The following is a 57,671-nucleotide window of genomic DNA, read 5'->3' as shown; positions in this document are numbered from 1 at the left end:
ATTGGAGATTATTTTAAACAAGAAGCAATTGAATTCGCTTGGGAATTCTTAACTAGTGAGAAATGGATGGGTATGGAACCAGAAAAATTATATGTAACAATTCATCCAGAAGATACGGGTGCTTATAAAATTTGGAATGAAGATATTGGTTTAGATGAAACTCGTATTATTCGAATCGAAGGTAACTTCTGGGATATTGGCGAAGGGCCATCGGGACCTAATACAGAAATTTTCTATGATCGTGGTGACGAATATGGTCAGAATGATCCTGCTGAAGAAATGTATCCTGGCGGAGAAAATGAAAGATATTTAGAAGTATGGAATTTAGTATTTAGTGAATTTAATCATAATAAAGACAATACGTATACACCACTTCCTAATAAAAATATTGATACTGGCATGGGATTAGAGCGTATGGCTTCAATCTCGCAAAATGTCAGAACAAATTATGAAACAGATTTATTTATGCCTATTATAAATGAAGTTGAAAATGTTTCAGGAAAGAAATATTTAGAAGTTGAAGAGCAAGACGTAGCATTTAAAGTTATTGCAGATCATATTAGAACCATTGCGTTTGCTATTGCTGATGGTGCATTACCTGCAAATGAAGGACGTGGATATGTCCTACGTCGTTTATTACGTCGTGCAGTTAGATTTAGTCAATCACTAGGTATTAATGAACCATTTATGTTTAAACTTGTGGATATTGTTGCTGAAATTATGGAACCATATTATCCAAATGTTAAAGAAAAAGCCGATTTTATTAAACGAGTGATTAAGTCAGAAGAAGAACGATTCCATGAGACACTCGAGGAAGGCTTATCAATTCTAAATCAGTTAATTGAAAAAGCTAAAAAAGACAATCATGAAATTAAAGGGGAAGATGCATTTAAACTGTATGATACTTATGGTTTCCCTGTAGAATTAACCGAAGAATTAGCAACTCAAGAAGGTTTATCAGTTGATATGACTACTTTTGAAAATGAAATGCAACAGCAAAGAGACCGTGCTAGACAAGCACGTCAAAGCTCTCAATCTATGCAAATACAAAGTGAAGTGCTAAAAAATATTACTGATGATAGTACATTTGTTGGATATGAAACAACTGATTACCAATCTATAATCACGCATTTAATATACAATGGTGAAGAAGTCGAGTCAGTGGAAGCTGGAGAGACTGTTTATTTCACACTAAAAGCTACGCCATTTTATGCTGTCAGTGGTGGCCAAGTAGCAGACGAAGGTACAATTGGAAATGATAAATTTGAAATTGCAGTATCTGAAGTGACGAAAGCACCAAATGGTCAGAATCTACACAAAGGTATTGTGCAATATGGACAAGCTACAGTTGGAGCAGAAGTGGATGCTAGTGTTAATAAAGAAGACCGTCGTGCAATTCAAAAGAATCATAGTGCTACGCATTTATTACATGCTGCTTTAAAAGAAGTATTAGGTGATCACGTAAACCAAGCAGGTTCATTAGTAGAAGCAGATCGATTACGTTTTGACTTCTCGCACTTCGGCCCAATGACGCAAGAAGAATTAGATCAAGTTGAACGAAGAGTGAATGAAGAAATATGGAGAGGCATTGATGTTCGTATTCAAGAAATGGGTATAGATGAAGCCAAATCTATGGGGGCAATGGCTCTCTTCGGTGAAAAATATGGTGATATTGTTCGAGTAGTAAATATGGCTCCATTTTCTATCGAATTATGTGGTGGTATTCATGTAAGTAATACTGCAGAAATTGGTTTATTTAAAATTGTAAGTGAATCTGGTACTGGTGCAGGAGTTAGACGTATCGAAGCGTTAACAGGAAAATCTGCTTTCCTTTATCTCGAAGATATTCAGTCTAAATTTAATACCATTAAAAATCATGTTAAAGTCAAATCAGATGAACAAGTAGTTGGTAAAGTAACTCAGTTACAAGAAGAAGAAAAATCATTACTTAAACAATTAGAACAACGTAACAAAGAAATCACCTCTCTTAAAATGGGAAATGTTGAAGACCAAGTTGAAGTTATCAATGACTTGAAAGTATTAGCAACTGAAGTTGAAGTTCCAAACGCTAAAGCGATACGCTCAACGATGGATGATTTTAAATCTAAGTTACAAGACACGATTATTGTGTTAGCAAGTAATGTTGATGGTAAAGTTTCCATAATAGCTACTGTTCCTAAATCACTTACAGATCAAGTTAAAGCAGGAGACATTATAAAAAACATGGCACCTATCGTAGGTGGTAAAGGCGGTGGTCGTCCGGATATGGCTCAAGGTGGCGGCACACAACCTGAAAACATAACAGAAGCATTACACTTCATTAAAGATTACATTAAAAATCTATAACTTAATTTCATAATATTGTAGAATTAACTTGAATAATAATATGCATTAAAAGGAGTGTCACATATGGAAAACTTTGATAAAACGATGAAATTTGACTATGAAGAGATTCCAAAAGAAGATGTCAAATCAGTACTTAACAATGTGCACCGTACATTAGAAGAAAGAGGGTATAACGCAGTAAATCAAATTGTAGGTTATTTACTCTCTGGTGATCCTGCCTATATTCCTCGCCAAAATGAAGCGAGAAATCAAATTCGTCATATTGATAGAGATGTGATTATGGAAGAACTTGTTTCTTATTATTTAAAAGAGTCTGACCATTAAAATGTTACAACATAAAATTATAGGTTTAGACGTAGGAAGCAAAACTGTTGGCATTGCTATAAGTGACCTAATGGGATGGACTGCCCAAGGTTTAGACACACTCCGTATCAACGAAGAACAAAACGAATTAGGCATAGAAGAATTAGTCGATATTATTAAAAAAAATCAAGTCGGTACTGTAGTTATAGGATTACCTAAAAATATGAACAATTCTATTGGATTTCGAGGAGAGGCTTCGTTACAATACAAAGAGAAACTTCAAGAAGCCTTGCCTTCCATAGAAATTATAATGTGGGATGAACGATTAAGTACGATGGCTGCTGAACGTTCATTACTAGAAGCAGATGTTTCTAGGCAAAAGAGAAAGAAAGTTATAGATAAAATGGCAGCTGTGTTTATATTACAAGGCTATTTAGACTCTATCCAATAAAGGAGATATAAAAATGACAGAACATAACCACGAACAAAATCATGAATCAGATTTAAGCATTAATAACGAAGAAGAATTATTAACTTTATTCGATGAAGACGGCAATGAAGTTTTATATCGTAAAATGTTAGAATTTTACCATCCTGAATTCAAAAAGGAATATGTTGTATTAGCCGAAGAAGGTGCTCAATCTGATGAAGATGATATGATTGAACTCGTACCTATGATTAATGAACCTGATGAATCTGGAGATGGTGGTAAATTAGTACCTATCGAAACAGATGAAGAATGGGATATGATTGAAGAGGTTGTAAATACTGAGATTAATGAATAGTATCTCATTATTAATATGTAAGCTTTAATTGTTTAAAACTCATAGCTCTAAGATGTAAGTTTTTAGTATACATCTTAGAGCTTTTTTGATTAAAAATGAGTTAATTTATTGTTATTTAATTGAGTTAGTAATATCGAACTTAAAAACGCAAACTATAATTACTTTAATAACATACTAAAATAAATTGAATCACATATTTCGCACTTATATTTATTAATAATTTATGGTAAAATATGTAAAGTTAATTTCTATGAAACGATCATTCACTTCTAATATGAAAGAAATAGAAGCACCATTATAGAAATCAGTCATTTATATTGATTAAAATGATAATCAATTTTGGACTGATTTATTTTATGTCTACAAATCTTTTTAGTTTTTATAATAAAGGAAGTTATTTCAAAATGGATTTGAACCAAAACTATTTAACTCAATTGCATCAAAAGTTAGATACAAACATAGAGAATTTAAGACCTTATGCAGAAGACAATCAAGTTCCTATTGTAGATAAATTAACTTTAGATATGATTAAACAATTAATAAGAATGAATCATACCAAAAACATTCTAGAAATTGGTACTGCTATTGGCTATAGTTCAATGCAATTTTCTTCAGTAGCAAATGATATACATGTAACTACCATTGAACGTAACGAAGATATGATTGCTTTGGCGCGAAATTATTTTCATCAATATGGTTACAATGAACAAATAAGATTGATTGAAGGTAATGCGCTAGAAACATACCAACAAGTCAATGATAGAGAATATGATATGATATTTATCGATGCAGCCAAAGCTCAATCCAAAAAGTTCTTTGAGTTATATACGCCTCTTTTAAGAAAAGGTGGGATTGTAGTAACTGACAATGTCTTATACCACGGTTTTGTATCGAATATAGACATTGTGAGATCTAGAAATGTTCGTCAAATGGTTAAAAAGGTACAACAATATAACCAGTGGTTAATGGAGCAATCAGGGTATACAACTAACTTTTTAAATATAGATGATGGTTTAGCAATATCAATTAAAGGAGAATGACTATGGTTGAATTATTAGTTACTCCTAAGTCAATAACTCATATGGAAACACTAATAGAAAAAGGTGCAGATGCATTTGTTATTGGTGAACAAAAATTTGGTTTAAGACTTCCAGGAGAATTTAATCGTGAAATGATGAAAGAAGCTGTTGAAATAGCACATAGAAACAATAAAAAAGTTTATGCTGCGGTCAATGGTTTGTTTCATAATTATCATTTAGATGCTTTAGAAGATTACATACATTTTTTACATCAAATTCAAGTGGATCGAATTATTTTCGGTGATCCAGCAGTAATAATGTTTGTTAAAAAACAATCAAATCCTATCCCTTTACATTGGGATGCTGGAGCATTAGTAACAAATTATTTCCAATGTAATTATTGGGGGAAAAAGGGTGCATCAAGAGCTGTTTTAGCTAAAGAGCTTAGCTTAGAAGAGATGATTAATATTAAAAAGAATGCTAATGTTGAAATCGAAGTCCAAGTACATGGAATGACATGCATGTTTCAATCGAAACGAATGTTGTTAGGTAATTACTATACATTCCAAGACAGACAAATGAAGATTGAGCGCAATAATGCACAACAAGATTTACTTTTATATGATGAAGAACGCGATAACAAATATCCAGTTTTTGAAGATTATAATGGAACGCATATTATGTCTCCGAATGATATTTGTTTAATCGAGGAATTAGAACCATTTTTTGAAGCGGGAATTGACGCATTCAAAATCGATGGCGTTCTACAATCAGAAGACTATATCAATGTAGTAACAGAGCAATATAGAGAAGCAATTGACTTATATAATGAAGACCCTGAAGCATATGATGATGAAAAATTCATGTTAATCGATCCTATAGAGGAAATTCAACCTGAACATCGTCCATTCGATGAAGGTTTCTTATATAAACAAACGGTTTACTAAGGGAGGCTTATCATTAATAATGAAAACTCTAGAAGAAGTTCACTCAAGTTCGAAACCAAAAATGAAAAAGCCAGAATTACTTGCTCCAGCAGGAAATTTAGAGAAACTTAAAATAGCTGTACATTATGGTGCTGATGCAGTATTTTTAGGTGGTCAAGAGTATGGTTTACGTTCAAATGCAGATAATTTTACTATGGATGAAATTGCTGAAGGCGTAGAATTTGCAAATCGTTATGGTGCTAAAATCTACGTTACAACAAATATTATTGCACATGATGAAAATATGGATGGATTAGAGGAATATCTACGTCAGTTAGATAAAACAGGCGCAACTGGAATTATTGTAGCTGATCCATTAATCATAGAAACATGCAAAGAGGTCGCACCAAGACTTGAAATTCATTTATCTACTCAGCAATCTCTTTCAAATTATAAAGCTGTTGAATTTTGGAAAGAAGAAGGTTTAGACCGTGTTGTGTTAGCACGTGAGACAGGCGCTATGGAAATGAAAGAAATGAAGGAAAAAGTTGATATTGAAATTGAAGCTTTTATTCATGGTGCAATGTGTATAGCATATTCAGGACGTTGTACATTAAGTAATCATATGACAGCTCGTGATTCAAACCGTGGAGGCTGTTGTCAAAGTTGCCGTTGGGACTATGATTTACTTCAAGTAGATAATGATGGAGAACTTGATTTATTTTATGAAGATGGAGATGTTACACCGTTTGCAATGAGTCCAAAAGATTTAAAATTAATTGAATCTATACCACAAATGATGGAATTAGGAATCGACTCTTTAAAAATTGAGGGTAGGATGAAATCTATTCATTATATTGCAACTGTCGTATCAGTTTATCGAAAAGTCATAGACGCTTATGCTATGGATCCTGAGAATTTTAAGATTAAACCTGAATGGCTCAAAGAACTGGATAAATGCGCAAATCGTGATACAGCGCCAGCTTTCTTCCAAGGGACACCTGGATATGAAGAGCAAATGTTTGGAGAAGAACAATCTAAGAAATCAGCTTACGATTTTTGCGGACTAGTACTCGACTATGATGAACAAACGCAACTTGCTACCATACAACAGCGTAACCATTTCAAACCAGGACAAGAAATTGAATTCTTTGGTCCTGAAATTGATAGTTTCAGGCAAATTGTTGATGCTATTTATGATGAGGAAGGTAATAGTTTAGATGCCGCACGTCATCCACTGCAAATTGTTCAAATTAAAGTCGACAAACCTATTTATGCTAATAACATGATGAGAAAGGAAATCGGCTAATGAATCAAACGACAATTATTGGTATTGCTGGTGGCTCTGGTTCAGGTAAAACCACTGTTACTAATGAAATTATGAAGAATCTTGAAGGCCACAGTGTTGCACTTTTAGCTCAAGATTACTATTATAAAGACCAGTCTCATTTAACTTTTGAAGAAAGACTTGAGACAAATTATGATCATCCATTCGCATTCGATAATGATTTACTTATACAAAATCTTAAAGATTTAAGAAATGGTGTGGCCATCGAAGTTCCTACTTATGATTATTCGAAACATACTCGTAGTGATGAAACGATTGCATTTGAACCAAAAGATGTTATTATCGTAGAAGGTATCTTTGCTTTAGAAAATAAAACTTTACGAGATATGATGAATGTAAAAATTTATGTTGATACAGATGCAGATTTAAGAATTTTACGTAGACTTACACGTGATACTCAAGAACGTGGACGTTCTATGGAGTCTGTAATTAATCAATATTTAAATGTAGTCAGACCAATGCATGAACAATTTATTGAACCAACAAAAAAACATGCAGATATTATCATACCTGAAGGTGGCAGTAATAAGGTCGCAATTGATATTATGACTACGAAGATTCAATCACTCGTTAGCAAAAAATAGTAACTTATAGTAAAGGAAGATGACATTATGGAAAACCAAAAACAATACCCAATGACTCAAGAAGGTTATGAACAACTTGAGCAAGAATTAGAAGAATTAAAAACGGTTAAAAGACCAGAAGTTGTTGAAAAAATTAAAGTAGCTCGTTCTTTTGGTGACTTATCAGAGAACTCTGAGTACGATGCAGCAAAAGATGAACAAGGATTCATCGAACAAGATATTCAACGTATTGAACATATGATTAGAAATGCGCTTATCATTGAAGATAATGGTGATAATAACGTTGTTCAAATTGGTAAAACAGTCACTTTTGTTGAATTACCAGGTGATGAAGAAGAAAGTTATCAAATAGTAGGTTCTGCTGAAGCTGACGCGTTCAAAGGAAAAATTTCAAATGAATCTCCTATGGCAAATGCTTTAATAGGTAAAGGATTAAATGACGAAGTTCGTGTTCCTCTTCCTAACGGCGGAGAAATGAACGTTAAAATCGTTGATATCAAATAATTAAATATTTTATTTTAAAATTGCTACCACTATTGAATTCTAGTATTAAGTCCGAGTCATATTTTATGACTTGGGCTTTTTTATATTATTATTATAGAAATTTTAGCTTTAAAGAAACATTACACCATTAAATGTAGTTCTTAATAGATGAGTAGGATAAAATCCTTTTGTTATTCATCATTTTTATCATGACAAAAAATAATATGTATGATTAAATAAATATTAGCGATTTTTTGAAATAGAAATGCTATATTTTTTGAAAGACCTTAATTTCTTAATATCAAATTATTAGTAATTATCACTAACAATTTGAATTAATTATTAAACAAACATTTTATTGCAATGATACAATTAAATAGTTACAGCAAATAAATCCTTAAAAATTTAAAGGGGAGGGATTTTAAAGTTGGAAACTCAAATTATAAATGAACAAACTGTGATGATTTATTTTGATAATGAAATTAGTGAAAGCACTTACCAACTCGTTCAATCAACAGTACAATACATAAAGAAACAGAATCATTCAGAGATAACAGAAATCATTCCATCTTATAGAGCAATTCTAATATACTTCGATAATAAGAGGATAGAAGGAAATGAATTGTTAGAAAATTTAGAACTTAACCGCTTACAAAACGAGTCAGATGCTAGAACTCGAAATAAGCGTATTATTCAAATTCCTGTTTTATATGGTGAGGAATATGGACCTGACTTGGCTGAAGTTGCAGAACATAATCATTTAACTAAAGAAGAAGTCAAACAGATTCACACTCGTCAGCCATACCTTATTTATATGTTAGGCTTTATGCCAGGATTTCCTTATTTAGGGGGGCTTGACGAACGTTTACATACACCAAGACGTTCTGAGCCAAGACTTAAGATTGAGGCTGGTTCTGTTGGAATAGCCAATAATCAAACGGGATTATATCCAATGGACTCTCCAGGAGGGTGGCAAATTATTGGTCGTACACCTCTTAAGGTTTTTGATCTCAATCGAACTCCGATGACAATGTATGAAGCTGGAGATTATATTCAGTTTTATGAGATTGATCAACATGAATATAACAATATATCTGAGGAAATTGAAAATGGAAAATTTGATATAGATAAGTGGGTGACAAATAAAGATGAGTATTAAAATTTTACAACCTGGCTTATTTTCAACAATCCAAGACGAAGGACGTATAGGTTATCAAGATTTAGGATTTTCCGGAGCTGGTGCTTTAGACTTTTATAGTTTTAAAATGGCTCAAAAATTAATTGGTAATGATGGACCTGCGATTGAATACACTGTTATTGGCCCTAAAGTACAGTTTCTTAAAGAAAATACTTTTGCATTTATTGGTGGAACATCCAATGCAAAATTAAACGGTAATTCCATTGATTCACAAGTAGTATATAAAGTACAGACTAACGATGTATTAGAAATCGGTCAGGTTACTGAAGGTGCGAGAGGATATCTTGTGTTTGGTCATCCGTTAAAAATAGAAAGGATTGCAGAGAGTTATTCTACTCATACTAGAAGTGGACTTGGTGGTTTTGAAGGACGAGCGCTTAAAAAGCATGACATTATACCTACTCAAAGTAATGCATCTTATAATGAGAATTTAGGTAAAGCAACCGACTATAAACCATTAGTAGAGGATAATACTATTCATGTTATTAAAGGTCCTCAATTTAGTTCATTTTCAGAGGAAGCAGTAGATACATTTATCAATTCTGAATTTAAGGTTTCAGATCAGTCAGATCGTATGGGTTACAGATTAGTTGGTCCATCCGTTTCACCTTTGAAAACGGCTGACATTATTTCTGAACCTGTAGCTTTAGGAAGCATCCAAGTTCCTAATGACGGAAACCCAATTATTCTATTAAATGATAAACAAACTGTAGGTGGTTATACTAAAATTGCTACAGTTACTCAATTAGATTTAAAAAAATTAGCGCAACTTAAACCAGGAGAAACTATTCGATTTGAATGGATATCTACAGAAGAAGCGTTTAAACAATTAATAGAATTTGAAAATGATTTTGATCAAAAACTAAAAAACGTGTCAGAACAACCATTATTTAATTTAAGTAATGTAAGAAACACTTCTAAGAAATTAGCATCACTAATTAAGGAGGACAAATAATAATGAATCTTGAAAGAATAGAAGAAATTATAAATTTAGTAAAATCAAATGATGTAAAAAAGTTTAAATATAAAGACTTTGAGAATGAAATTGAACTTGATTTCACAGAGGGTAATTCATCACAAGGTTTATCTCAAACTGCAAATGTACAATCAAATGAAATGACACAAACTAATAATGAAACTCAAGATACTAACAACCAAACGCAAGATTCTAGTGATGACAAAGAAATTAAATCTTCTATGGTTGGTACGTTTTTCTTACAAGATAGTAAAGAATTAACGGATCCCCAAATTAAAGTTGGTGATCAAGTTAAAGAAGGAGATATCATTGGTTACATAGAAGCAATGAAGGTAATGAACGAGATCACTAGTGACGTAAGTGGTGAGGTTACTGAAATTGTTGTAGAACATGGTACTAATGTTGAATATGATCAAGTATTAGTCAAAGTGAAGTAAGGGGGAATAGACTTATGTATCGTTGTTTGATTGCAAACAGAGGGGAAATAGCAGTAAGGATTATTCGTGCATGTAGAGAGATGAAAATCGAAACAGTAGCCATCTATGCCAAAGGCGACGAAGATAGTCTGCATGTAAGTTTAGCTGATCAAGCGATTTGTATTGGAGAAGCTAATCCTTTAGATAGCTATTTAAATATAGAACGTATTATCTCAGCAGCAGAAATTACCGGAGCAAATGCGATACACCCTGGTTACGGTTTCTTATCTGAATCAACTACTTTTGCTGAAGCTGTTGAAGAAAATGATATCCACTTCATTGGCCCTAATAAAAAGACAATGGAAATGATGGGGGATAAAATTACAGCTCGTCAGACCGTTCATGCTGCAAATGTTCCAGTAATCCCTGGATCTGACGGCGAGGTTGAATCTGTTGATGAAATTAAAAAACTCGCGGAAGAAATAGGATACCCCCTTGTTCTTAAAGCTGCAAGTGGCGGTGGAGGTAAGGGTATCCGTATCGTTAAAGAACCTGAACAATTAGAAAAATCATTAAAAGAAGCTAAAAGTGAAGGTCAAAAATATTTTAATGATGATCGTGTATACGTTGAAGCTTTTATTCCCGTTGCAAAGCATGTAGAGGTTCAAGTCATCGGTGATGGTAAAAATAACTATGTTCATTTAGGTGAACGTGATTGTTCAGTGCAACGAAAAAATCAAAAACTTATTGAAGAATCACCTTGTGCTGCATTAACAGATGAAAGACGAGAACGGATTTGTAATGATGCTGTTAAAGTAGCAAAGGCATCTAATTATAGAAGTGCTGGTACAATTGAATTTTTAGTAACAGAGGATGCTCACTACTTTATTGAGATGAATGCACGTATCCAAGTCGAACATACAGTTACTGAAATGCGAGCAGATAGAGATCTTTTACAAGCACAATTATATTTATTACAATATGGTGAATTACCGTTCCAACAAGAAGATATAGTATTTAACGGACATGTAATTGAAGCACGTATTAATGCTGAAAATCCAGAAAAGAAATTCCAGCCCACTCCTGGTAAAGTGAAGAAATTACATTTACCACAAGGATTTAATATTCGAGTAGATTCTTTATTATATTCCGGTTATCAAGTATCACCATATTATGACTCACTTGTAGCAAAAGTGATTGTAAAAGACTCAAATAGACAAACAGCTATCAATAAATTGAAAGTAGCATTAGATGAAATGGTTATTGAAGGTTTCACTACAACAGCAGATTTCTTATACGCAGTATTAAGTTATCCGTTATATGCAGATGGTGATGCAAGCGAAGTTGATATTAAATTCTTAGAGAAGCATCAAATCATTAAAGGGGTGGATTTATAATGCAAATCGATTTGAATTGTGATTTAGGTGAAGCATTTGGAAATTATTCATTTGGTGGCGACAAAGATATTATTCCATTAATTACTTCGGCAAACATTGCTTGTGGTTTTCACGCCGGTGATGAAAATGTAATGAATGAGACAATACAACTTGCTAAAGAAAATAATGTAGGCATAGGAGCACATCCAGGTTTACCTGATTTACAAGGTTTCGGCAGACGCAAAATGGATATTAAACCTAAAGAAATCTACAATTTAGTTGTCTACCAATTAGGTGCTTTGAATGGTTTTTGTAAAATTCATGGAGCTCGTATAAATCATGTTAAACCTCATGGTGCTTTATATAACATGGGCGCTAAAAATAAAGAAATTGCTCAAGCTATTGCACAAGCGGTTTATGATTTCGATAAATCCGTAGTGCTAGTTGGACTATCTAATACATTGTTAATTTCAGAAGCTGAAGCGCTTGGTTTACGTACTGCTTCAGAAGTTTTTGCAGATCGTCGTTATGAAGATGATGGTCAGCTTGTAAGTCGTCAAGAATCAGATGCGACAATTACAAATACGGATGAAGCATTACAACAAGTGTTAAAAATGGTTACTGAGAATAAAGTTGTTAGTAAAAATGGTAAAGAAATTGATTTACAAGCCGATACAATATGTGTCCATGGTGATGGTGCTCATGCACTTGATTTTGTAACTCAAATTAGAAAAAAATTAACGAAAGAAGGCATTGATATTCAATCCTTATAGGGGGTACCAGAGATGGGAGAAAATTTTAAACAAAGCAACAATCAAGAAACAAAACAAAGTGGGAAAGACTTTAAATTTACAAAAGGTCATAGACGTTTATTATATGGTTCAGTATTTTTGATGGCTACTTCTGCCATTGGTCCGGCATTTCTAACTCAAACGGCTGTTTTTACAGCACAATTTTATGCTAGTTTTGCATTCGCTATTTTAATATCAATATTAATTGATATTGGTGCTCAAATTAATATTTGGCGTGTTTTAGTAGTTACTGGATTGCGTGGTCAAGAAGTTTCAAATAAAGTTGTACCTGGATTAGGCACAGTGATATCAATATTAATAGCATTTGGGGGACTTGCATTTAATATAGGTAATATTGCAGGTGCAGGTCTTGGACTCAATGCAATGTTTGGTTTAGATGTTAAATGGGGTGCAGCTATAACTGCAATATTCTCTATCTTAATCTTTGTAAGTAAAAGTGGCCAAAAAATAATGGATGTAGTATCTATGATTCTAGGGGTAGTAATGATTTTGGTCGTTGCATATGTGATGGTAGTTTCTAATCCTCCATACGGTGATGCATTAGTACACATGGTTGCACCTGAACATCCAATCAAACTTATTTTACCTATAATTACTTTAGTCGGAGGCACTGTAGGTGGTTATATAACTTTTGCAGGAGCACACCGATTATTAGACTCTGGCATGAAAGGTAAAGAGTTTTTACCTTTCGTTAACAGATCTGCGATTGCAGGTATTTTAACAACAGGAGTTATGAGAACTTTACTTTTCTTAGCAGTTTTAGGTGTGGTTGTTACTGGAGTTACGTTAAGTGCAGAAAATCCACCTGCTTCAGTGTTTGAACACGCTATTGGTCCAATAGGAAAAAATATATTTGGTGTAGTTATTTTTGCAGCAGCGATGTCATCTGTTATCGGTTCAGCATATACAAGTGCAACCTTCTTGAAGACATTACATAAGTCTTTATTTAATAAAAATAATTTAATAGTCATTATGTTTATAGTTATCTCAACATTAATTTTCTTATTCATTGGTAAACCTGTAAGTTTACTTATAATTGCGGGAGCAATCAATGGTTGGATTTTACCAATTACACTAGGGGCTATCTTAATAGCTAGTCGTAAAAAATCTATTGTTGGAGATTATAAACATCCTACTTGGATGCTTGTTTTCGGAATCATAGCAGTTATAGTTACGATTATCACTGGTATTTTCTCTCTACAAGATTTAGCAAGCTTATGGAAAGGTTAATTATTTTTTATTACTTCACGTCGTTAAGATGTGAAGTATTTTTTTATTAAAAAGTCTTAAAAATTTAATTATTTAACTCTCTTTTGATAATTAACTTATCCTATCGTGATGAATTTTAAAATGTGATAAAATACGTAGTGCTAGGACTTTTTAAAAGAGGTGTAAATAGAAATGATAGGCATAATTGGAGCTATGGAAGAAGAAGTAGGTATACTCAAAGATAAAATTGTCGACTTAAGTGAAATTAGTGTGGCACACGTAAAATTCTATACTGGTACACTTAATAATAAAGACATTGTTTTAACTCAAAGTGGAATAGGTAAAGTGAATGCTACTATATCAACGACTTTATTAATTGAAAAATTCAATCCAGATATAGTAATTAATACAGGTTCTGCTGGCGCTCTTGATGAGAGTTTAAAAGTGGGTGACGTATTAGTTAGTAATGAAGTCATTTATCATGATGCAGATGCAACAGCATTTGGTTATGCTTATGGTCAAATCCCACAAATGCCAGAGCGTTATGAGTCTAGTGAAAAATTATTAGAAAAAACAATTGATATATTAAAACAGCAACAGCTAAATGGTAAAGTTGGCATGATTACTAGTGGCGATAGTTTTATTGGTAGTGCTCAACAACGAAATAAAATTAAATCACAATTTCCAGATGCAATGGCAGTAGAAATGGAAGCGACAGCTATTGCACAAACATGTTTCCAATTTAACGTTCCATTTATTGTGACGAGAGCAGTTTCAGATTTAGCTAATGGAGAAGCAGATATTTCATTTGAAGAATTTTTAGGTCAAGCTGCGATTTCTTCGAGTGAGACAGTTGAATTGTTAGTTAAATCATTATAAAAGTAAAGGTGAATTTATAAAATGGGTATTATTAAAAATTTATTTATGCCAAATGCATACGTACAATCTGTATTCGATATAGATATAGAAAAATTAGCGAGTATGGGAGTTAAAGGAATCATTACAGACCTAGATAACACCCTTGTTGGTTGGGACGTTAAAGAGCCTACCGAGAGAATTAAAGAGTGGTTCTCTAAAGCGCGTGAGCTTGGTATTACAATTACAATTGTGTCGAACAATAATGAAGAACGTGTATCTAGTTTTTCTAAAGATTTAGAAGTAGATTTTATATTCAAAGCACGTAAACCAATGGGTAAAGCTTTTAAAAAAGCTATTAAACAAATGAATATACAAGCTAAAGAAACTGTTGTTATTGGAGATCAAATGCTTACAGATGTTTTCGGTGGTAATCGCAATGGACTATATACTATTATGGTCGTTCCAGTTAAAAGAACTGATGGCTTTGTGACTAAATTTAATCGTCTAATTGAAAGACGCTTATTAAATCATTTTAGAAAAAAAGGTTATATCAAATGGGAGGAATAGTGTTTGAGTGAATTACTAAAATGTATTGGTTGTGGCGCTCCACTACAATCAGAAGATAAAAATGCTCCAGGCTATGTACCTGAACATAATATGTTCCGTGAAGATGTTATATGTCAAAGATGTTTTAGATTAAAAAATTATAATGAAGTTCAAGATGTTGGGATGGACAGTGAGGATTTCTTAAATTTATTAACTGGTCTTTCTAATAAATCTGGTATTGTAGTTAATGTTGTGGATGTTTTTGACTTTGAGGGTTCATTTATTAATGCAATTAAGCGTATTGTAGGTAATAAAAAAATCATTTTAGCTGCAAACAAACTTGATCTACTACCTAAACAAATCAATCAGCGTCGTGTAAAAGAGTGGTTAAAGAAAACTGCTAGAAAATACGGCTTAGAAGCCGATGATGTTGTACTTATTTCAGCTGATAAAGGTTGGGGCATTGAAGAGTTGATGCAGTCAATTAATCAAGTGAGAAATAATGAGGACGTTTATGTCGTAGGTACGACTAATGTAGGGAAATCTACTTTAATTAATAAATTAATTGAAATTAGTGTTGGTGAAAAAGATGTAGTAACTACTTCAAGATTTCCAGGTACTACTTTGGACATGATTGATATTCCGCTTGATGAAACTACGTTTATGTATGATACACCTGGTATTATACAAGAGCATCAAATGACAAACTATGTCTCTGATAAAGAATTAAAAACCATTATGCCTAAAAAGGAAATAAAACAACGCGTATATCAACTAAATGAAGAACAGACATTATTTTTTGGTGGTTTAGCTAGAATTGATTATGTATCTGGAGGTAAAAGATCATTAGTATGTTTCTTCTCCAATGATTTAAATATCCATAGAACAAAAACTGAAAAAGCTAATGAATTATGGAAAAATCAATTGGGTTCACTTTTAACACCACCACATGACGCAAGTCAATTTGATTTAAATGACGTAAAAGCTGTTAGATTAGAAACTGGTAAAGCTAAACGTGATGTTATGATATCAGGCTTAGGATTTATCACAATTGACGAAGGTGCAAAAGTGATCGTGCGTGTACCCAAAAATGTAGACGTCATTTTAAGAAATTCTATTTTATAAAAGGGAGTGGTTGAGAATGAAATTTGCAGTAATTGGCCACCCGATTTCTCATTCTTTATCACCTATAATGCATAGTGCTAACTTTTCAAATTTAAGTTTAAATTACACCTATGAACCACTAGACATTCCTAATGACGAATTCCACTTACTTAGAGACATCATTACTGAAAAGAAACTTAGTGGATTTAACGTCACTATCCCTCATAAAGAGCGGATAATACCTTATCTAGACGAGGTAGATGAGCAATCTAAAACAGTAGGTGCGGTAAATACTGTTTTAATTAGAGATGGTAAGTGGATAGGCTATAATACAGATGGTATAGGTTATGTAACTGGCTTAAAACAAATTTATGATGATTTAAAGAATGCTTATATACTCATTTTAGGTGCTGGTGGTGCAAGTAAAGGGATTGCTAACGAATTAACTAAATTTGTTGAACCCAAATTAACAATTGCTAATCGTACAATGTCAAGATTTGAAGATTGGAATTTAGATATTAATGCTATTTCTCTAAATGACGCTGAGAAGTATTTGGATGAATTTGATATCGTTATTAATACAACACCTGCTGGAATGGATAAAAATAATGATAGTGTGATAAATCTAAGAAATTTATCTCCTCATACGTTAGTAAGTGATATAGTGTACATTCCTTATAAGACTCCAATCTTATTAGAAGCTGAAAGTAAAGGTAACCCCATTTATAATGGTTTAGATATGTTTGTGTATCAAGGTGCTGAAAGCTTTAAAATTTGGACAGGAGAACAACCTAATATTCAAATCATGAAAAATACTGTATTAGATAAATTAAAAGGAGATTTATAATGTTAACTGGAAAACAAAAGAGATACTTACGTAGTTTAGCTCATAATACTGATCCAACTTTCCGAATAGGTAAAGGTGGAATTAACGAAAATATGATTTCTCAAATTGATGAAACGTTAGAGAAAAGAGAACTCATTAAAATACATGTATTACAAAATAATTTTGATGATAAAAATGAATTAGCTAATGAACTTAGTCAAGCAGCTAAAAGTGAATTAGTACAAGTAATCGGGTCAATGATTGTACTTTATAAAGAATCTCAAGAAAATAAAGACATCGTTTTACCCTAATGTCTAAAAAGATTGTATTATACGGCGGTCAATTTAACCCGATTCATACCGCTCATATGGTGGTAGCTAGCGAGGTGTTCCATGAATTACAACCTGATGAATTTTATTTCTTACCTAGTTACATGGCTCCGTTGAAAGAACATCAAGATTTCCTAGATGCTTCTTATCGTATGAAGATGATTGAATTTGTCATAGAGGAATTAGGTTTTGGAAAAATTTGTACTAGTGAATTAGATAGAAAAGGACAAAGCTATACTTATGACACGTTGTCTGAAATAAAGCGTAACAATCCTAAAGATGAATTTTATTTTGTAATAGGAACTGATCAATATGAGCAACTTGATAAGTGGTTTAAAATTGACGAATTAAAAAAGTTGATCACCTTCGTTATAGTTAATCGTGAGTCAGATTATCAAAGTGTCGAAACTGGTATGATATCGGTTAAAATACCTCGTATTGATATTAGTTCAACAATGATTCGAGACCGTGTTAAAAATCATAAATCTATACAAGCACTCGTCCCTAATAAAGTGGAGGACTATATTGAGGAGGAAGGACTTTATGGAAATTAGTGAAGCTAAAAAGCTAGTGAAAGAAAAATTGCCCGAGAAACGTTATAATCACTCGCTTAGAGTTGCTGAGACAGCTGTAAAATTAGCAGAAATATATGATGGAGATAAAGATAAAGCAGAATTAGCTGGTGTTTTACATGACTATTGTAAGTATGATGATTTAAGTTCAATGTACCAAATTGTTAGACAATGTGAATTAGAGAGTGACTTACTTAGTTATGGAAGTGAAATCTTACATGGACCTGTTTGCGCTGCAATCATGGAACATGATTATCACATTGAAGATGAAGAGGTTTTACTAGCTATAAAATATCATACAACTGGGCGTCAGCAAATGACTAAAACAGAAAAGCTTATTTTTATTGCTGATTATATTGAACCTGGTAGAAAAACCCCAGGAGTTGAAGAAATTAGAGATATGGCATACAATCAAGGTAGCTTAGATAAAACAATTTATGAAATTTCTAAGCGAACAGTTTTATTTTTAATCGGTAAAGACATTACGGTATATGGCGCTACGATTGCATGCTTGAATTATTATAATTATAGTGACGAAAGAATAAAGGATGATTAAATGAGTTCAGAAGAATTATTAAATATTGCTGTCGAAGCGACAGAAAACAAAAAAGCAGAAGATGTAATTTCTCTTAATATGCAAGGTATCAGCGATATGACTGATTACTTTGTTGTGTGTCATGGTAACAATGAGCGACAAGTACAATCCATTGCAAGAGCTGTTAAAGAAGCTGTTCATGAGCAAGGTATTGATGTTAAACGTATGGAAGGTTATAACGACGCAAGATGGGTATTAATTGATTTAGCTAATGTTGTGGTTCATATTTTCCATAAGGATGAGCGAAATTATTATAATATCGAGAAATTATATCAAGATGCTCCATATGAGTCATATGGTCAGGTTGCTTATTAAAATATGAGTCAATACGAAGATTTGAGTTTGGTCTATGACCAGCTTACTCAAGATCAACCATATGATGCTTGGTTCAATATAGTTCAAACCTTTTCAAAGAGAGAATCTAATGACATTCTAGATTTAGGTTGCGGTACAGGAAATTTAACACATATGTTGGTTCCATTAGGCAATGTTATCGGAATGGATTTAAGTGTTGATATGTTAACTATCGCTAATCAAAAATCTAATGAAGTTAGATGGTTAGAAGGAGATATGACAAGTTTTAAGTTGAACCAAAAATTCAATATCATTACAATATTTTGTGATTCACTGAATTATTTATCTTCAAGTAAAGAAGTTAAAGAAACCTTTAATAAAGTTTACCAGCATTTAACCGATGATGGAGTATTTCTATTTGATGTGCATACTGTACATAAGATGAATACTTTATTTAATAATCAAAGTTATATTGATGAAACAGAAAATGTCTTCTTAGGTTGGGAAGCAATTCAAGGAAATGAACCATTAAGTGTTTATCATGAAATGACTTTTTTCATTCATAATAATAATGGAAGTTATCGACGCTTTGATGAATCCCATTATCAACGCACATATGAAGAAGATGTTTATAAAAGGTTACTCAATGAGGCTGGTTTTAAAGAAATTAAAACTTTCACCGATTTTGATTTTAATCAAAAAGAAGAAGATGCTGATCGATTATTTTTCGTTGTAAAAAAATAGATTATGAAATAAATAGAAGTAAAATCACTCGTTCATACGTTATTAAGTGTGAAGGGGTGATTTTTTTGTTTAACAAAGGTAATAAGTATATTGAATTTATTATTAAATGGAAAATTTATTTAATTATAGGTCTAGTAGTTTTAGCAATGATAGTTTTAAGTCTATTTAATCATTATGAAGACAATAGCAAAGAGGACGAATTTAACAAAGAGATTAATAGCAAGCAGGTTAATTCTAAGAGATATAGTTCAACTAACAAAGATAATAATGAAAAAGAAAGACAATCTCAAAGAGGAAACAACAATGAAAAAATTTTTATAGATATTAAAGGTGCAGTAGAACATCCAAATGTTTATCAGATGACAAACACTGAAAGAGTCATAGATGCAATTAATAAAGCTAAACCTTATAAGGATGCAGACTTATCACAAGTAAACTTATCTGAAAGGTTAATAGATCAAAAGCTAATTTATGTTCCTAAAAAGGGAGAACACAGTCAATATAATACGGTGAATAATATTTCAAATAATAATATCAATCAAAATGAGGGAAATAAACAAATTAATTTGAATAATGCCACTGAAACGGATTTAAAAAGCATTCCAGGCGTTGGGCCTTCTAAAGCAAGAGAAATAATTAATTATAGAGAGCAAAATGGAGGGTTCAAGAATATAGAAGATTTGAAAAAAATTAAAGGATTTGGCGAAAAAACATTTGAGAAACTTAAAGAACATCTTGTTGTTTAACTGGTCAATGATTGCATTTATAATTGTAAATGATTAAGCTATAAATGTTGATTGTTATTCAAGATAAGGAGGCACCTTTACATGGAACGAATTAAATGGGAAGAATATTTTATGGCTCAAAGTCATTTACTTGCTTTGAGATCAACATGTCAGAGACTATCTGTAGGAGCAACTATTGTTAAAGATAATCGAATTATAGCAGGAGGCTACAATGGTTCAGTTGCCGGTGAAGTTCACTGCATAGATGAAGGTTGCCTAATAGAAGATGGACATTGTATCAGAACAATTCATGCAGAAATGAATGCATTACTTCAGTGTGCTAAACAAGGCGTTTCAACAGAGGGAGCGACAATATATGTTACACATTTCCCTTGTTTAAATTGTACTAAATCTATTATTCAAGCAGGGATTAAAACAATTTATTATGCTGAAGATTACCACAATCATAATTATGCGATTAAGTTACTAAATCAATCTGGTATTGAATATAAAAAAATTCCATTTACACCGGAATATGTAGCTCAATATTTAACACAGGGGTAATCAATGATATACATAGCACTATCATTTTTAGTAGGGATACTTTGGATGAATTTCAAAGTTATCTCTATCTCTTTATTTTTCCTTTTAATCTTATTAATCTTCATCAAAAAACTTAAACTTCCAATAATCTTACTTATTGTTGTGTGTCCTTTCTTTTCAAATTATATTACACAAACATATAACCAACGTGTTGACCATGAACAACGCATACTAATGTATAATCCCAAAGTTAATGATTACGTAAAATTTAAAACATTTAAAGTTCAAAATAATTTTATTACTGGAATATTAGTTTATAAAGGTAAAAATTATAATTTCTTTTATAATAACAATAATAAGACAAACATTACCTCCCTCAAACATCACACTTGTAGTATAAATGGGGAATTCAAGTTTGATAAAGTTCCTCCATCAATTACACTGAATGAAATTCACACTAATTCATGTACTTATAATGATAGGTTTAAATTCATTTATCTCCATCAAGACTATATAATCGATAAGATTCAACATTCAGGTGTAAAATATCCAAATCGAATTTTAGCACTGATTACAGGTAATCCATTATTAATCAATGCTGATTATAGAGATAAAGTGAAGGATATAGGTATATATCATTTACTAGCAGTGAGTGGGACTCATGTAGCAGCAATTATACTTCTCATTCATCAACTTTTAGTGAGATTTAACACGCCACTTGTCATTATTAAAACAATGATTATTAATGTTTTAGTACTATACGCTGTTTATACTGACTTTGTTCCTAGCGCAGTAAGAGCAATTTCAATCGCAATATTAGTTTTAATCCTTCCTAAAAGATTCAGAAAATCTTCTATTGATTTGCTTTCTATCATATTTATTATGATGTTTATAAGCAATCCAGGTTATGTTTATAATATAGGTTTTCAATTTTCTTTCTTAATTTGCTTTTTTATTTTACTATCACAACCTTATTTAAAAAAATTAACTTCATTTCAAAGCATATTAGCCATTACCTGTATAGCTCAATATAGTTCTATTATTATAAGTACATATCATTTTAATCAATTTCAATGGATTGGTTTCCTCTCGAATTTAGTTTTTGTGCCTTTCTACAGTTTCATACTTTTTCCTTCAATAATTTGCTTTTTTATTATGACTCACATTGTATCAAATTTTGAAATTCTAAATGTTTACACGAATAAAATTTATGAAATACATGATTTATTACTCCACTTCTTTTTGAAATTTAATAATTATAAGTGGTTTATACCTTCTTTAAGCGAAATTTATCTACTAATATTGTTAATAAATATATTGATTGCTTATTATTTATTAGTGTACAAAAAGATTTTTAAATCCCTAATATACTTTTTAATTACCTTAGTAATAATATCTACATTGAGTAAACCTTCAAACGTAGAGTTAACAATTTTTGATGTAGGCCAGGGGGATAGCATACTTTTCAAAAGTAATACAAATAAAACTGTATTAATAGATACTGGAGGGAAAGGAGAAGAAAACTTTGAATTTAAACATCATAATATTGCTAAATACAAAATTCTCCCAAGTTTGAAGCGAAGAGGTATTACTACGATTGATTATTTAATTATTACTCATCCACATGCGGATCATATGGGGGAACTTCCTTATATCATAGACCATGTTAAAATTAAAAATTTAATATTAAACAGTGATGGTTTTCCTAAGCATTTATTAAATCAAGTTCACAACGAATGCAAGAAAAAAAGGATAAATATAATTGAAGCTAAAAATATACCTCAAATAAAGATTGATGATACTGAATTAGAAATTTACGATACATTTATATCCTCAAGTTCCGATAAAAATGAGTATTCAATCATTACATTAATAAAATATAACAATAGAAATATTTTACTCATGGGTGATGCCACTAAAAACAATGAGGATATTTTATTGAAGAAATATCATTTGCCTACAATAGATATTTTAAAAGTAGGACATCATGGTAGTCGAACAAGTAGCTCTGAAGAATTTATTAAGAAAATTCAACCAAGGTTAAGTTTGATTTCAAGTGGAAAACATAATAAATATAAATTACCTAATGACGAAGTTATTGAACGTTTAAAGAGATATGGAAGCTTAGTGTATGATACGCAACAAAACGGTGAAATGACGATTAATTTAGATAAACACCATTTAAGTGTGTTAAATGTTAAAGATCATCTAAAAACTATCGCTAGAGAAGTCACTCAATAAAATGATATAATTTAAAAGTATGAGAAATAGAGGAAGGATGCACTTATGAGCGACAATATCATAACTATCTATGGCGAAGTACCTGAACTTGTTGAGAAGAAAAGTTCAGAAATAGTAAATAATTATCTCGGACAAGAAAAAGATGATTTTAACTACGTTAAATTTAATATGTATGAAAATGATCTAACGCCCATCATTGAAGAAACATTAACTATGCCTTTTTTTTCTGATAAAAAAGCTATTGTAGTAAAAAATGCATACATATTTACAGGTGAAAAAGGTGCAAAGGAACTCAATCATAATCCAGAGCAGTTAATGGAATTTATAGAAAAATATGACGGGGATAATCTGATTCTTTTTGAGGTTTATCAAAATAAGTTAGATGAACGTAAAAAATTAACAAAATCACTTAAAAAAAATGCGCAACTCAAAAAAGTTGAACAAATGTCTGAAGAAGAAATAAAAAAATGGATTCAAAATAAATTACACGAAAATTATAAAGATATTAAACAAGATGCTTTAAATCTATTTATTGAACTAACAGGAATTAATTTCAACATTGTTTCACAGGAGCTTTCGAAACTTATGCTGTATATAGGAGATAGACCTACAGTTAATAAAGATGATGTTAATCAAATTATAAATAGAAGCTTAGAGCAAAACGTTTTTCTTTTAACTGAATATATTCAAAAAGGGAAAAAAGATAAGGCTATACAATTATTGAATGACTTAATTACTATGAAAGAGGAACCTATAAAACTTTTAGCTTTAATAACTAGTAATTACAGATTATATTATCAATCTAAGATTTTAGAACAAAAAGGGTACAGTGGCCAGCAGATTGCGAAGACAGTTAGTGCTCATCCGTATAGAGTGAAACTTGCTCTAAACCAAGCACGATACTATCAATTAAATGATTTATTAAACATTATTGATTCATGTGCAGAAACCGATTATAAATTAAAATCTGCTTATATGGACAAACAGTTAATTTTAGAATTATTAATTTTATCTTTATAGATTAATGATTAAACAAAAAAGATCAAGCACTATACTTGATCTTTTTTAATAAACTGAATTATTTGTTAGCTGTCATAAGTTGAGATTTAATACGATCAGCTTTGTTTGAGTGAATTAAGTTGCTTTGAGCAGCTTTATCAACTTGTTTAATTGCAAAACTTAATAATTCGTTTTTGTTTTCAGCATCAGTAGAGATAGCTGTTTTAGCGCGTTTAACTGCTGTACGCATTGCATTCTTTTTAGAGATATTACGTGCTTCAGCTGTTTCAGTTGTTCTAACACGTTTAACTGCAGATTTAATGTTTGGCATTTCTGTCACCTCCTAAAAGTGAGCTTAACTTATCAAAATTTATTTGATTACAACAAGAAATATTTTATCAAATGTCTTACCTTTGTGCAATCATTTATTTATGCGTAATATTAATCATGTTTAGTAACTTTAACTATTGGAAAGTGTGTTTTAACTCTATATAATTAAAATTGTTAGGGTAAATAAATATTAATAGAAAATGAAAATTTAAGCTCTTAGATAGAGTGTTTGCAATTACCCTCTAAAAACGTTATCATATCAAAGATGTATACATATATCGGGTTAATATTATGAAAGTGAGAAGGATAAGATGGATAAGCAAGAACGCTATAATAGAAGAGAAAATATCAGAAATTTCTCTATCATTGCACACATAGATCATGGGAAATCAACGTTAGCGGATAGAATCCTTGAAAATACAAAATCAGTTGAAACACGTGAAATGCAAGATCAACTACTTGATTCCATGGACCTTGAAAGAGAACGCGGTATTACTATAAAGTTAAATGCTGTTCGTTTGAAATATGATGCTAAAGATGGTCAAACATATACTTTCCATCTTATAGATACACCAGGACATGTCGACTTTACATATGAAGTGTCGCGTTCATTAGCTGCATGTGAAGGCGCAATTTTAGTTGTAGATGCCGCTCAAGGTATTGAAGCTCAAACTTTAGCAAATGTATATTTAGCTCTTGATAATGACTTAGAGTTATTACCAGTTGTTAACAAAATTGATTTACCTGCAGCTGAACCTGAAAGAGTTAAACAAGAATTAGAGGATGTTATTGGTTTAGACCAAGATGATGTAGTACTTGCTAGTGCCAAATCAAATATCGGTATAGAAGAAATTTTAGAAAAAATAGTAGAAGTTGTACCAGCTCCTGATGGAGATCCTGATGCACCTTTAAAAGCTCTAATATTTGATTCAGAGTATGATCCTTATAGAGGCGTTATCTCATCTATTAGAATCATTGATGGTGTAGTTAAAGCCGGGGATAAGATTAAAATGATGGCTACGGGTAAAGAATTTGAAGTGACAGAAGTAGGCATTAATACACCTAAACAGCTTCCTGTTGAAGAATTAACAGTAGGAGATGTAGGATATATCATTGCAAGTATTAAAAATGTAGATGATTCACGTGTAGGTGATACTATCACATTAGCTAATCGCCCTGCAGATAAGCCACTCAAAGGTTATAAAAAAATGAATCCAATGGTTTATTGTGGTCTATTCCCAATAGATAATAAAGATTACAATGATTTACGTGAAGCGTTAGAAAAATTACAACTCAATGATGCTTCACTCGATTTTGAGCCTGAGTCATCACAAGCATTAGGGTTCGGATATAGAACTGGTTTCTTAGGCATGTTGCATATGGAAATTATTCAAGAAAGAATTGAGAGAGAGTTCGGTATTGAATTAATTGCAACGGCTCCTTCAGTTATATACGAATGTATTTTAAAGGATGGAACTGAAGTTACTGTTGACAATCCAGCTCAGATGCCAGAAAGAGACAAAATAGAACATATTTATGAACCATTTGTAAGAGCTACAATGATGGTACCTAATGATTATGTTGGTGCAGTGATGGAACTATGCCAACGTAAGCGAGGTCAATTTGTAAATATGGATTATTTAGATGATATAAGAGTAAATATTGTTTATGAAATTCCATTATCTGAAGTTGTGTTTGACTTCTTTGACCAACTTAAGTCTAATACTAAAGGTTATGCTTCATTTGATTATGAATTCATTGAAAATAAAGAAAGTAATCTAGTTAAAATGGATATCTTACTTAATGGAGATAAAGTGGATGCCTTAAGTTTCATCGTCCATAGAGACTTTGCATATGAAAGAGGTAAAGCACTTGTTGAAAAATTAAAAACACTTATACCTAGACAACAGTTCGAAGTACCTGTTCAAGCAGCTATAGGTCAAAAAATTATAGCCCGTACAAATATTAAATCTATGGGTAAAAATGTTTTATCTAAATGTTATGGTGGCGATATTAGTCGTAAACGTAAGCTTTTAGAAAAACAAAAAGCAGGTAAAGCAAAAATGAAAGCTGTAGGAAATGTTGAAATTCCTCAAGATGCTTTCCTAGCTGTGCTTAAAATGGAAGATGAATAGTTTATAATAATTTAAATAACATTGAAGCGGGATGTTGAAATCGTTGTATAAAGAAATTGATTTCACTTCCGCTCTTTTTACGTTAGTGAATGGGGGGGTTTTTTGACAGTTAAAAGTGCTTATATACATATACCATTTTGTGTAAGAATCTGTACTTATTGTGATTTTAATAAGTATTTTATAGATAAGCAGCCAGTAGATGAATATTTAGATGCGCTCATTAAAGAAATGCAAGTTGAAAATAATAGAAAGCTTGAGACAATGTATGTTGGCGGAGGGACACCCACTGCATTGAATATTGTACAACTTGAAAAACTACTAAAAGCTATTAATAACACGTTTACTATTCATGGAGAATATTCATTTGAAGCTAATCCCGATGAATTAACTTATGAGAAAGTAGTACTTTTAAGAAAATATGGTGTTAATAGAATTTCGATGGGAGTACAAACGTTTAAGCCAGAGTTGTTAGAAATTCTTGGACGAACTCATAAAACTAATGATATCTATAGCGCTGTAAACAACGCTCGCAAGGCAGGTATTAATTCAATTAGCCTTGATTTAATGTATCATTTACCCCAGCAATCATTAGAAGATTTTAAACAAAGTTTAGAATTAGCTTTAGAAATGGATATTGATCATATTTCGAGCTATGGTCTTATTCTTGAACCAAAAACTCAATTTTACAACATGTATAGAAAAGGACATTTAAAGCTTCCTAATGAGGATTTAGGGGCAGATATGTACCAATATTTGATGAAACGATTAGAGGATTCTAATTTAAATCAGTATGAGATTTCTAATTTCGGGAAAAAAGGTCACGAATCAACTCATAACAAAGTCTATTGGCTTAATGAAGAATATTATGGTTTTGGTGCAGGAGCAAGTGGTTATGTGGATGGTGTAAGATATACCAATCTCAATCCAGTCAATCATTATATTAAAGCTATTTATAACAATGAGGAACCTATACTTACAAAGAACACCCCAACTTTTGAAGAGAGAATGGAAGAGGAGATGTTTCTTGGCTTAAGAATGAACCAAGGTGTTAGCATATCGAGATTTAAGAGAAAATTTGGTATAAATATTGAAGAGGTATTTGGTCAAACAATTACGGATTTAATAAATAGAAATTTATTAGAAAATAAATGCGGTTATATATCATTAACTGAACGTGGTAAAGTCATTGGGAATGAGGTTTTCGAGGCTTTTTTACTCAACGTATAAAAAATTTGATATTTTAATGCTTTAACATTGACTTACTTTGACCTTTTTGATAAATTATAATTAGCACTTGAGAGAAAAGAGTGCTAATGAGGTGAAAACATGATTACAGAAAGACAATTAAGCATTCTTAATGCGATTGTTGAAGATTATGTTGATTTTGGACAACCGATTGGTTCTAAAACATTAATTCACCGACATAATTTAGAGGTAAGCCCAGCAACTATTAGAAATGAAATGAAACAGCTTGAAGATATGAACTTCATTGAGAAGACGCATACTTCATCTGGCAGGACTCCCTCAGAATTAGGTTTTAGATACTATGTCAATCGTTTATTAGAACAAACATCTCATCAAAATCAAAACAAAATTCAACGTTTAAATCAATTATTGATTGAGAATCACTATGATATTTCTACAGCATTGACATACTTTGCTAATGAACTATCTATGAAATCTCAATATGCAACGTTGGTTGTACGTCCAAATCACAATCAAGATATTATTAATAATATTCATTTGATTCAAGCCAATAGTCATTTGGTTATATTAGTTATGGTCTTTTCATCCGGACATGTCGAAAATATTCATGTTGTAACTCAAATACAACTTAATCATCTCAATCTAAACAGAATAGCTAACTTTTTAACTGTCCATTTCAATAAACATAACCAAGATATTCAACACGAGATTAAAAGTTTTGTTAATTCTAGTGATGAACAAGAGTTAGTAAATGAGATGATTGAATTAATTAATATTCATATTAATAATCAAAGTAATAACATTTACATGGGTGGAAAGGTTAAACTTATTGATGCGTTAAACGAAACTAACGTATCATCGATTCAACCTATATTGCAGTACATTGAATCAAATAGAATAACTGAACTTTTAGATGATATTTCTACTTCTCAAATCAATGTTCGAATAGGAAAGGAAATTGATGAGAGCTTAAGTGATATCTCCATAGTTACTAGTCAGTATCATGTTGATGAATCACTTAAAGGACAAATTGCGGTCATAGGACCAACTGCGATGCATTATCAAAATGTAATTCAATTACTTAACCAAATATGGTAGTAATTAGAATTGTATTGGAGGTCAGAAAATGACAGAAAAAGATCAATCAGTGAATAATACTGCGGAAGAAGTTAATTCAGAAGAGAATGTAGAAACTCAAAATGTTGATAATTCTCAAGACTCAGTTGAAAATACTGACAATAGTGAAGTAAATGAAGATCATTTGCAAGAAGATTCTCAGGAAGAAGTTCAAACTGAGGATGTAGATCCTAAAGATGAGAAAATTCAAGAATTAGAAAAGCTAGCAAATGATAATGAAGAGAAATATTTAAGATTGTACGCTGAATTTGAAAATTATAAGCGTCGAATTCAAAATGAAAATCAAATTAACAAAACTTATCAAGCTCAAGGTGTTTTAACTGACATCCTTCCGTCAATAGATAATATTGAACGTGCATTACAAATTGAAGGTGATGATGAATCATTTAAATCACTACAAAAAGGTGTCCAAATGGTTCATGAAAGTTTACTTAGAGCTTTAAAAGATAATGGTCTTGAAGAAATTGAAGCTGAAGGTCAAGAATTTGACCCTAATCTTCATCAAGCGGTGGTTCAAGATGATAATCCTGATTTTAAATCGGGGGAAATCACTCAAGAACTTCAAAAAGGTTACAAACTAAAAGATCGCGTCTTGAGACCATCAATGGTAAAAGTAAATCAATAAACTGATTGAAAAAACATTGTATAAAATTACAAAATGATATTGGAGGAATTTTATTATGAGTAAAGTAATCGGAATCGACTTAGGTACAACAAACTCTTGCGTTGCCGTATTAGAAGGTGACGAACCAAAAGTAATTCAAAATCCAGAAGGCGCACGCACTACTCCTTCAGTAGTTGCTTTTAAAAATGGTGAAACTCAAGTAGGTGAAGTTGCTAAACGTCAAGCAATCACTAACCCTAATACAGTTCAATCAATTAAACGTCATATGGGTACAGACTACAAAGTAGATATCGAAGATAAATCATACACTCCACAAGAGATTTCAGCTATGATTTTACAAAACTTAAAAAGTACTGCTGAAAGTTATTTAGGAGATACAGTTGATAAAGCAGTTATCACTGTTCCAGCTTACTTCAATGATGCTGAACGTCAAGCTACTAAAGATGCTGGTAAAATCGCTGGACTAGAAGTTGAACGTATTATCAACGAACCTACTGCAGCTGCTTTAGCTTACGGTTTAGACAAAACTGAACAAGATCAAAAAGTTCTTGTATTTGACTTAGGTGGCGGTACTTTCGACGTGTCAATCCTTGAATTAGGTGACGGAGTATTTGAAGTATTATCTACTGCAGGTGACAATAAACTTGGCGGTGACGATTTCGACCAAGTAATTATTGATTACTTAGTTTCAGAATTTAAAAAAGAAAATGGCGTAGATTTATCTCAAGATAAAATGGCACTACAAAGATTAAAAGACGCTGCTGAAAAAGCTAAAAAAGACTTATCAGGTGTATCTCAAACTCAAATTTCACTTCCATTTATTTCAGCTGGAGAAAGTGGTCCATTACATTTAGAAATTAGCTTAACTCGTTCTAAATTTGAAGAATTAGCAGATTCATTAATTAGAAAAACAATGGAACCAACTCGTCAAGCACTAAAAGATGCTGGCTTATCAACTTCTGATATTGATGAAGTTATCCTTGTTGGTGGTTCTACTCGTATTCCAGCAGTACAAGAAGCTGTTAAAAAAGAAGTAGGTAAAGACCCTCATAAAGGTGTAAACCCTGATGAAGTAGTAGCTATGGGTGCTGCGATCCAAGGTGGTGTCATCACTGGTGATGTTAAAGACGTGGTATTACTAGACGTAACACCATTATCACTAGGTATTGAAATCATGGGTGGACGCATGAACACATTAATTGAACGTAACACTACTATTCCAACATCTAAATCACAAGTTTATTCAACAGCAGCTGATAACCAACCAGCAGTTGATATTCACGTGTTACAAGGTGAACGTCCAATGGCTTCAGATAACAAAACTCTTGGTCGTTTCCAATTAACTGATATTCCACCTGCTCCACGTGGTGTACCTCAAATCGAAGTAACATTTGATATTGATAAAAATGGTATCGTTAATGTAACTGCTAAAGATTTAGGAACTAACAAAGAACAAAATATCACTATTCAATCAAGCTCAGCATTATCTGATGAAGAAATTGATCGCATGGTTAAAGATGCTGAAGAAAACGCTGAAGCAGATAAAAAACGTCGCGAAGAAGTGGACTTACGTAACGAAGCTGATAGCTTAGTATTCCAAGTTGAAAAAACTATCACTGATTTAGGCGACAATATTAGTGAAGATGATAAGAAAAATGCTGAAGAGAAAAAAGATGCGCTTAAATCTGCACTTGAAGGCGAAGATATGGAAGACATCAAATCTAAAAAAGAAGAACTTGAAAAAGTTGTTCAAGATTTATCAGCTAAAGTATACGAACAAGCTCAACAAGCACAGCAACAAGCTCAAGGAGAACAAGGTTCTCAAGACAGCACTGTAGAAGATGCGGACTTTAAAGAAGTAAAAGATGACGAAGATAAAAAATAATTCTAGGTTGAGTTAGTATATAAGTTTAATTTATGACTAAGCCAAAAAAGTCAAAGTCAATTGAACATTGGCTTTGGCTTTTTATTTGGATAGTAAGAATTAATCAGATAAACTAATCTTGTTAAACGTATAAAAGGAGAGATAGTTGTGGCCAAAAGAGACTATTATGAAGTCTTAGGCGTAAGTAAAAGCGCTTCTAAGGACGAAATTAAAAAAGCTTATCGTAAATTATCAAAAAAATATCATCCAGACATTAATAAAGAAGAAGGCGCAGACGAAAAATTCAAAGAAATCTCCGAAGCTTATGAAGTTTTAAGTGATGATAATAAACGTGCAAATTATGACCAGTTTGGACATGAAGGCCCACAAGGAGGATTCGGTAGTCAAGGTTTCGGTGGCGGAGACTTTGGCGGATTTAGCGGAGGTGGATTTGAAGACATTTTCAGTTCATTCTTCGGTGGTGGTTCAAGACAACGTGATCCTAATGCGCCACGTAAAGGTGATGATTTACAATATACTATGACTGTTACCTTTGAAGAAGCTGTTTTTGGTACTAAAAAAGAAATTTCTATTAGAAAAGATGTAACATGTCATACGTGCGATGGTGAAGGCGCGAAACCTGGAACAAGTAAAAAAACTTGTAGCTATTGTAATGGAGCTGGTCATGTTTCCGTCGAACAAAATACTATTTTAGGTAGAGTCAGAACTGAACAAGTTTGTCCTAAATGTGAAGGTAGTGGTCAAGAATTTGAAGAGCCATGTCCTACTTGTCACGGTAAAGGAACTGAAAATAAAACTGTTAAATTAGAAGTTACAGTTCCAGAAGGTGTAGATACTGAACAACAAATTCGTTTAGCTGGTGAAGGTTCACCAGGTGTAAACGGTGGTCCTCACGGTGATTTATATGTAGTGTTTAGAGTTCAACCTTCCGATACATTTGAACGTGATGGAGATGACATTTACTACAATTTAAATGTGAGCTTCCCTCAAGCTGCCTTAGGCGATGAAATCAAAATACCAACTTTAAATAGTAATGTAGTGCTAACAATACCTGCAGGTACACAAACAGGAAAGCAATTCCGTCTTAAAGATAAAGGTATTAAGAACGTTCACGGTTATGGTTATGGAGATTTATTCGTTAATATTAAAGTAGTTACTCCAACTAAAATGAACGATAGACAAAAAGAAATTATGAAAGAATTTGCTGAAATTATTGGCGAAGACGTGAGTGAACAACCTTCTAATTTTAAAGATAGAGCAAAAAGATTCTTCAAAGGAGAATAGAGAATGAATTGGACGGAACTCTCAATTGTAGTTAATCACGATGTTGAATTTGAAGTAACTGATATACTTGAAGATCATGGTTCTAATGGTGTAGTCATTGAAGATTCAAGAGACTTAGAAACACCACCATCAGATAAATTTGGTGAGATTTATGAATTAAATCCTGAGGATTATCCTAGTAGTGGTGTTCGTTTAAAAGCTTATTTTAATGAACTTACATTCAATGATGAACTCAGAAAGAGTATTAAGAATAATATTTTAAATGTATCAAATTTAGATAAAGAAGTACTTACATTTTCAGAAAAGGAAATTGCGGAGAAGGATTGGGCGAATGAATGGAAAAATTATTTTCATCCCTTTAAAGCTTCTAATAGATTTACCATAGTTCCAAGTTGGGAAACTTACACAAGAGAAAACAGTGATGAGTTATGTATTGAACTCGATCCTGGTATGGCTTTCGGTACAGGTGACCACCCAACTACTAGTATGTGTTTAAAAGCTATTGAAGAATATGTTCAACCAACTGATTCTATTATTGATGTTGGAACAGGTTCAGGTATATTAAGTATTGCCAGTCATCTCGTTGGTGTTAAAAGAATTAAAGCATTAGACATTGATGAAATGGCAGTAAATGTTGCTAAGGAGAACTTCAAAAAGAATCGTTGTGAAGACGCAATTGAAGCTGTTCCCGGTAATTTATTAAAAGAAGAAAAAGAGAAATATAATATCGTTATTGCAAATATTCTTGCTCACATTATTGAAGAAATGATAGAAGATGCTTATAATACATTATTTGAAGAAGGATATTTTATTACTTCAGGTATTATAGAAGAAAAATATGAAGAGATAGAATCTCATATGAAGCGTGTTGGTTTTAATATCATTTCTGTAGAACATGACAACGGTTGGGTCTGCATCGTTGGTCAGAAAGTGAGTGATTAATTTGCAAAGATATTTTATTAATCAAAGCGCTGATAAACTTCAGCGCTTTTTTATTGAAAATAAAGAAGATATTCATCATATAAAAAATGTCATGCGTTTTAGTGAAGGTGATTCAGTTATCGTTACATTTCTAGATCAAACAGTGTACAAGTGTCAAATAAAAGCTTTAAACGATAATTATGTTGAACTAGAGTTAAAAGATAAACAAAACATTGATACAGAATTACCTCAACATATCACTATTTGTAGCGGATTGATTAAGGCTGATAAGTATGAATGGATGATTCAAAAAGCAACTGAAATGGGCGCTAATGAATTTATTGCAGTTGGTATGGACCGTTCAGTAGTTAAATTGAATGAATCTAAAGTTGCTAAAAAGTTAGAAAGATGGCAAAAAATTATTAAAGAAGCTGCAGAACAAAGTTATCGTTTAACAATTCCTAATATTTATTTTAAGTCGAATTTACAGGAAATTTATGATATTATAAGTCATTATGACTATGTTCTTATAGCATATGAAGAACAGGCTAAACATGGTGATTTAAGTCATTTTAAACAAATTATAAAGCAATTTAAAACACAAGATCGTGTTTTAATGATATTTGGACCTGAAGGCGGTTTATCTGATAAAGAAGTGTCTTTATTCAGTGAAAATAGTACTTTAGTAGGCTTAGGTCCACGTATTTTACGGGCAGAAACTGCACCTCTATATGCTTTAAGTGCAGTGAGTTTTGAAAAAGAATTATTGGGGTGAAGACGATGTCAACAGTTGCATTTCATACATTAGGTTGTAAAGTCAATCACTATGAAACTGAAGCAATATGGCAATTATTTAAAGAAGCAGATTACGATAGAGTAGATTTTGAAACAAATGCAGATGTATTTGTTATTAATACTTGTACTGTTACGAATACTGGAGATAAAAAAAGTAGACAAATTATTAGACGTGCGATCAGACAAAATCCTGAAGCAGTTGTATGTGTTACAGGTTGTTATGCTCAAACATCTTCAGCTGAAATTATGGAAATTCCTGGCGTGGATGTAGTTGTCGGTACTCAAGACCGTCATAAATTATTAGACTATATTGATCAATTCCAAGAAGAGAGACAACCAATTAACGGTGTTGGTAATATAATGAAGAATCGTACATATGAGGAGTTAGAAGTTCCTTACTTTACCGATAGAACTAGAGCCTCTTTAAAAATCCAAGAAGGATGCAACAATTTTTGTACGTTTTGTATTATACCTTGGGCACGCGGCTTGATGAGATCACGTGATCCTGAGAAAGTTGTAGAACAAGCTTCACAATTAGTAAACTCTGGCTATAAAGAGATTGTTTTAACTGGTATTCATACTGGTGGTTATGGTCAAGATTTAAAAAATTATAATCTAGCGCAATTGTTAAGAGATTTAGATGAAATTGAAGGCTTAGAGCGTATACGAATCTCATCTATCGAAGCGAGTCAATTAACTGATGAAGTAATAGAGGTTATTGGCAATTCAAACAAAGTAGTAAGACATTTACATGTTCCGTTACAATCTGGTTCAGATTCAGTTTTAAAACGTATGAGACGTAAATATACTATGGAACATTTCTCTGAGAGATTAACAGAATTACACAAAGCATTGCCTGACTTAGCTGTAACAAGTGATGTAATAGTAGGATTCCCTGGAGAAACTGAAGAAGAATTTCAAGAAACATACGATTTTATTGTCAAACATCAATTCTCTGAATTACATGTGTTCCCATATTCACCAAGAATCGGTACACCAGCAGCTCGAATGGACGATCAAATCGATGAATCTGTTAAGAATGAACGTGTGCATAAATTGATTGCTTTAAGTGACCAACTTGCTAAAGAGTATGCCTCTAAATTTGAAAATGAAGTGCTTGAAGTAATACCTGAAGAAAAAGGCGAAGAACCGAATACATTGGTAGGTTATGCAGATAACTATATGAAAGTTCAATTTGAAGGTGATGAATCACTAATTGGACAAATTGTTAAAGTAAAAATTCTTAAAGCTGACTATCCTCTAAATGATGGTAAAGCCATTAGAGTAGTTGAGCATGCTACGAATAAATCTGAAGAAGAAGTACTTGTCTAAATATTTAAAAAATGTAAATTTTACTAATTGACCACCTATTTGAGTTATATTATACTAATAGTTGCATAGTTTTTACTATGTGATGACTATAAAGTTCCGTTGATATTTGGAGGGAGGGAAATACAGATGTCTAAAACAGTAGTACGTAAAAACGAATCACTAGAAGATGCTTTACGTAGATTTAAACGTTCAGTATCAAAAAGTGGAACAATTCAAGAAGTACGTAAACGTGAATTTTACGAAAAACCAAGCGTTAAACGTAAAAAGAAATCAGAAGCTGCACGTAAACGTAAATTCAAATAATTAATAGCTCTGTTGACTCCCTCAACACGAATGTTAATTATATATAATAGATACCCTAGTTATTAGAACTAGGGTATTTTTTTATACTATGCTAACTACTTTAATTATTCTCGTAAAATTATTTAAACGTATTGCTCAATTAATTAAATCTTTTTCATTTTTCAGATAAATAAACAAATATTATTAAAATTAATAAAATTAAATTGTTAAGCTACAAATTACCAATTTATATATTAGTGAAATACTATATAATGAGTGCGTTTTCATGTATAATTAATGTGAGGGCGAGGTGAAATAGTGAATTACTCCTATCTAATACATACGTTGCTTTTTACAAGATTCACTAGTGAAAATAGTTGGGCTGATAATCTATCAAGTTTTATTACGCAACCTTTTATTTCACTAATTCTTACGTGTATAATCTTCCTAGGCTTTTTGTATCAATTATATTCAAAACGCATTAACTTGATTGGAATTATTGCTTCACTAGCATTATTACTTTTATTTTTAGGATTCCTTATCAATGGAGATGTAAATGTTTTATTAGTATTATTGTTTACTATTGGTGTCATACTAGTTATTATAGAACTGTTTATCATTGGTGCCGTGATAGGTATTATTGGTATGCTACTCATAACTCTCAGTATCATCATGCTAGGAAATAATATTATACTCATGCTCGGTAATGTAATAGTTGCGTTAATTTTATCAATAATTGAATGGGTGATATTAGTGAAAATTTTCAACAAGAAAATACCATTTCTTGATAAAGTGATCTTAAAAGATTCAACAAATTCAGAGGCTGGTTATCGTTCACATGACGACCGCTCTCACCTTGTAGGTAAAACTGCTCAAACAATCACTGACCTTAGACCTGCTGGGATTATTACTTGTGACGATGAAAGAATAGATGCAGTTTCAGACGGCACATTTATTTTAAGAAATAGACAAGTAAAAATTCTTGAGGTTGAAGGTACGCGTGTAGTTGTGAGAGAAATAGAATAAAATTAAGGAGCGATTTAATGTTTGGTATTGGTTTTATAATCATTGCTGTAATTATTGTAGTAGCTTTACTCATACTATTTTCTTTTGTACCTATAGGATTATGGATTTCTGCTATAGCAGCAGGCGTTCACGTAGGTATTGGTACCCTTGTAGGTATGCGTTTAAGAAGAGTTTCACCAAGAAAGGTCATTGCACCTTTAATTAAAGCACATAAAGCAGGTTTAAAATTAACAACAAATCAATTGGAGTCACACTACCTAGCTGGTGGTAATGTTGATAGAGTTGTTGATGCAAATATCGCAGCACAACGTGCAGATATTGATTTACCATTTGAACGAGGAGCGGCAATTGATTTAGCAGGTCGTGATGTACTCGAAGCAGTTCAAATGTCAGTTAACCCTAAAGTTATTGAAACACCATTTATTGCTGGTGTAGCGATGAACGGTATTGAAGTTAAAGCAAAAGCTCGTATTACCGTTCGCGCAAATATAGCAAGATTAGTCGGTGGTGCTGGAGAGGAAACAATTATTGCCCGTGTAGGCGAAGGTATTGTTTCTACAATTGGTTCAAGTGAGCATCACACTGAGGTTCTAGAAAATCCAGACAATATTTCTAAAACTGTGTTAAGTAAAGGTTTAGATTCAGGTACTGCTTTTGAAATTTTATCTATTGATATTGCAGATGTAGATATTAGCAAAAATATCGGTGCTGATTTACAAACTGAGCAAGCTCTTGCAGATAAGAATATTGCTCAAGCGAAAGCTGAAGAGCGCCGTGCTATGGCAGTAGCTTCTGAACAGGAAATGAAAGCTCGAGTACAAGAAATGAGAGCGAAAGTAGTTGAAGCTGAATCAGAAGTACCATTAGCAATGGCTGAAGCTCTTAGATCAGGTAATATTGGAGTTAAGGATTATTATAATCTTAAAAATATTGAAGCAGATACTGGCATGAGAAATGCTATTAACAAACGTACTGATCAGAATGATGACGAATCACCAGAACAATAAATAATGAGGTGATTAAATGAATATCGGTATTATCATATTTATAATATCTGTTATTGTAACCGGTATTAGCGCGCTACGTGATAAAAGTCATGAAAGCAGACAAAATCAAAAGCCACCTCAAAATACGCAAAGTGATAATCAACCCAAAAAAGGTGGTTTCTTTGAAGAATTAGAAAAAACATTTAAAGAAATTAACGATGAATTAAATGATGAACCCGAGAAAAAGCAACGAAGAGAATTTGAAGAGACGCTTCCACCTTTAAGTAAAAACCTTGAAGATGAAGATGCTAACTCTCAAACAGAAAATAAATCGTCTAAAGAAACGCATAAACAATCGGAAGTCAAAAATCATCCTAAACCTGACCCAACACCATATAACCAGGATAATCCTAGACCTCAACCTGTTACTTCAACTTCACGAGATGAAAGTGCAGAAAAATTAAGAAAAGAACTCGAGTCCAATTTGACTCAGGATTTAAAAAATGTTCGCAACGAAATTGATAGAGAAAAAGAAAAACAACTCGAATTGATTGAGAAAAAAGCAAGAGACATTATTGAGGATAAGTATTTATCAGAGAGAACTAAACGTTATCGCTTAAAACAATTACTTAATTCTCAAAACATTGAACGTAATATGTCTCATTCTGCTTTTCAATTTGATAAAGATGAAGTAATAAATGGTTTGATTTGGTCAGAAGTTTTAAGTAAGCCAAAGCAACTTTAAATTTCTTAATTAAAAATTAAAGAATTAGCTATTGTATTAACGTTAGAGGGTAAAACTATGTATTCATGCTTAAATATTGAAACTGTTTTACTCTCTTTTTAGTTTGTCTAATTAGTATGAGTTTAGTAAAATTTTAGTAAGAAATAATATATATTCAGTAGTATTTGTTCAATAATTTTGAAGCAAAGCATAATCACATCATTAAGATGAATAAGAATGATATAATGTGTTTGGATATTGTTTTTATTAAAAATAACAAATTAGTCTAAAATTTTTAGCTAATAAAACTTATTATTGTAACTTGTAAAGGAGCGCGTTTATGCCAGGAATAATTCAAATTGACGACATTAATCAATCACAAGCTTTAATGGGAAATAATGATGAGCATTTAAAAACTATTGAAGATAATTTTGATGTCGTGATACATGCTAGAGGTCAAGAAATAGCTGTTAAAGGCGAAAAATTAGAGCATGTTGAAAAAGCAGAATTAGTTCTCACCAATTTACTTAAAGTTATAGAATTAGGTAATACAATTACACTTAAAGACGTAGAGGCTGCTATTAAAATGGCAGACAATGATACAATTCAACATTTACTTGATTTGTATGATGAAGAGATTACTAAAGATGCATTTGGTAAAACGATTCGTGCTAAAACAATGGGACAACGTATGTATATCAATGCTATGAAGAGAAATGACTTAGTATTTGGAATAGGTCCTGCTGGTACAGGTAAAACTTTTTTAGCAGTTGTATATGCAGCTAAACAATTACGTAAAGGTTCAGTTAAACGTATCGTATTGACTAGGCCAGCCGTTGAAGCAGGAGAATCTTTAGGTTTCTTACCAGGTGACCTAAAAGAAAAAGTAGATCCATATTTACGTCCTCTATATGATGGCTTAAATACAGTTTTAGGTAGAGAGCAAACTGAAAGATTCATCGAGAGGGGTATTATTGAGATTGCGCCACTTGCTTATATGAGAGGTAGAACATTAGATGATGCGTTTGTTATTTTAGATGAAGCTCAAAATACAACGCACGCACAAATGAAAATGTTCCTAACTCGTTTAGGTTTTGGTTCAAAAATGGTAGTTACAGGTGACCAAACTCAAATTGACCTACCAAAAGGCGTAAAAAGTGGCTTAAAAGAAGCAATTAAAAAATTATATGGAGTCAATGGAATTAGTATTATGAAATTAGATCAAAGTGACGTTGTAAGACATCCACTTGTAAGTAAAATTATAGATCGTTATGAAGGAGTTGAGTAAATGTTTACAATTGACTTTAGTGACCATACCGATTTAGTAAAGAATGAATGGTATGAACAAATAGATTCATTACTTACCTTTGCTAAAAAACAAGAACATATTGATAGTGAGGCTGAACTTTCAGTAACATTTGTAGATAAAGATGAAATTCAAAATATCAATAAAATGTTTAGAGATAAAGATAAAGTCACTGACGTCATCTCATTCGCTTTAGAAGAAGACGAGCCAGAAATCGATATGAATGAACTTGATATACCTCGAGTTTTAGGCGATATTATTATATGTACAGATGTAGCACATGAACAAGCTGAAAATTACGGACATTCTTTTGAACGTGAATTAGGTTTCTTAGCTTTACATGGTTTTTTACATTTATTGGGATATGATCATATGACAGATGAAGATGAAAAAGAAATGTTTGGTCGACAAGATGCAATTCTTAATGCATACGGTTTAACAAGAGAATCATAATAATGAGACGTTTTAAATACGCTTATGATGGCTTCACAGCCATTTTGAAAAAAGACCAAAATTTCTTACTTCACATATTAGCAGGAATTATCGCTATTATTATGGGGTTTATTTTTCATATCAATCGATCTGAGTGGATGTTTATATTATTCTCAATAGCTTTAGTATTGAGTCTAGAAGCTATCAATACATCAATTGAATTTGTGGTTGATTTGGTAACAACCGATTATCATGAATATGCTAAACACGCTAAAGATATCGCTGCTTTTAGTGTTGTAATTGTGTCTGTTTTAGCATTATGTATTGGATTAATAGTTTTTGTACCACATATTTTAAGTTTATTTTTGGGAGGAAAATAAATGAGTTATCAATCGCATTACTTTAAGGAAGTTAGGGAGGCACAAAGTAAAGCTTATGCTCCATATAGTCGCTTCAAAGTTGGTGCCTATTTAAGAACTAAGGACGGACGTACTTTTCATGGAGCAAATGTAGAAAATGCTGCATATTCCATGGCAATTTGTGCTGAACGTTCAAGTCTTGTTGCAGCAATCTCAGAAGGATATAAACCAGGGGATTTTGAATCGATAACCGTTACTGTTGATTCGGATAAACCCTCCTCACCATGCGGGGCTTGTAGACAAGTACTTAAAGAACTTTGCGATGATGATATGCCTGTGTATATGACTAATCATAAAGGTGAAATGATTAAGTCTACTGTAAACGAATTATTACCATTAGGATTTTCAGGAAAGGATTTAAATTAATGACAGAAGAACATAAATCAGGATTTGTATCCATCATTGGTCGACCTAATGTTGGTAAATCTACATTTGTAAATAGAGTAATAGGGCATAAAATTGCGATTATGTCAGATAAAGCACAGACAACACGTAATAAAATTCAAGGCGTCATGACAAGAGACGATGCACAAATCATCTTCATTGATACGCCAGGTATTCACAAACCTAAACATAAACTTGGTGATTATATGATGAGAGTTGCCAAGAATACACTATCAGAAATAGATGCAATTATGTTTATGGTTAACGTAAACGAAGATATTGGTCGTGGCGATGAATATATCATGGAAATGCTTAAAAATGTTAAAACGCCTATCTTTTTGGTATTAAATAAGATTGACCTTGTGCATCCGGATGCTTTGATGCCTAGAATTGAAAAATATAAAGAATATATGGACTTCACAGAAATTATACCAATTTCAGCACTTGAGGGATTGAATGTAGATCACTTTATAGATGTGTTGAAATCTTATTTACCTGTAGGTCCGAAATACTATCCTGACGACCAAATTTCTGATCACCCAGAACAATTTGTTGTTAGCGAAATTATCCGTGAAAAGATATTACATTTAACAAGTGAAGAGATACCTCACGCAATAGGCGTTAATGTTGATAGAATGATTAAAGAAGATGAAGACAGAGTTAGAGTTGAAGCAACGATTTACGTTGAGCGTGATTCTCAAAAGGGTATAGTCATCGGTAAAGGTGGTAAAAAACTTAAAGAGGTAGGTAAACGTGCACGTCATGATATAGAGATGCTATTAGGATCTAAAGTTTACTTAGAACTCTGGGTAAAGGTACAACGTGATTGGAGAAATAAAGTAAACTTTATACGACAAATTGGTTATGTAGAAGACCAAGATTGATTGATAGAGAGTCGGTGAATGAGTCATGTTAATGAAACAAAAAGGCATCATAATCAAATCAGTAGATTATGGTGAATCTGATAAAATCATCACAATTTTAAATGAATATGGCGCTAAAATACCTTTAATGGCTCGACGTGCGAAAAAAGTTAAATCTGGATTACAAGCTCATACACAAATGTTTGTGTATGGCTTATTTATTTATAATAAATGGCGTGGTATGGGAACACTCAATTCTGTAGATGTGATTGATCAACATTATGAATTACAGCTTGATTTATTTGAAAGTAGTTATGCATCGTTATGCACAGAGACTATTGAAAGATCTATGGAAGAAAATGAAGTTTCGAAGTACAATTATGACTTACTCTATTTTGTACTTACTAAAATAACAGAGGGCACATCAGCACAACTCATGTCTATCGTAGTATTATTGAAGTGTATGTCTAAATTTGGATTTGCAGCTTCATTTAATCATTGTGTGATTACTGGAAATGAAGATCAATCTAAATTAGTAGGTTATAGTTTCAAATTCGATGGAGCAATCTCTGAAGAAGTATTATATCAGGATCCACACGCTTTCAAATTAACAAATCGCTCGCTTTATCTATTAGATATACTACAAAAACTACCTATCAATAAAATGAATTCACTGAGTATTCATAAAGAAATCTTAGATGAGATGTCAGAACTTATTATCATGCTCTATAGAGAATATGCTGGTATGTTTTTTAAGAGTCAAAAATTAATTAATCAACTTAAAAGATTAGAAAGTGATCCACACTAAACCGTTTTATTTCGATAAACGGAATAGTGTGGATTTTTTATGTAATAAAAATACTCTTACCTAAACACTTATTGTGTCAAAGTAAGAGTATTATTAGGTAATAAGTTATTAAAATTTAACTTTCTCTGCTAAGAATGTTTCTAATTCTGAAATTGGCATACGTACTTGTTCCATTGAATCTCTGTCACGTACAGTTACTTGATTATCTTCTAATGAATCAAAGTCGAATGTAATACAATATGGTGTACCGATTTCGTCTTGTCTACGGTAACGTTTACCAATTGATTGTGATTCGTCGAAATCAATAGAGAAGCTTTGACTTAATTGTTCAAAGATTTTAATCGCTTCGCTTGATAATTTTTTACTTAAAGGTAATACCGCAGCTTTATATGGTGCTAAGGCAGGGTGGAAATGCATTACAGTACGTGCATCTTTACTTCCTTCAACACCTTCTTCTTCATATGCGTCACATAAGAATGCTAACGTTACACGATCAGCACCTAATGAAGGTTCGATACAATACGGAACATATTTTTCATTTGTTTCTGGATCGTGATATTTAAAGTCTTCACCAGAGTGTTCGCTATGCTTTTGTAAATCGAAGTCTGTACGGCTTGCGATACCCCATAATTCGCCCCAACCAAATGGGAATTTGTATTCAATATCAGTTGTAGCGTTAGAGTAGTGAGATAACTCATCTGCATCATGGTCTCTTAAACGCATATTTTCTTCATTAATATTTAAATCTTTTAACCATTGACTTGCAAATGTTTTCCAGAAGTTTTGCCATTCAATTTCTTCACCAGGTTTGCAGAAGAATTCTAACTCCATTTGTTCAAATTCTCTAGTTCTGAAAATGAAGTTACCAGGTGTAATCTCGTTACGGAAAGATTTACCGATTTGACCAATACCGAACGGTAATTTTTTACGCATTGAACGTTGTACATTTTTATAGTTAACGAAAATACCTTGAGCTGTTTCAGGACGTAAGAACAATTCGTTAGTGGAATCTTCAGTTACACCTTGGAAAGTTTTAAACATTAAATTAAATTGACGAATATCAGTCCAATTTGCAGTGCCACTTACAGGACATACAATACCTTCATCATCAATAATTTGTTTCATTTCATCAAAGCTTAATCCATCAGCGATGAAGTTTTCATCACCTTTTTCTTTTTGCATGTAATCTTCAATTAATTTATCCGCACGATAACGAATTTTACTATCTTTATTATCGATCATAGGGTCATTAAAGTTGCCTAAGTGACCTGAAGCTTCCCAAGTTTTTGGATTCATTAAAATAGCTGCATCGATACCCACATTATATGGAGATTGTGTGATGAACTTTTGCCACCAAGCTTTTTTAATATTATTTTTAAGTTCAACGCCTAATGGTCCGTAATCCCATGTATTTGATAAACCACCGTAAATGTCACTACCAGGGAAGACGAACCCTCTATGTTTTGCTAATTGAACAATTGTTTCCATATCTTTTGCCATAAATTAACTCTCCTTAGACATAAAAAACGCCCCAAGACAATATATACATATTAGTAATGTATTATTATCTTGGGACGAGTTTTAAAAAGTATTTTTAATCATATGTATTGTTATAATACAATATGGTTACTTACAATTTTTAACCCGCGGTTCCACCCAAATTAGTGCAGACACTCGCTTTTATTTCATTAATAAGTCATTCGCCAATATAAGTTGTTAAGCTCGCACCATCCTTAACTCGCTTTAACTTTATTCTAATTGAAAGAATTTTTAATAGCAAGTATTTATATGTATTTGTAGCAATTTATAATAAAAGTTATAATAGAAAGTATTCAAGAGGGGTGAAGACCTATAGAACTTAGTAAAAGACAGGAACTAATAATTGAGATTGTCAAATCCAAAGGACCGATCACAGGTGAGCATATCGCTGAAAAATTAAATTTAACAAGAGCTACGTTAAGACCGGACTTAGCTATACTTACTATGTCTGGTTTTATAGAAGCGAGACCTAGAGTAGGTTATTACTATTCAGGTAAATCGAAAAATAAAATTATTAATGAACAATTGAGACAATATGTGGTTAAAGATTATATGTCTCAACCAGTTGTCATTAAGGAAGAAATGTCAGTTTATGATGCAATATGTACTATATTTTTAGAAGATGCAGGGACATTATTTATCACTAATAATGACAATGACTTTGTAGGCGTATGTTCTAGAAAAGATTTATTAAGAGCATCTATGATTGGTGAGGATATACATACAATGCCTATCAGTGTAAATATGACTAGAATGCCACATGTGACATATTTAGAAGAGGAAGAACTTGTAATATACGCTGCCAATCAAATGATAGATAACGAGATTGACTCACTACCAATTGTAAGGAAGAAAGACAATAAAAAATACGAGGTAATTGGTCGAATCTCTAAAACAACTATAACTAAATTATTCGTATCATTATTCAAAGAATAGGTGGTAAATACATGGACATTATAAAGATAATTGTAGCCTCAGATTCAATTGGTGAAACTGCAGAGTTAGTTGCAAGAGCAGGAGTATCTCAATTTAACCCTAAACAATGTAAACATGAATTTCTTCGATATCCATATATTGAATCATTTGAACATGTAGATGAAGTTATTCAAGTTGCTAGAGATACCAATGCAATTATTGTATACACTTTGGTTAAACCAGAAATTAAAAAATATATGCTTGCAAAAGTCGAAGAATTTTCATTAAAATCTGTCGATATTATGGGACCTCTAATGGATTTATTATCGGATTCAATTGATGAAACACCATATTATGAACCAGGAATAGTTCACAGGCTAGACGATGCGTATTTTAAAAAAATTGATGCAATTGAATTTGCTGTGAAGTATGATGACGGAAAAGATCCAAAAGGATTACCAAAAGCCGACATCGTTCTGTTAGGTATTTCTAGAACTTCTAAAACGCCATTATCTCAGTATTTAGCACATAAAAGTTATAAAGTGATGAATATACCTATAGTTCCTGAAGTAACTCCGCCTGATGCATTATTTGATATTGATACCTCTAAATGTATTGCTTTAAAAATAAGTGAAGAGAAACTAAATCGCATACGTAAGGAAAGATTAAAACAATTAGGTTTAGGAGATAAGGCTAGGTATGCCACAGAGGCACGTATTCAAGAAGAATTGAATTATTTTGATGAATTAGTTAATAAAGTAGGTTGTCCGGTCATAGATGTTACTGACAAAGCTATTGAAGAAACAGCGAATGACATCATACATTTAATTGAAGAAAGTAAATCGAAATGATTTCATTTTCCGTAGAAAAAAGATATAATTATACGACTAATATTTGATAGGTGATTCCATTTGCGTATAGATCAATCGGTCATTAATGAAATTAAAGATAAAACAGATATATTAGATTTAGTAAGCGAATATGTAAAATTAGAAAAAAGAGGACGCAATTATATCGGCTTGTGTCCTTTTCATGATGAAAAGACACCTTCGTTCACAGTATCTGAAGATAAACAAATTTGTCACTGTTTTGGTTGTAAAAAGGGTGGCAATGTCTTTCAATTTACACAGGAGATTAAAGATATACCTTTCGTAGAAGCTGTTAAAGAACTTGGCGAACGTGTAGATATTAAAGTTGATGTGGGGCAAACTCAATATAATCAACAATCTCAAATGGCCTCAGACGATTTAAAAATGATAGAAATGCATGAGTTAATTCAAGATTACTATCATTATGCCTTGATGAAAACTGTTGAGGGTGAAGAGGCTTTAAACTACTTGCGTCAGCGTGGTTTTACTGACGAACTCATCAAGCAGAGACAAATTGGATATGCGCCAGATAGCTCTCATTTTTGTCATGATTTTCTAGAGAAGAAAGGATATGACATAGAATTAGCTTACGAAGCGGGTCTATTGTCTCGAAATGAAGAAAATTTTAGTTACTATGATAGATTTAGAAACCGAATCATGTTTCCTTTGAAGAATGCTCAAGGTAGAATAGTTGGATATTCTGGAAGAACATATACGAACCAAGAACCTAAATATTTGAATAGCCCTGAAACACCCATCTTTCAAAAACGTAGACTCTTATATAATTTAGATAAAGCACGTAAATCGATCCGCCAAAACGACGAAATTGTATTATTAGAAGGATTTATGGATGTTATTAAATCAGATTACGCTGGTTTAAAACAGGTTGTAGCGAGTATGGGTACACAGTTGTCCCAAGAACATATGACGTTTCTAAAAAAATTAACAAATAACATTACATTAATGTTTGATGGAGATTACGCTGGTAGAGAGGCTACTTTAAAAACGGGTCAAGCTTTATTACAACAAGGTCTAAATGTATATGTGATTCAATTACCATCCGGTATGGATCCTGATGAATACATTGGCAAATATGGAAATGAGGCTTTTTTAAACTTTGTTGCTAAGGATAAAAAGGCATTTGTGCTGTTTAAAGTGGAGTCACATCAAGATGAAATTAATAATAATGATTTAGCTTATGAAAGACATTTTAGAGAAGCAACTCATGACATCGCTCAAGTTCAATCAACAATTTTACGTAATAAGTTAATACAAGATGTTGCTAATATATTCAATATGAGCCCAGAAATGATCTATCATGAAGTTGGTTCTAAAAATATGCCACAAGTGGCACCAGCAGAATATGGATATTCTCCGCAATCTGGTTCACAATTGTTTAATAATTTAACTAAACATGAAAAAGCTGAAAGAGCTCTATTGAAGCATTTTATGAAAGATAAGGATACCTTTATAAATTATTATCAAAAAATTAGTGATGAAGACTTTACAAATAAATATTTTAAGAGTATATTTAATATTTTGCATGACTATTTTTCAGAACATGATAATTATAGTATCAGTGATGTTATGCAATACATTGATTCCAATGAGCTTAGAGAGGCATTTATTGAACTTGAACAATATACCCTCAATGATGAACCTTACGAGAATGAAATAGAGGACTACATACTAATTATTAATAATAATGATGATGAGTCAATTGAATCATTAAATCATAAACTAAGGGAAGCATCGCGCATTGGAGATGTTGAATTACAAAAGTATTACTTACAACTTATTGTCGATAAAAACAAAAATAGAATGTAATTTTAAGCTAAATCTATTAATTAAAATTTAGTAGTTCAGACTTTTACAATTAATGATTAGATTTGAACTAATGGTTACTAGAGAGGTTGAACGGGTAGAAAATTATTGTCACAACTTTAATAGTAAACTTAGATTAAAATAATAATATAACTACACATTATTGAAAGTGTTTAAATGACTTAATTGAAAGTGATAAATTTAAAATTTACAATATACAAATCATATTTAATTGATATAATATATAGTTATTGAGAGATTATCAGTATTTATCAAAATCGGGAGGCCTTTTCATGTCTGATAACCAAGTGAAAATTAAAAAGCAAACAATTGATCCGACTTTAACATTAGAAGATGTTAAAAAACAATTAATTGACAAGGGTAAAAAAGAAGGTCATTTAAGTCATGAAGAAATTGCTGAGAAGCTTCAGAATTTCGAAATGGATTCTGACCAGATGGATGATTTCTTCGATCAACTAAATGATAATGATATAACGCTTGTTAATGAAAAAGATAGTTCAGATACAGATGAGAAATTAAATCCAAATGATTTAAGTGCCCCTCCTGGTGTCAAAATTAACGACCCAGTTCGTATGTATCTTAAAGAGATTGGTAGAGTTAACTTATTAAGCGCTCAAGAAGAAATAGAGTTAGCTAAAAAAATTGAACAAGGCGATGAAGTAGCAAAATCTCGTCTAGCTGAAGCCAACTTACGTCTTGTTGTTAGTATTGCTAAAAGATATGTAGGAAGAGGTATGTTATTCCTTGATTTAATTCAAGAGGGTAACATGGGCTTGATTAAAGCTGTAGAAAAATTTGACTTTAGTAAAGGGTTTAAATTTTCAACATATGCGACTTGGTGGATTAGACAAGCAATCACTAGAGCTATTGCTGACCAAGCACGTACTATCCGTATTCCTGTGCATATGGTTGAAACAATTAATAAATTAATACGTGTTCAACGCCAACTTTTACAAGACTTAGGCCGAGATCCTGCACCAGAAGAAATTGGTGAAGAAATGGATTTACCACCTGAAAAAGTACGTGAAATCTTGAAAATTGCTCAAGAGCCTGTATCTCTTGAAACGCCAATTGGTGAAGAAGATGACAGTCATTTAGGTGACTTCATTGAAGACCAAGAAGCTCAAAGCCCATCAGACCATGCAGCTTACGAATTGTTAAAAGAACAACTTGAAGATGTTCTTGACACATTAACTGATAGAGAAGAAAATGTATTACGTTTAAGATTTGGTTTAGATGATGGACGTACAAGAACACTTGAAGAAGTAGGTAAAGTATTTGGCGTAACACGTGAACGTATACGTCAAATCGAAGCTAAAGCTTTAAGAAAATTAAGACATCCTAGTCGTAGTAAGAGACTTAAAGATTTCATGGATTAAAATAATAATGTTGGGGAAGTAGCTATGAATTAATGCATATTAATTTTACCTCGCCCAATTGAATCATCACACTTGAGAGGGTGGGATAATGAATTCAACTTTTAATATACTGAATTCAATCCCGCTCTTTTTTAATACATATGAGGAGTTTAAAAATGATTAATTTAAACCAAAGATTATTGCGTGTGTGTTCATTTTTAAAAGAAGGAACGCTAGCTGATATTGGTTCGGACCACGCATATCTACCTATTTATGCCATCCAAAATAAGATATGTAACAGTGCAATTGCTGGAGAAGTCATCAAAGGACCGTACAAAGCTGCGCTAAATAATGTAGCTGAAAATAACTTAGGTGATTCGATTGAAGTTCGCTTAGGAGACGGTTTAGCAGTTATCAATCATGATGATGAAATTGATAATATAACGATTTGTGGCATGGGAGGACCTCTCATTGCTAAAATTTTAAAAGAAGGTCAAGAAAAATTAGCACATCACTCAAGACTTATTTTACAGAGCAACATCCAAACACAAGTTTTAAGAAATGTATTAACTTCACTGAATTATGAAGTTATAAACGAGGTTATCCTTGAAGAAAAAGGGCATATTTATGAAATTGTAGTTGCTGAATTTAACCAATCTATAATGCCACTTTCTACAAAAGAAGAAAAATTTGGCCCGTATTTATTAGAGGAAAAAAATGAACATTTCTACAAGAAATGGAATAGAGAACTTGAAGCACTTTATCACATTAAGTCACAATTGAATTCATCAACGCATCATGAGAGACTAAAAGAAATTGACAGTGAAATAAATCTCATACAAGAGGTGTTAGATAATGAAATTGAGTAAACTCATGTCCATTTTAGATTATCATGTCCCATTTTCCACTGCAGAATCATGGGATAATGTCGGATTATTAATCGGTGATGAGAATCAACAAGTAAATGGTATATTAACCGCTTTAGATTGTACTGAAGAGGTTGTCAATCAAGCGATAGATAAAAATATCAATACAATCATTGCACATCATCCACTCATCTTTAAAGGTATAAAAAATATTGTTCAAACTGGTTATGGCAAAATTATACGCAAATTGATTCAAAATGATATTAATCTTATCGCAATGCATACAAATTTAGATGTAAATCCTAGTGGCGTCAATAAAATGTTGGCAGATACACTTGATTTAAATAACGTTAACCAGATTAACCAACGTTACACGACATATTATAAGGTTCAAACTTTTATTCCTAAAGAAAATGTTGAAAACTTTAAAGACCAATTAAACCAACTCGGCTTAGCTAAAGAAGGGAATTACGAATATTGTTTCTTTGAAAGTGCTGGAAAGGGACAGTTCAAACCTGTTGGAGAAGCTAACCCTTACCTTGGTCAACTTGATAGTATAGAATATGTAGATGAGATTAAACTTGAATTTATGATTTCTGAAAATGAAAAGCAAATTACAGAACAAGCAATTATAAACTATCATCCTTATGAAACACCTGTATATGATTTTATTAAACTACAAAAACAAAGCGAATTTGGATTAGGTATTATAGGTGAACTTCCTCATACTATGACTTTAGATGAGTTTTCTAGTTACGCTAAAGAGAAATTAAATATTAATAGTTTAAGATATACTGGTAATTCTGACGCGGTGATTAATAAAGTTGCAATGATCGGTGGTTCAGGTATAGGTTTCGAGTATGAAGCTCACAGTAATGGTGCAGATGTATTTGTTACTGGAGATATCAAACATCACGATGCATTAGACGCTAAAATACAAGGAGTCAATCTACTTGATATCAATCACTATAGCGAATATGTAATGAAGCAAGGGTTAAAATTGTTACTAGAAGATTGGTTATTTGAGTATAAAGATATGTTCCCTATCGAAGCCTCAAATATTGATACTGATCCTTTTACTTATAAATAACAAATTGCTTATTAGACTTTAAAGGAGGCCATAACATGGCAAAACATCCATTTGAGCATTTTAATTTAGACGAAAGTTTAATTAAAGCGGTTCAAGATCTTAATTTTGAAAAACCTACAGAAATACAAAATAGAATTATCCCAAGAATATTAAAAGGCACTAACTTAATAGGTCAATCACAAACTGGTACAGGAAAGACGCATTCTTTCTTATTACCTTTAATACAAATGATTGATGTTGATCTTCAAGAACCCCAAGCCATTGTAGTTGCACCAACACGAGAGCTTGCTCAACAATTATTCCAAGCAGCGAGTCACCTTTGCAAATTTAAACAAGAAGTGAACGTTAAATTGTTTATAGGTGGTACAGATATTGAAAAAGACAAACAACGCTGTAATAGACAACCTCAATTAATTATTGGTACACCTACACGTATTAATGACCTTGCTCAAGGCGGACATCTTCATGCACACCTTGCCAGCAATTTAATTGTTGATGAGGCTGACTTAATGATTGATTTAGGATTAATTGAGGATGTAGATTATATAGCAGCTAGATTAAATGATGAAGCGCACATTGCTGTATTTAGTGCAACGATTCCTAAATCATTGCAACCATTTTTAAATAAATATTTAAGCCAACCTGAATTCGTTGAGGTTGATCATAAGTCTCAAAATAAAAAGAACATTGAATTTTATTTAATACCTACAAAAGGGACTGCTAAAGTAGATAAAACGCTAAATCTAATAGATATTTTGAATCCATATCTTTGTATTATTTTCTGTAATAGTAGAGAAAATGCAAACGAACTTGCAGATTCTCTAAATAAAGAAGGTATCAAAGTAGGTATGATTCACGGTGGTTTGACACCTAGAGAACGTAAACAACAAATGAAACGTATTAGAAACTTAGACTTCCAATACGTTATTGCAAGTGATCTCGCTTCGAGAGGTATCGATATTGAAGGGGTAAGTCACGTCATAAATTTCGACGTACCTAATGATATTGATTTCTTTACACATCGTGTAGGTCGTACAGGAAGGGGTAATTATAAAGGAGTAGCAATTACTCTTTATAGCCCTGATGAAGAGCACAATATTTCATTAATCGAAGATAAAGGCTATCACTTTGAAAATGTGGACATTAAAAATGGAGAACTTAAACCGATTAAAGCACACGATACAAGACGCACTAGACAACGAAAAGATGATCACTTAACAAATGAAGTTAAGCATAAAGTTCGAAGTAAATCGAAAAGAAAAGTTAAACCAGGATATAAGAAAAAGTTTAAGCAAGAAGTAGAAAAAATGAAACGCCAAGAAAGAAAGATTTATAGTAAGAGACAAAATAAACAAAAACGTAAAAACAATAAAGGATAGGTGAATGACATGCTATTAGGTTCTCATGTTTCAATGAGTGGTAAGAAGATGTTACAAGGCTCTGCAGAAGAAGCCCATAAATTTGGAGAATCTACGTTTATGATATACACAGGAGCTCCACAGAATACGAGAAGAAAAAGCATCGAAGATTTAAATATAGAAAAAGGACATGAGGCCATGAAAGAATATGGTTTATCTAATATCATTGTTCATGCACCCTATATTATCAACATCGCAAATACGACTAAACCTGAAGTATTCAACTTAGGTGTCGATTTTTTACAAAACGAAATTGAACGCACGCAAGCAATCGGCGCGAAAGATATTGTTCTTCATCCTGGTTCTCATGTTGGAGCTGGTGCCGACGTAGGTATTAAAAAGATTATTGAAGGACTTAATGAAGTATTAACTCATGACAATGATGTACGAATTGCCCTTGAAACGATGGCTGGTAAGGGTTCAGAAGTAGGCCGTTCGTTCGAGGAAATCGCTCAAATTATTGATGGCGTTACACATAATGATCGTTTATCAATTTGTTTTGACACATGTCATACCCATGACGCTGGTTATAATGTCAAAGAAGACTTCGATGGTGTGTTAAATGAATTTGATAAAGTTATTGGTGTAGACCGTATTAAAGTTGTACATGTGAATGATAGTAAAAATGAAATCGGTGCACATAAAGACCGTCATGAAAATATAGGATTTGGTCATATTGGATTCGATGCGCTAAATTATGTTGTCCACCATGACGCATTTAAAGATATACCTAAAATTTTAGAAACACCATATGTAGGTGAGGATAAGAAAAATAAAAAACCACCGTATAAATTCGAAATTGAAATGTTAAAGGCACAAAAATTTGATTCAGATCTTAAGAATAAAATTTTAAATCAATAAATCGTTTTTTACCTTTTAGGTAAAAATAAATAGGGCGAGACAAAATCATCTATTAATTGGAATGATTTTTGTCTCGTTTCTTTTATTTAGTCGTAAACATTACTATTTACATAACTTTCACGAAGTTGTATAGTATTATGCGAGGTGAAAACATGACAACGCCAGTTTTCGAATTACGAAATATAAATTACTATTTTGATAATAAACATGTACTTGAAAATATTAATATTAAAATCAACAAAGGTGAGTTTCTAGCCATCGTTGGTCCTAATGGAGCGGGAAAATCCACCTTATTAAAAGTGATACTTGGACTATTACCTTTACAAAAAGGCGAGATTTTTGTTGAAGGAAAAATGTATAAAGGAAATAAAACTTCATTAAAAATTAGTTATGTTTCTCAAAAAGCAACAGCTTTTAATGCGGGGTTCCCAGCAAGTGTGAAAGAGGTTGTTCTGAGCGGACTAACAAAGACTAAAAGACTGTTTCAAAGATTTAATAAAGAAGATAATAAGAAAGTTGAACAAGTGCTAAAAAAATTAAATATTGCACATTTAATTAACAAAAACATTGCAGAGTTATCAGGTGGCCAACAACAGCGTGTTTTAATTGCTAGAGCATTAATATCTAATCCAAGTGTATTAGTTTTAGACGAACCGACAAATGGCATTGATGCCAAACATGTTAGTGAGTTTTATGCTACATTAGATACGCTAAAAAAAGAGGGTATTACTATTATTTTAGTAACGCATGATATCGGAGTTGTAGCTGATACTGCTACTGAAGTTGCTTGCTTAAACAAACATCTTCATTTCCATGGTACAACTGAAGATTTTAAATCTTTAGATGAAGTTGAAATTTCAAAAATATATGGTCATCCAATACAATTTGTTGATCATCAACACAATCGTGATTGTTGTAATGAAAATATTGAAACTGGATAAAAATATAATATTTATTGAGGAGTGTAACTTGTGATAGATGCGTTATTAAATTTTGATTTTATGAGATATTCTCTTATTAGCGGTATTTTAATTGGCTTTATCGCACCTTTAATTGGCGCTTTTATTGTTGTTAGAAGACTATCTCTTATTGCTGACGCTTTAAGCCATGTCACTTTAGGCGGTATATCCTTTGGTATGTTTTTACTTACAATATTACCTACACTTTCATTTGTTAATCCCATGTGGTTTGGAATACTTTTTGCTGTTATAGGTGCACTTTTAATTGAAAAGCTAAGAACATCTTTTTCAAATTATCAAGAAATAGCAATACCTATTATTATGAGTGCCGGCATCGCACTGAGTGCCATCTTTATTTCATTAGCAGATGGATTTAATCAAGAAATTGTCGGATTACTTTTTGGATCAATTAGCGCTGTTAATTTAAGTGATTTAAATACCATTATCATAATCGCAATTATAGTTGTATTTTTTATAATATTATTTTATAAAGAATTATTTATCTTATCTTTCGATGAAGAATATAGTAAAGTCATTGGTATTCCAAAATGGATACAATTCTTATTTATTATTATTGTTGCAATGGTTATCTCTGCTTCAATGAGAGTTGTAGGAATTCTGCTAGTTAGTGCATTGATTACTTTGCCTATAGCAATCTCAATGAGAATAACTAAAGGTTTTAAACAGCTCATAGCACTAAGTGTTGCGCTAGGTGAGTTATCCGTAATAATGGGATTAGTACTTGCATTTTATATGAACATTTCACCTGGTGGTGTTATTGTAGTATTATTAGTAATCATGCTTATAATCACGATGGCTTACCAAAAGTTAAAAGTTAAGTTTAAAAAGGGAGCAATTTCAAATGAATACAAATGATGCTATTAAAATTTTAAAAGATAATGGATTAAAATATACAGATAAACGTAAAGACATGTTAGATATATTCGTTGAAGAGGATAAGTATCTTAACGCTAAGCACATTCAACAAAAAATGGATAAAGATTATCCAGGTATATCTTTTGATACTGTATACCGTAATCTTCATCTTTTTAAAGATTTGGGTATTATAGAGAGTACTGAGTTAGAAGGTGAAATGAAGTTTAGAATAGCTTGCACAAACCACCACCATCATCATTTTATTTGTGAAAATTGTGGAGATACTAAAGTTATAGACTTTTGTCCAATTGAACAAATAAAGCAATATTTACCTAATGTGACAATTCATACCCACAAATTAGAAGTGTATGGTGTATGTGAATCATGTCAAAAAAATGCTTAAATATAGAATGAATTATGATTTAAATATCACAGCAACCTTAGAGGGGTTGCTTTTTTATTTTCAAAAACTTGATTGTTAAAACATAGGCCAATGGTCTGAAAAATTAGTTTCTAAGAATTTTCATGTTTAAATGGCTTTAAACTGAGATATACTAATGATGTAACAAAATAATTAGTAGCTATATATAATAATTACTATGTAAGCATATTCATTGTTGCTATTAAAGCTACTTGTTATGATAATTGTACAGACAATTTAGGAGGATGATTATTTATGGCTTTTGAATTACCAAAATTACCTTATGCATATGATGCATTAGAACCACACATTGATAAACAAACTATGGAAATTCACCACGACAAACACCATAACACATATGTAACTAAATTAAACTCAGCAGTTGAAGGAACAGATTTAGAAGCTAAATCAATCGAAGAAATTGTTGCTAATTTAGATAGCGTACCTTCAGATATTCAAACTGCAGTACGTAATAATGGTGGCGGTCACTTAAACCACTCATTATTCTGGGAATTATTATCACCAAATTCTGAAGAAAAAGGTGAAGTAGTAGACAAAATTAAAGAACAATGGGGTTCTTTAGATGAATTCAAAAAAGAATTTGCAGATAAAGCTGCTGCACGCTTTGGATCTGGTTGGGCATGGTTAGTAGTAAATAACGGTCAATTAGAAATCGTTACTACTCCAAACCAAGATAACCCATTAACTGAAGGTAAAACTCCAATCTTAGGTTTAGATGTTTGGGAACATGCTTATTACCTTAAATATCAAAATAAACGTCCAGATTATATTAGTGCATTCTGGAACGTTGTTAACTGGGAAAAAGTTGACGAATTATACAAAGCAGCAAAATAATTTTGCACATTTGTTAACGGTCTCATCTAGAGACCGTTATTTTTTTGTCAAAATGATAGAAAAATAATCTAATATAATATATCATTTGTATGAGACACGTTGAATAGAGGTAGGTTGTTTTGCTGAAAAGATTAAAAGAAAAATCAAATGATGAGAGAACCAGAAACACCATGAATAAGAGGATTAATTTCGTATTCGGTTTTATCGTGTTAATCTTCGCAATTTTAGTGTTAAGGTTAGGTTATTTGCAAATAGCACAAGGATCACATTATAAACAATTAATAAAGAATGATGAAAACATAACTGTTAACGAATCAGTGCCCAGGGGCCGCATATTAGATAGAAATGGCAAAGTCCTTGTAGACAATGCTTCAAAAATGGCAATTACATATACTCGAAATCGAAAAACAACTCAACAAGAAATGTTAGATACTGCTAAAAAATTATCTGAACTTATTAAAATGGATACAGATAAAATTACTGAACGAGATAAAAAAGATTTCTGGGTACAAATACATCCTGAGAAAGCAAAACGATTAATGAAGAAAGAACAGTCATTGTTAGAGAGTGGTAATATCACTCAAGAACAATATGATAATCAACAAAGAGACAAAATTGGTAAAAAACAATTAGATGAACTTAGTAAAAATGATTTACAAGTTTTAGCCATTTATCGTGAAATGAACGCAGGATCTACTTTAGATCCACAAACTATAAAAAATGAAGACGTTACAGAAAAAGAATATGCTGCTGTATCCCAGC

General features: G+C 32.1%; 62 protein-coding genes (2 of these 62 cut by a window edge). 60 read left to right on the top strand and 2 right to left on the bottom strand.

What is annotated here, in order from left to right:
- From alaS to holA, 28 genes are all read left to right on the top strand, one after another.
- Positions 1 to 2,346: the 3' portion of an alanine--tRNA ligase gene (gene alaS / locus HMPREF2642_RS10360; protein ID WP_070597845.1), read on the top strand. The gene continues 285 nt to the left of window position 1, outside the view; only the last 2,346 of its 2,631 coding nucleotides appear in the window; its start codon lies off the left edge, out of view; its stop codon occupies positions 2,344 to 2,346.
- A gap of 63 nt (positions 2,347 to 2,409) precedes the next feature.
- Positions 2,410 to 2,670: an IreB family regulatory phosphoprotein gene (locus HMPREF2642_RS10355; RefSeq protein ID WP_002435994.1), complete on the top strand. Its 261-nt coding sequence runs from the start codon at positions 2,410 to 2,412 to the stop codon at positions 2,668 to 2,670.
- 1 nt (position 2,671) lies between these two features.
- The gene (gene ruvX, locus HMPREF2642_RS10350) at positions 2,672 to 3,100 is read left to right on the top strand and encodes a Holliday junction resolvase RuvX (protein ID WP_002435990.1); all 429 of its coding nucleotides are present in this window, start codon (positions 2,672 to 2,674) and stop codon (positions 3,098 to 3,100) included.
- A 13-nt stretch (positions 3,101 to 3,113) separates the two neighbouring features.
- Entirely contained in the window at positions 3,114 to 3,434 is a 321-nt protein-coding gene (locus tag HMPREF2642_RS10345) for a DUF1292 domain-containing protein (protein ID WP_002436074.1), read from the top strand.
- Between the two features lie 404 nt (positions 3,435 to 3,838).
- Complete coding sequence (locus tag HMPREF2642_RS10340) at positions 3,839 to 4,474, top strand: O-methyltransferase (protein WP_023350163.1); 636 nt, start codon at positions 3,839 to 3,841, stop codon at positions 4,472 to 4,474.
- A 2-nt stretch (positions 4,475 to 4,476) separates the two neighbouring features.
- Entirely contained in the window at positions 4,477 to 5,400 is a 924-nt protein-coding gene (locus HMPREF2642_RS10335; protein WP_070597844.1) for a peptidase U32 family protein, read from the top strand.
- Between the two features lie 19 nt (positions 5,401 to 5,419).
- On the top strand, positions 5,420 to 6,688 hold the full coding sequence (locus tag HMPREF2642_RS10330) for a peptidase U32 family protein (RefSeq protein WP_049427520.1): 1,269 nt from the start codon (positions 5,420 to 5,422) through the stop codon (positions 6,686 to 6,688).
- The gene (gene udk / locus HMPREF2642_RS10325) at positions 6,688 to 7,311 is read left to right on the top strand and encodes a uridine kinase (RefSeq protein WP_070597843.1); all 624 of its coding nucleotides are present in this window, start codon (positions 6,688 to 6,690) and stop codon (positions 7,309 to 7,311) included. The genes HMPREF2642_RS10330 and udk overlap by 1 nt, the downstream gene beginning before the upstream one ends.
- Before the next feature lie 27 nt (positions 7,312 to 7,338).
- Positions 7,339 to 7,815, top strand: coding sequence for a transcription elongation factor GreA (gene greA, locus HMPREF2642_RS10320; protein WP_002435980.1), 477 nt, complete (start codon positions 7,339 to 7,341; stop codon positions 7,813 to 7,815).
- 406 nt (positions 7,816 to 8,221) lie between these two features.
- Positions 8,222 to 8,953, top strand: coding sequence for a 5-oxoprolinase subunit PxpB (gene pxpB, locus HMPREF2642_RS10315; RefSeq protein ID WP_002470041.1), 732 nt, complete (start codon positions 8,222 to 8,224; stop codon positions 8,951 to 8,953).
- Positions 8,943 to 9,947: a 5-oxoprolinase subunit C family protein gene (locus tag HMPREF2642_RS10310; protein WP_037549312.1), complete on the top strand. Its 1,005-nt coding sequence runs from the start codon at positions 8,943 to 8,945 to the stop codon at positions 9,945 to 9,947. Before pxpB ends, HMPREF2642_RS10310 begins: the two co-directional genes overlap by 11 nt.
- A 2-nt stretch (positions 9,948 to 9,949) precedes the next feature.
- Complete coding sequence (locus HMPREF2642_RS10305; protein ID WP_002453375.1) at positions 9,950 to 10,405, top strand: acetyl-CoA carboxylase biotin carboxyl carrier protein; 456 nt, start codon at positions 9,950 to 9,952, stop codon at positions 10,403 to 10,405.
- A 14-nt stretch (positions 10,406 to 10,419) separates the two neighbouring features.
- A complete protein-coding gene (locus HMPREF2642_RS10300) occupies positions 10,420 to 11,781 on the top strand; it encodes an acetyl-CoA carboxylase biotin carboxylase subunit (protein ID WP_002436565.1) in 1,362 nt (453 codons plus the stop codon).
- A complete protein-coding gene (pxpA, locus tag HMPREF2642_RS10295) occupies positions 11,781 to 12,533 on the top strand; it encodes a 5-oxoprolinase subunit PxpA (protein WP_049427524.1) in 753 nt (250 codons plus the stop codon). The genes HMPREF2642_RS10300 and pxpA overlap by 1 nt, the downstream gene beginning before the upstream one ends.
- Before the next feature lie 12 nt (positions 12,534 to 12,545).
- Entirely contained in the window at positions 12,546 to 13,802 is a 1,257-nt protein-coding gene (locus HMPREF2642_RS10290) for an NRAMP family divalent metal transporter (protein WP_023350169.1), read from the top strand.
- Positions 13,803 to 13,973: 171 nt separating this feature from the next.
- Positions 13,974 to 14,660 carry a 5'-methylthioadenosine/S-adenosylhomocysteine nucleosidase gene (gene mtnN / locus HMPREF2642_RS10285; protein WP_023350170.1) on the top strand — a complete coding sequence of 229 codons (687 nt, stop codon included), beginning with the start codon at positions 13,974 to 13,976 and terminating at the stop codon, positions 14,658 to 14,660.
- A 21-nt stretch (positions 14,661 to 14,681) separates the two neighbouring features.
- On the top strand, positions 14,682 to 15,206 hold the full coding sequence (locus HMPREF2642_RS10280; RefSeq protein WP_049427529.1) for a YqeG family HAD IIIA-type phosphatase: 525 nt from the start codon (positions 14,682 to 14,684) through the stop codon (positions 15,204 to 15,206).
- 3 nt (positions 15,207 to 15,209) lie between these two features.
- The gene (yqeH, locus tag HMPREF2642_RS10275) at positions 15,210 to 16,310 is read left to right on the top strand and encodes a ribosome biogenesis GTPase YqeH (protein ID WP_049427531.1); all 1,101 of its coding nucleotides are present in this window, start codon (positions 15,210 to 15,212) and stop codon (positions 16,308 to 16,310) included.
- Positions 16,311 to 16,326: 16 nt separating this feature from the next.
- On the top strand, positions 16,327 to 17,136 hold the full coding sequence (gene aroE, locus HMPREF2642_RS10270) for a shikimate dehydrogenase (protein WP_049427534.1): 810 nt from the start codon (positions 16,327 to 16,329) through the stop codon (positions 17,134 to 17,136).
- Complete coding sequence (yhbY, locus tag HMPREF2642_RS10265; RefSeq protein ID WP_070597842.1) at positions 17,136 to 17,426, top strand: ribosome assembly RNA-binding protein YhbY; 291 nt, start codon at positions 17,136 to 17,138, stop codon at positions 17,424 to 17,426. Before aroE ends, yhbY begins: the two co-directional genes overlap by 1 nt.
- On the top strand, positions 17,426 to 17,998 hold the full coding sequence (locus HMPREF2642_RS10260) for a nicotinate-nucleotide adenylyltransferase (RefSeq protein WP_002453369.1): 573 nt from the start codon (positions 17,426 to 17,428) through the stop codon (positions 17,996 to 17,998). Before yhbY ends, HMPREF2642_RS10260 begins: the two co-directional genes overlap by 1 nt.
- On the top strand, positions 17,988 to 18,572 hold the full coding sequence (gene yqeK, locus HMPREF2642_RS10255; protein WP_002436723.1) for a bis(5'-nucleosyl)-tetraphosphatase (symmetrical) YqeK: 585 nt from the start codon (positions 17,988 to 17,990) through the stop codon (positions 18,570 to 18,572). Before HMPREF2642_RS10260 ends, yqeK begins: the two co-directional genes overlap by 11 nt.
- On the top strand, positions 18,573 to 18,926 hold the full coding sequence (rsfS, locus tag HMPREF2642_RS10250) for a ribosome silencing factor (protein WP_002436550.1): 354 nt from the start codon (positions 18,573 to 18,575) through the stop codon (positions 18,924 to 18,926).
- 3 nt (positions 18,927 to 18,929) lie between these two features.
- A complete protein-coding gene (locus HMPREF2642_RS10245; protein WP_070597841.1) occupies positions 18,930 to 19,649 on the top strand; it encodes a class I SAM-dependent DNA methyltransferase in 720 nt (239 codons plus the stop codon).
- A 65-nt stretch (positions 19,650 to 19,714) separates the two neighbouring features.
- On the top strand, positions 19,715 to 20,395 hold the full coding sequence (locus HMPREF2642_RS10240; protein WP_070597840.1) for a helix-hairpin-helix domain-containing protein: 681 nt from the start codon (positions 19,715 to 19,717) through the stop codon (positions 20,393 to 20,395).
- An 81-nt stretch (positions 20,396 to 20,476) separates the two neighbouring features.
- Complete coding sequence (locus tag HMPREF2642_RS10235; RefSeq protein WP_002436740.1) at positions 20,477 to 20,938, top strand: ComE operon protein 2; 462 nt, start codon at positions 20,477 to 20,479, stop codon at positions 20,936 to 20,938.
- 3 nt (positions 20,939 to 20,941) lie between these two features.
- Positions 20,942 to 23,158, top strand: coding sequence for a DNA internalization-related competence protein ComEC/Rec2 (locus HMPREF2642_RS10230; protein ID WP_070597839.1), 2,217 nt, complete (start codon positions 20,942 to 20,944; stop codon positions 23,156 to 23,158).
- A gap of 45 nt (positions 23,159 to 23,203) precedes the next feature.
- On the top strand, positions 23,204 to 24,178 hold the full coding sequence (holA, locus tag HMPREF2642_RS10225) for a DNA polymerase III subunit delta (protein ID WP_049427545.1): 975 nt from the start codon (positions 23,204 to 23,206) through the stop codon (positions 24,176 to 24,178).
- Between the two features lie 58 nt (positions 24,179 to 24,236).
- Here the strand turns inward: holA and rpsT are convergent, their stop codons facing one another.
- Positions 24,237 to 24,488, bottom strand: coding sequence for a 30S ribosomal protein S20 (gene rpsT, locus HMPREF2642_RS10220; protein ID WP_002436569.1), 252 nt, complete (start codon positions 24,486 to 24,488; stop codon positions 24,237 to 24,239).
- Positions 24,489 to 24,798: 310 nt separating this feature from the next.
- Here rpsT and lepA point away from each other — a divergent pair, with 310 nt between their 5' ends.
- From lepA to recO, 19 genes are all read left to right on the top strand, one after another.
- Positions 24,799 to 26,622 carry a translation elongation factor 4 gene (gene lepA, locus HMPREF2642_RS10215; RefSeq protein ID WP_002436542.1) on the top strand — a complete coding sequence of 608 codons (1,824 nt, stop codon included), beginning with the start codon at positions 24,799 to 24,801 and terminating at the stop codon, positions 26,620 to 26,622.
- A gap of 102 nt (positions 26,623 to 26,724) precedes the next feature.
- On the top strand, positions 26,725 to 27,849 hold the full coding sequence (gene hemW / locus HMPREF2642_RS10210) for a radical SAM family heme chaperone HemW (RefSeq protein ID WP_070597838.1): 1,125 nt from the start codon (positions 26,725 to 26,727) through the stop codon (positions 27,847 to 27,849).
- A gap of 99 nt (positions 27,850 to 27,948) precedes the next feature.
- Entirely contained in the window at positions 27,949 to 28,926 is a 978-nt protein-coding gene (gene hrcA / locus HMPREF2642_RS10205) for a heat-inducible transcriptional repressor HrcA (RefSeq protein WP_070597837.1), read from the top strand.
- A 28-nt stretch (positions 28,927 to 28,954) separates the two neighbouring features.
- Entirely contained in the window at positions 28,955 to 29,590 is a 636-nt protein-coding gene (grpE, locus tag HMPREF2642_RS10200) for a nucleotide exchange factor GrpE (protein WP_070597836.1), read from the top strand.
- Between the two features lie 55 nt (positions 29,591 to 29,645).
- On the top strand, positions 29,646 to 31,475 hold the full coding sequence (gene dnaK, locus HMPREF2642_RS10195) for a molecular chaperone DnaK (RefSeq protein ID WP_002436539.1): 1,830 nt from the start codon (positions 29,646 to 29,648) through the stop codon (positions 31,473 to 31,475).
- A 147-nt stretch (positions 31,476 to 31,622) separates the two neighbouring features.
- Positions 31,623 to 32,759, top strand: a complete 1,137-nt coding sequence (gene dnaJ / locus HMPREF2642_RS10190) for a molecular chaperone DnaJ (protein ID WP_070597835.1) — start codon at positions 31,623 to 31,625, stop codon at positions 32,757 to 32,759.
- 3 nt (positions 32,760 to 32,762) lie between these two features.
- Complete coding sequence (prmA, locus tag HMPREF2642_RS10185; protein ID WP_070597834.1) at positions 32,763 to 33,701, top strand: 50S ribosomal protein L11 methyltransferase; 939 nt, start codon at positions 32,763 to 32,765, stop codon at positions 33,699 to 33,701.
- Position 33,702: 1 nt separating this feature from the next.
- Complete coding sequence (locus tag HMPREF2642_RS10180; protein WP_049427556.1) at positions 33,703 to 34,455, top strand: 16S rRNA (uracil(1498)-N(3))-methyltransferase; 753 nt, start codon at positions 33,703 to 33,705, stop codon at positions 34,453 to 34,455.
- 5 nt (positions 34,456 to 34,460) lie between these two features.
- On the top strand, positions 34,461 to 35,807 hold the full coding sequence (gene mtaB, locus HMPREF2642_RS10175) for a tRNA (N(6)-L-threonylcarbamoyladenosine(37)-C(2))-methylthiotransferase MtaB (RefSeq protein ID WP_049427558.1): 1,347 nt from the start codon (positions 34,461 to 34,463) through the stop codon (positions 35,805 to 35,807).
- A gap of 126 nt (positions 35,808 to 35,933) precedes the next feature.
- Entirely contained in the window at positions 35,934 to 36,110 is a 177-nt protein-coding gene (gene rpsU, locus HMPREF2642_RS10170) for a 30S ribosomal protein S21 (RefSeq protein ID WP_000048060.1), read from the top strand.
- Positions 36,111 to 36,434: 324 nt separating this feature from the next.
- On the top strand, positions 36,435 to 37,115 hold the full coding sequence (locus HMPREF2642_RS10165) for an NfeD family protein (protein WP_371094474.1): 681 nt from the start codon (positions 36,435 to 36,437) through the stop codon (positions 37,113 to 37,115).
- Between the two features lie 17 nt (positions 37,116 to 37,132).
- Complete coding sequence (gene floA / locus HMPREF2642_RS10160) at positions 37,133 to 38,122, top strand: flotillin-like protein FloA (RefSeq protein ID WP_002436747.1); 990 nt, start codon at positions 37,133 to 37,135, stop codon at positions 38,120 to 38,122.
- Positions 38,123 to 38,138: 16 nt separating this feature from the next.
- Positions 38,139 to 38,846 carry a hypothetical protein gene (locus HMPREF2642_RS10155; protein WP_049427563.1) on the top strand — a complete coding sequence of 236 codons (708 nt, stop codon included), beginning with the start codon at positions 38,139 to 38,141 and terminating at the stop codon, positions 38,844 to 38,846.
- 319 nt (positions 38,847 to 39,165) lie between these two features.
- Positions 39,166 to 40,113, top strand: coding sequence for a PhoH family protein (locus tag HMPREF2642_RS10150; RefSeq protein WP_023350187.1), 948 nt, complete (start codon positions 39,166 to 39,168; stop codon positions 40,111 to 40,113).
- Positions 40,114 to 40,584 carry an rRNA maturation RNase YbeY gene (gene ybeY / locus HMPREF2642_RS10145; RefSeq protein WP_070597832.1) on the top strand — a complete coding sequence of 157 codons (471 nt, stop codon included), beginning with the start codon at positions 40,114 to 40,116 and terminating at the stop codon, positions 40,582 to 40,584.
- 2 nt (positions 40,585 to 40,586) lie between these two features.
- Complete coding sequence (locus HMPREF2642_RS10140; protein WP_002453353.1) at positions 40,587 to 40,943, top strand: diacylglycerol kinase family protein; 357 nt, start codon at positions 40,587 to 40,589, stop codon at positions 40,941 to 40,943.
- The gene (cdd, locus tag HMPREF2642_RS10135; RefSeq protein ID WP_002436745.1) at positions 40,944 to 41,348 is read left to right on the top strand and encodes a cytidine deaminase; all 405 of its coding nucleotides are present in this window, start codon (positions 40,944 to 40,946) and stop codon (positions 41,346 to 41,348) included.
- Positions 41,348 to 42,250: a GTPase Era gene (era, locus tag HMPREF2642_RS10130; RefSeq protein WP_002436750.1), complete on the top strand. Its 903-nt coding sequence runs from the start codon at positions 41,348 to 41,350 to the stop codon at positions 42,248 to 42,250. The genes cdd and era overlap by 1 nt, the downstream gene beginning before the upstream one ends.
- Positions 42,251 to 42,281: 31 nt before the next feature.
- Positions 42,282 to 43,037: a DNA repair protein RecO gene (recO, locus tag HMPREF2642_RS10125; protein WP_165764336.1), complete on the top strand. Its 756-nt coding sequence runs from the start codon at positions 42,282 to 42,284 to the stop codon at positions 43,035 to 43,037.
- 108 nt (positions 43,038 to 43,145) lie between these two features.
- On the opposite strand, the gene HMPREF2642_RS10120 is transcribed toward recO, so the two are convergent.
- Positions 43,146 to 44,537, bottom strand: coding sequence for a glycine--tRNA ligase (locus tag HMPREF2642_RS10120; protein ID WP_002436742.1), 1,392 nt, complete (start codon positions 44,535 to 44,537; stop codon positions 43,146 to 43,148).
- A gap of 351 nt (positions 44,538 to 44,888) precedes the next feature.
- On the opposite strand from HMPREF2642_RS10120, the gene HMPREF2642_RS10115 reads away from it, so the two are divergent.
- The 13 genes from HMPREF2642_RS10115 to HMPREF2642_RS10055 form a co-directional block, all read left to right on the top strand.
- On the top strand, positions 44,889 to 45,512 hold the full coding sequence (locus tag HMPREF2642_RS10115; protein ID WP_072093086.1) for a transcriptional regulator CcpN: 624 nt from the start codon (positions 44,889 to 44,891) through the stop codon (positions 45,510 to 45,512).
- Between the two features lie 11 nt (positions 45,513 to 45,523).
- Positions 45,524 to 46,342 carry a pyruvate, water dikinase regulatory protein gene (locus tag HMPREF2642_RS10110; RefSeq protein ID WP_002453349.1) on the top strand — a complete coding sequence of 273 codons (819 nt, stop codon included), beginning with the start codon at positions 45,524 to 45,526 and terminating at the stop codon, positions 46,340 to 46,342.
- Positions 46,343 to 46,402: 60 nt separating this feature from the next.
- A complete protein-coding gene (gene dnaG / locus HMPREF2642_RS10105) occupies positions 46,403 to 48,187 on the top strand; it encodes a DNA primase (protein ID WP_070597831.1) in 1,785 nt (594 codons plus the stop codon).
- A gap of 290 nt (positions 48,188 to 48,477) precedes the next feature.
- Positions 48,478 to 49,584: an RNA polymerase sigma factor RpoD gene (rpoD, locus tag HMPREF2642_RS10100; RefSeq protein WP_002436727.1), complete on the top strand. Its 1,107-nt coding sequence runs from the start codon at positions 48,478 to 48,480 to the stop codon at positions 49,582 to 49,584.
- A gap of 155 nt (positions 49,585 to 49,739) precedes the next feature.
- Complete coding sequence (locus HMPREF2642_RS10095) at positions 49,740 to 50,432, top strand: tRNA (adenine(22)-N(1))-methyltransferase (protein ID WP_049427570.1); 693 nt, start codon at positions 49,740 to 49,742, stop codon at positions 50,430 to 50,432.
- Complete coding sequence (locus tag HMPREF2642_RS10090; protein ID WP_037549250.1) at positions 50,419 to 51,519, top strand: Nif3-like dinuclear metal center hexameric protein; 1,101 nt, start codon at positions 50,419 to 50,421, stop codon at positions 51,517 to 51,519. Before HMPREF2642_RS10095 ends, HMPREF2642_RS10090 begins: the two co-directional genes overlap by 14 nt.
- 35 nt (positions 51,520 to 51,554) lie before the next feature.
- Positions 51,555 to 52,898 carry a DEAD/DEAH box helicase gene (locus HMPREF2642_RS10085; protein ID WP_023350193.1) on the top strand — a complete coding sequence of 448 codons (1,344 nt, stop codon included), beginning with the start codon at positions 51,555 to 51,557 and terminating at the stop codon, positions 52,896 to 52,898.
- 9 nt (positions 52,899 to 52,907) lie between these two features.
- The gene (locus HMPREF2642_RS10080; protein ID WP_002433664.1) at positions 52,908 to 53,798 is read left to right on the top strand and encodes a deoxyribonuclease IV; all 891 of its coding nucleotides are present in this window, start codon (positions 52,908 to 52,910) and stop codon (positions 53,796 to 53,798) included.
- Positions 53,799 to 53,935: 137 nt separating this feature from the next.
- Entirely contained in the window at positions 53,936 to 54,739 is an 804-nt protein-coding gene (locus HMPREF2642_RS10075) for a metal ABC transporter ATP-binding protein (protein WP_087671590.1), read from the top strand.
- 30 nt (positions 54,740 to 54,769) lie between these two features.
- Positions 54,770 to 55,633: a metal ABC transporter permease gene (locus tag HMPREF2642_RS10070; protein ID WP_002453342.1), complete on the top strand. Its 864-nt coding sequence runs from the start codon at positions 54,770 to 54,772 to the stop codon at positions 55,631 to 55,633.
- Positions 55,620 to 56,036: a Fur family transcriptional regulator gene (locus tag HMPREF2642_RS10065; protein WP_049427584.1), complete on the top strand. Its 417-nt coding sequence runs from the start codon at positions 55,620 to 55,622 to the stop codon at positions 56,034 to 56,036. The genes HMPREF2642_RS10070 and HMPREF2642_RS10065 overlap by 14 nt, the downstream gene beginning before the upstream one ends.
- A gap of 273 nt (positions 56,037 to 56,309) precedes the next feature.
- Complete coding sequence (locus tag HMPREF2642_RS10060; RefSeq protein WP_002433778.1) at positions 56,310 to 56,909, top strand: superoxide dismutase; 600 nt, start codon at positions 56,310 to 56,312, stop codon at positions 56,907 to 56,909.
- A gap of 119 nt (positions 56,910 to 57,028) precedes the next feature.
- Positions 57,029 to 57,671, top strand: partial view of a peptidoglycan D,D-transpeptidase FtsI family protein gene (locus tag HMPREF2642_RS10055; RefSeq protein WP_070597830.1) — the start only. Its footprint extends 1,493 nt past the window's final position; the window shows 643 of its 2,136 coding nt (coding positions 1-643); its start codon is at positions 57,029 to 57,031; its stop codon lies off the right edge, out of view.

Source organism: Staphylococcus sp. HMSC055A09, assembly GCF_001809655.1.
GTDB lineage: Bacteria > Bacillota > Bacilli > Staphylococcales > Staphylococcaceae > Staphylococcus > Staphylococcus capitis.
The sequence above is the reverse complement of the archived record's forward strand: the minus strand, read 5'-3'. Positions and strand labels throughout refer to the sequence as shown.

Bases quoted from the DNA above. Each gene is read 5' to 3' on its own strand.
- HMPREF2642_RS10355 (WP_002435994.1), top strand. From the start codon at position 2,410: ATGGAAAACTTTGATAAAACGATGAAATTTGACTATGAAGAGATTCCA.
- ruvX (WP_002435990.1), top strand. From the start codon at position 2,672: ATGTTACAACATAAAATTATAGGTTTAGACGTAGGAAGCAAAACTGTT.
- HMPREF2642_RS10345 (WP_002436074.1), top strand. From the start codon at position 3,114: ATGACAGAACATAACCACGAACAAAATCATGAATCAGATTTAAGCATT.
- HMPREF2642_RS10340 (WP_023350163.1), top strand. From the start codon at position 3,839: ATGGATTTGAACCAAAACTATTTAACTCAATTGCATCAAAAGTTAGAT.
- HMPREF2642_RS10335 (WP_070597844.1), top strand. From the start codon at position 4,477: ATGGTTGAATTATTAGTTACTCCTAAGTCAATAACTCATATGGAAACA.
- HMPREF2642_RS10330 (WP_049427520.1), top strand. From the start codon at position 5,420: ATGAAAACTCTAGAAGAAGTTCACTCAAGTTCGAAACCAAAAATGAAA.
- udk (WP_070597843.1), top strand. From the start codon at position 6,688: ATGAATCAAACGACAATTATTGGTATTGCTGGTGGCTCTGGTTCAGGT.
- greA (WP_002435980.1), top strand. From the start codon at position 7,339: ATGGAAAACCAAAAACAATACCCAATGACTCAAGAAGGTTATGAACAA.
- HMPREF2642_RS10310 (WP_037549312.1), top strand. From the start codon at position 8,943: ATGAGTATTAAAATTTTACAACCTGGCTTATTTTCAACAATCCAAGAC.
- HMPREF2642_RS10305 (WP_002453375.1), top strand. From the start codon at position 9,950: ATGAATCTTGAAAGAATAGAAGAAATTATAAATTTAGTAAAATCAAAT.
- HMPREF2642_RS10300 (WP_002436565.1), top strand. From the start codon at position 10,420: ATGTATCGTTGTTTGATTGCAAACAGAGGGGAAATAGCAGTAAGGATT.
- pxpA (WP_049427524.1), top strand. From the start codon at position 11,781: ATGCAAATCGATTTGAATTGTGATTTAGGTGAAGCATTTGGAAATTAT.
- HMPREF2642_RS10290 (WP_023350169.1), top strand. From the start codon at position 12,546: ATGGGAGAAAATTTTAAACAAAGCAACAATCAAGAAACAAAACAAAGT.
- mtnN (WP_023350170.1), top strand. From the start codon at position 13,974: ATGATAGGCATAATTGGAGCTATGGAAGAAGAAGTAGGTATACTCAAA.
- HMPREF2642_RS10280 (WP_049427529.1), top strand. From the start codon at position 14,682: ATGGGTATTATTAAAAATTTATTTATGCCAAATGCATACGTACAATCT.
- aroE (WP_049427534.1), top strand. From the start codon at position 16,327: ATGAAATTTGCAGTAATTGGCCACCCGATTTCTCATTCTTTATCACCT.
- yhbY (WP_070597842.1), top strand. From the start codon at position 17,136: ATGTTAACTGGAAAACAAAAGAGATACTTACGTAGTTTAGCTCATAAT.
- HMPREF2642_RS10260 (WP_002453369.1), top strand. From the start codon at position 17,426: ATGTCTAAAAAGATTGTATTATACGGCGGTCAATTTAACCCGATTCAT.
- yqeK (WP_002436723.1), top strand. From the start codon at position 17,988: ATGGAAATTAGTGAAGCTAAAAAGCTAGTGAAAGAAAAATTGCCCGAG.
- rsfS (WP_002436550.1), top strand. From the start codon at position 18,573: ATGAGTTCAGAAGAATTATTAAATATTGCTGTCGAAGCGACAGAAAAC.
- HMPREF2642_RS10245 (WP_070597841.1), top strand. From the start codon at position 18,930: ATGAGTCAATACGAAGATTTGAGTTTGGTCTATGACCAGCTTACTCAA.
- HMPREF2642_RS10235 (WP_002436740.1), top strand. From the start codon at position 20,477: ATGGAACGAATTAAATGGGAAGAATATTTTATGGCTCAAAGTCATTTA.
- HMPREF2642_RS10230 (WP_070597839.1), top strand. From the start codon at position 20,942: ATGATATACATAGCACTATCATTTTTAGTAGGGATACTTTGGATGAAT.
- holA (WP_049427545.1), top strand. From the start codon at position 23,204: ATGAGCGACAATATCATAACTATCTATGGCGAAGTACCTGAACTTGTT.
- rpsT (WP_002436569.1), bottom strand. From the start codon at position 24,488: ATGCCAAACATTAAATCTGCAGTTAAACGTGTTAGAACAACTGAAACA.
- lepA (WP_002436542.1), top strand. From the start codon at position 24,799: ATGGATAAGCAAGAACGCTATAATAGAAGAGAAAATATCAGAAATTTC.
- hrcA (WP_070597837.1), top strand. From the start codon at position 27,949: ATGATTACAGAAAGACAATTAAGCATTCTTAATGCGATTGTTGAAGAT.
- grpE (WP_070597836.1), top strand. From the start codon at position 28,955: ATGACAGAAAAAGATCAATCAGTGAATAATACTGCGGAAGAAGTTAAT.
- dnaK (WP_002436539.1), top strand. From the start codon at position 29,646: ATGAGTAAAGTAATCGGAATCGACTTAGGTACAACAAACTCTTGCGTT.
- prmA (WP_070597834.1), top strand. From the start codon at position 32,763: ATGAATTGGACGGAACTCTCAATTGTAGTTAATCACGATGTTGAATTT.
- mtaB (WP_049427558.1), top strand. From the start codon at position 34,461: ATGTCAACAGTTGCATTTCATACATTAGGTTGTAAAGTCAATCACTAT.
- rpsU (WP_000048060.1), top strand. From the start codon at position 35,934: ATGTCTAAAACAGTAGTACGTAAAAACGAATCACTAGAAGATGCTTTA.
- floA (WP_002436747.1), top strand. From the start codon at position 37,133: ATGTTTGGTATTGGTTTTATAATCATTGCTGTAATTATTGTAGTAGCT.
- HMPREF2642_RS10155 (WP_049427563.1), top strand. From the start codon at position 38,139: ATGAATATCGGTATTATCATATTTATAATATCTGTTATTGTAACCGGT.
- HMPREF2642_RS10150 (WP_023350187.1), top strand. From the start codon at position 39,166: ATGCCAGGAATAATTCAAATTGACGACATTAATCAATCACAAGCTTTA.
- ybeY (WP_070597832.1), top strand. From the start codon at position 40,114: ATGTTTACAATTGACTTTAGTGACCATACCGATTTAGTAAAGAATGAA.
- HMPREF2642_RS10140 (WP_002453353.1), top strand. From the start codon at position 40,587: ATGAGACGTTTTAAATACGCTTATGATGGCTTCACAGCCATTTTGAAA.
- cdd (WP_002436745.1), top strand. From the start codon at position 40,944: ATGAGTTATCAATCGCATTACTTTAAGGAAGTTAGGGAGGCACAAAGT.
- era (WP_002436750.1), top strand. From the start codon at position 41,348: ATGACAGAAGAACATAAATCAGGATTTGTATCCATCATTGGTCGACCT.
- recO (WP_165764336.1), top strand. From the start codon at position 42,282: ATGAAACAAAAAGGCATCATAATCAAATCAGTAGATTATGGTGAATCT.
- HMPREF2642_RS10120 (WP_002436742.1), bottom strand. From the start codon at position 44,537: ATGGCAAAAGATATGGAAACAATTGTTCAATTAGCAAAACATAGAGGG.
- HMPREF2642_RS10110 (WP_002453349.1), top strand. From the start codon at position 45,524: ATGGACATTATAAAGATAATTGTAGCCTCAGATTCAATTGGTGAAACT.
- rpoD (WP_002436727.1), top strand. From the start codon at position 48,478: ATGTCTGATAACCAAGTGAAAATTAAAAAGCAAACAATTGATCCGACT.
- HMPREF2642_RS10095 (WP_049427570.1), top strand. From the start codon at position 49,740: ATGATTAATTTAAACCAAAGATTATTGCGTGTGTGTTCATTTTTAAAA.
- HMPREF2642_RS10090 (WP_037549250.1), top strand. From the start codon at position 50,419: ATGAAATTGAGTAAACTCATGTCCATTTTAGATTATCATGTCCCATTT.
- HMPREF2642_RS10085 (WP_023350193.1), top strand. From the start codon at position 51,555: ATGGCAAAACATCCATTTGAGCATTTTAATTTAGACGAAAGTTTAATT.
- HMPREF2642_RS10080 (WP_002433664.1), top strand. From the start codon at position 52,908: ATGCTATTAGGTTCTCATGTTTCAATGAGTGGTAAGAAGATGTTACAA.
- HMPREF2642_RS10075 (WP_087671590.1), top strand. From the start codon at position 53,936: ATGCGAGGTGAAAACATGACAACGCCAGTTTTCGAATTACGAAATATA.
- HMPREF2642_RS10065 (WP_049427584.1), top strand. From the start codon at position 55,620: ATGAATACAAATGATGCTATTAAAATTTTAAAAGATAATGGATTAAAA.
- HMPREF2642_RS10060 (WP_002433778.1), top strand. From the start codon at position 56,310: ATGGCTTTTGAATTACCAAAATTACCTTATGCATATGATGCATTAGAA.